The organism is Sphingopyxis sp. GW821-FHT02C12 (genome assembly GCF_059421785.1).
Genome location: NZ_JBWKVQ010000002.1, coordinates 1,187,591 through 1,243,629, shown reverse-complemented (window position 1 = coordinate 1,243,629; position 56,039 = coordinate 1,187,591). Strand labels below are relative to the sequence as shown.

Sequence of the window (56,039 nt, the reverse complement as noted above, 5' to 3'; positions counted from 1 at the left end):
ACACTGTCGCTTCCCGACGACCGGGCCTAAGGTCGGAAAAGCGAAAGACGATGGGGGATTCATGAAGCGGATTGTTTTGAGCGTAGCAGCCGGCGCGGCGGCGTTGGCGGGGCCATCGGCGCAGGCGGCGACGAAACCCTGCCTCACCGAGGCCGAAATGAACGGCCTTGTCGCCTATTTCCTGCCGCAGGTGATCGACGGCGTTGTCGAGACATGCCGCCCGCACCTTCCCGCGGGCAGCTATCTGCTGACCGGATTGGACACCCGCGTCGCCGAACTGCGCGGCAACGCCGATGCGGTCTGGCCGCTGGCCCGGGCGGGCTTCATCAAGATCGGAAGCGGCAAGAATCCGGAGGATGGGGCAGCGATGTTCGACATGTCCGACGATGAATTGCGGGCAACGATCGACACCGGCTTCGTTGAAACGCTCGGCATCGAACTCAAGCCGGGCGAATGCGCCGACGTCAACGACATCAGCGAAACGCTGGCGCCGCTGAGTGCCGACCAGATGGTGGCGTTCGTCGCAGCGACGTTTGCAGCGGTGTCGCGCGGTGGCAAAGGCGTGGCAAGCTGTCCGCGCGCCCTGTACAACGCCAATTAGGCGAATATCGCTCTGAACCGCCCGGCAAGCCGGGCGCCACAAAGGTTTTCCCATGACTGATACATCGGCCGTCCCCAGCAGTCGCGAGGCCGCACGCGGCGAACTGGCGACGCGCGTGCTGACCGACAACCGCGCCGCCGGGCGCAGGGTCGCGGTCGCCGAGAGCTGCACCGGCGGCATGGTGTGCGCGGCGCTGACCGACATCGCGGGCAGCTCGGACGTGTTTTCGGCGGGCTTCATCACTTATTCGGGCGCGGCGAAACAGGCGCAGCTCGACGTGAGCAGCGAGATATTGGAGACGTTCGGCGAGGTGTCGCTGGCGACCGCCTGGGCGATGGTGGCGGGCGCGCTGGCGAACAGCGATGCCGATGTCGCGGTCGCGATCACCGGGATCGCGGGTCCCGGCGGCGGGTCGGAAAAGAAGCCGGTGGGCCTGGTCGTCTTCGCGCGCGGGCTGCGCGGGCAGGACCCCGACGATTATTTCACCCAGCGGGTGCAGTTCGAAGGCGGCGACCGTGCGGGGATCCGCCACGCGGCGACCTTGTTCGCGCTCGACCTGCTGTTGCCCGAGAAGGATACGCTAGGGCCGTCGGAGGATATTGCGCTGCCGGCTTGAACCGGGGGAGAGCGGCTTTTGTCTGCTTTGGGGTGGGAAGCGGACATAAGGTTTGGTAGGCTTCGGGCATGTCTTCATCTCGATTTACAGATAGTGATCGGCCAACCGATGAAGAGGTAGAGGCAGCCGCACGGCAGCTACATTTGTCCGGAGAAGAGCACGGCTGGTGGCCGGAAAGCGTCTCCAGCTACGATTCTCTCGATCCGATTGGCAGGGAAGAGTTTGACGCCATCGTCGAACGCATCTTGATGTCCGCCGCTGCAGCTAAGCGCAAAGCCGCAAACGGCTATTCATAAATCGGAATGATCGCAATTTGTCGCTAGCCGCCATCGCATCCGGATCGGCGGTGATCGACCGAAACGAGGTGCTTTGCGGTCATTCCTCAGTCATCAATTTTCACGCGGACGCAGGCGCGAAAGACGCCGGTCTCACCTTCCTCGCGATGCCAAATCTCGACCACGTCGTAGTAGTTGAAATATCCGCCCATATCCTTCGAAATGGTTTCGCCAAGGTGAGGTAGGAACGCGAAATCGCCTTCGAAGAGAGGCGTCAACTCGTCCGTCTCGTAAACTTCCACGTTGGGCATCGCAGTCTCCTCACGCGATTTTGGAAAAACGCAAAATGTCCGCAACTGGTCGCTAGCAGCCAATCCCACACCCAGCGGCAAGCATCCAGAAATGGGAGAGGCTGGACGTAAATTTCTCCCTGTCGCGCAGCGATGGGGAGGTGGCAGCGCGAAGCGCTGACGGAGGGGCCGACGTCGTGAGGCGGGCAAGGCCGCCGCCCCTCCACCACCCTTCGGGCGGTCCCCCTCCCCATGCCTGCGGCACAGGGAGGATTTGGTGGCCGCAATCGCGCGGCTAGCCCGCTCGTCATCCCGGACTTGATCCGGGATCCACCGCAGCCTCGAAGTCATGGACCCCGGATCGAGTCCGGGTTGACGATGGAGTGTGGGGCCTCCGTCGGAAAGCCTTGCTATGCCGCTACCCCGTACAACTCCCCCGCCCGCGTCTCGAACGCCGCGATCATCTTGCGCAGCGCCTTGTCGAACATCTGGCCGGCCAGCGCCTCGAACATGCGGTTGCGGAAGGCGAAGTCGACCATGAAGTCGACGCGGCAGCCGCCCTCTTCGAGCGCGGTGAAATGCCATTCGTTGGTGAGGTGGCGCATCGGGCCGTCGATATAGCTGACCGAAACCTTGGTCGGCCGCTCCTTGTGGACGCGGCACGAGAAGCTTTCGCGCAGCCCCTTGAAGCCGACGATCATGTCGGCGACCGCCTCCTGCTCGCTATCGCTGCGGATACGCAGCGCGACGACCCAGGGCAGGAAGTCGGGATAATGTTCGATATCCGCGACGAGCGCGAACATCTGTTCGGCGCTGTACGGCAGGACGCGGCTTTCCTGATGCCTCGGCAAGTCGGTGGTCAGTCCGCCGCGGCGCGGGCGAGCTTGGCCTCGCGCGCCGCGCGCATGACCTCGAAATCGTCGCCGGCGTGGTAGGACGAGCGGGTCAGCGGCGACGCCGCGACCTGCAGGAAACCCTTGGCGCGGGCGATCTGCGCATAGGCGTCGAAGGCCTGCGGGGTAACGAAGTCGATGACCTTGGCGTGGCGCGGGGTCGGTTGCAGATATTGGCCCATCGTCATGAAATCGATGTCGGCGCTGCGCATGTCGTCCATCACCTGGTGGACCTCCATCCGCTCCTCGCCGAGCCCCATCATGATCCCCGACTTGGTGAAGATCGACGGGTCGCGGCGCTTGACGCTTTCGAGCAGGCGCAGCGAGGCATAATAGCGCGCGCCGGGGCGGATCGTCGGATAGAGCCGCGGGACGGTTTCGAGATTGTGGTTATAGACGTCGGGGCGCGCATCGACGATCGCCGCGATCGCGCTTTCGGGCTTGTTGCGGAAATCGGGGGTCAGGATTTCGATCGTCGTCGTCGGGGTTTCGCGGCGCAGCGCTTCGATCACCTTGACGAACTGGCTCGCGCCGCCGTCGGGCAAATCGTCCCGGTCGACCGAGGTGATGACGATGTGGCTGAGCCCCATCTTCGCCGCGGCGATCGCGGTATGTTCGGGTTCGAACGGGTCGACCGCGCGCGGCATGCCGGTCTTGACGTTGCAAAAGGCGCAGGCGCGGGTGCAGGTGTCGCCGAGGATCATCACCGTCGCATGCTTCTTGGTCCAGCATTCGCCGATGTTCGGGCACGCCGCTTCCTCGCACACGGTGTGCAGGTTGAGTTCGCGCATCAGCTTGCGCGTTTCGGCATAGCCGGGGCTGGTCGGCGCCTTGACACGAATCCAGTCGGGCTTGCGTTGGCGCTGCGGGGCGGGCTGGGGCACGGGAGCGGTCATGCCGCCCACATAGTCGCGCGCGCCGCTCTTCTCAACCTCACTTGTTGTGCTAAGGCGCGCGCATGACTCGCTTTGCAGATATGATCGATGGCTACCGGCGTTTCCGTAACGGCGGCTGGCAGGAACAGCGCGAACGCTGGGAACAACTGGCCGAGGGCCAATCGCCCAAGGTGATGATCATCGCTTGCTCCGACAGCCGATCCGAACCGTCGCAGATTTTCGATACCAACCCGGGCGAAATCTTCGTCGTGCGCAACGTCGCGGCGCTGGTGCCGCCGTTCGAGACGACGCCCGGGCGTCACGGCGTCTCCGCCGCGCTCGAATTCGCGGTACAGTTCCTGAAGGTCGAGGAAATCGTCGTGATGGGCCACGGCCTGTGCGGTGGCTGCCATGCATCGCTGCACCGGACGATGGACGGCGCCGAGCCGGGGCGCGGCGGTTTCATCGCCGACTGGATCGCGATGCTCGACGATGCGAGTGCGGCGGTTCGCGCCGACTATCCCGATTTCGACAATCGCGAGGCGGGTCGCGCGATGGAAATGGCGGCTGTGCGCGTGAGCATAGCCAATCTGCGCACTTTCCCCTGTATCGAGGAGAAGGAAAAGCGCGGAAGCCTGAAACTGCGCGGCGCCTTTTTCGCGATCAGCGACGGGGTGCTGCACGTGATGGACGACGCGACGGGAGATTTTGCACCCGCCTGACAGGGGAGACGGACATGAGCAAGAATGCGATGTGGCTGACGATCATTTTCGTGGCAGCCATTGTCGGAGCGCTGATGGGGCCGTCGATCGGCAGCCTGGTCGGCGAAGGCACGATGCTCATCCTCGCTCCACTGTTCCTGATCGGGGTGGTGGTCTTCTGCATCTGGGCGCTGTCGAGCAACAAGAGCGGCGCCAAGGCCGATCCGGCGGCGCTTGCCGACGCCCGGCAGATGCGCGCGCCCGACGGCAAGGCGCGCATCTATGTCACCCGCCGCGGCTTCGTCGCCGCGCTGCAGGGGATGAATGTGACGATGGGCGCCGCGCAGGGGCAGATCAAGTCGGGCCAGATGCTGATGGCCGATGTCGAACCGGGCCAATATGTGATCCACGTCGCGACCGCCAAGGCGAAGCTGGCGCGGCCCGCCGATATCGAAGTCGATGTCGGCGCGGGCGGCGTGGTCGTGATCGACGCGATGATCGAAATGGGAGCGCTGAAGGGCGGCGTGAAGCTGACCCGGCTCGACGCGACGCAGGCGCGCGAGAATGTGAACGCGACCAAGCTGATCCTGTGGGAAGTACCGCCGGCGTAATTTTCCGATCGCGCGGCAACTCGTCGCCATTATCGGGCGTTTCCCGGTCAAGGCGGCCCGCATCTGCGGGCAGCCGATTTTGCGCTTTCCCGGCAGGCTGGCAGAGCGATGACAGTCGCAAACAGGGAGACACTATGGCCCTTCGCCAACATTTATTGGCCGCACCGGCGCTCGCGTCGCGGCGGCGCCCCTTTCCCGGCGAGGACGATGATTATGCAAAGGCCCGCAAATCGCTGCTGGCCGAGGAAATCGACCTTCGCCGCAAGATAACGCGCGTCGCCGAACAACGGCGCGCGCTGCCGCCCGGGCCGCTGATCGGGCCGGATTACCGATTCAAGGACGCCAATGGCGCCGACCTCGGGCTCGCCGAGCTGTTCGGCGAGCATGACACGCTGGTGACCTATTTCTGGATGTACGGTCCCGACCGCGAACGCCCCTGCCCGATGTGCACCAACTGGCTGGGGTCGGTGAACGGCAACGCGGCCGACATCAAGCAGCGCGTCGCGCTGAAGATCGTGGGGCGCAGCCCGGTCGAGCGGCAGAAGGCGTTCGCACAGGAACGCGGCTGGCAGGCGCTCGACTTCGTCCAGACGGTCGGCGACGACTATGCGCGCGACTATCATTTGCTGAACAAGGACGGGACGGAAAACCCGGCGCTGGTGGTCTATAAGAAGAATGGCGCGGGCGTGCGGCTGTTCTGGAAGAGCGAGATGACCCGCGACATGGCCGATCCGGGGCAGGACCCGCGCGACGCGCCCGATATCGCGTCGCTGTGGAATGTGCTGGATTTGACCCCGCACGGACGCGGGACCGACTGGTATCCGGCGCTGGAATATTGAAACACACGCTCGTCATTGCGAGGAGCGAAGCGACGCGGCAATCCAGGGTGGTGAAAAGCCGCTCTGGATTGCTTCGCTTCGCTCGCAATGGCGATATTTAGGGAATCGCGTAGGTCACATTCGCCTGCCCGACGGGCTTGTCGATATCGTCGGTCCAGATCCGCACGTCCATCACCGCGAGCCGCTTGCCCAGCCGCAGCATATGCGCGTCGGCGAACAGCGGGCCCGGGCGGCAGGGGCGCAGGAACTGGTAGTTGAGCCCGCTCGTCACCGCCATCGCGACCGGGCCGATATGCGCGAGGACGAGCGCATAGGCGGCCATGTCGGCGAACCCCATCTGGGTCGGGCCCGAGATCAGCCCGCCGGGGCGCAGCGCCTTGTCATTCGGGTCCATGCGCGCCTGGATATGGCCGGGCGCGGCGGACACCACATGGCCGCGCGATCCCGGCGCCGAATGCGGGAAGGCCTGTGCCATGAAGGCGTTGAGCGCGTCGGCGTCCAAACGGATCGCGCTCGATGAAATAGGCTGCTCCCCCTCCCCGCTCATACCGGTCAGCGCGTCAGCTTCTTGTACGACGTCGCGTGCGGGCGCGTCGCATCGTCGCCGAGGCGGCGGATCTTGTCTTCTTCATAGGATTCGAAATTGCCTTCGAACCATTCGACATGGCTGTCACCCTCGAACGCGAGGATGTGGGTCGCGAGGCGATCGAGGAAGAAGCGGTCGTGGCTGATGACCACGGCGCAACCGGCGAAATTCTCGAGCGCTTCTTCGAGCGCGGCGAGGGTTTCGGTGTCGAGATCGTTGGTCGGTTCGTCGAGCAGCAACACGTTGCCGCCCTGTTTCAGCATCTTGGCCATATGGACGCGGTTGCGTTCGCCGCCCGAGAGCTGGCCGACCTTCTTCTGCTGGTCGACGCCCTTGAAGTTGAAGGCGCCGACATAAGCACGCGTCTGCATCTCGTGCTTGCCGATGTTCATCATTTCGGCGCCGCCCGAGATTTCCTGCCAGACATTATTGTCGGGCTTCAAATCGTCGCGGCTCTGGTCGACGAAGCCGAGATGGACGGTGTCGCCGATCGTCACCTTGCCATTGTCGGGGGTTTCCTGCCCGGTGATCAGCTTGAACAGCGTCGACTTGCCCGCGCCGTTCGGGCCGATGACCCCGACGATGCCGCCGGGCGGCAGCGAGAAGGACAGGTCTTCGAAGAGCAATTTGTCGCCATAGGCCTTCGAGATGTTCTCGACCTCGATCACCTTGCCGCCGAGGCGCTGAGGCACCTGGATGACGATCTGCGCCTTGCCAGGAATGCGCTTTTCCTGCGCCTCGACGAGCTGGTCGAAGCTTTTGATACGCGCCTTCGATTTGGCCTGGCGGGCTTTGGGCGACTGGCGGATCCACTCGAGCTCGTCCTTGATCGCCTTCTGGCGGCCCTGATCCTCGCGTGCTTCCTGCTCGAGGCGCTTGCCCTTCTTTTCGAGGTAGGTGGAGTAGTTGCCCTCGTAGACGAAATAGCGGCCACGATCGAGTTCGAGGATCCAGTTGACGACATTGTCGAGGAAGTAGCGATCGTGGGTGACGAGGATGACGTTGCCCGGATAGTCGACGAGATGCTTTTCGAGCCAGGCGACGCTTTCGGCGTCGAGATGGTTGGTCGGTTCGTCGAGCAGGAGGATCGAGGGCTTTTCGAGCAGCAGGCGGGTGAGCGCGATGCGGCGCTTTTCACCGCCCGAGAGGTTTTCGACGCTTGCGTCGCCCGGCGGGCAGCGGAGCGCTTCCATCGCGATTTCGAGCTGGTTGTCGAGCGTCCAGCCGTCGACCGCGTCGATCTTTTCCTGCAGCGTCCCCATTTCCTCCATCAACGCGTCGAAATCGGCGTCGGCGGGCGGATCGCCGAGCAGCGTGCTGATCTCGTTGAAGCGGTCCATCATGTCGGCGACGCCGCGGACGCCGTCCATGACATTTTCCTTGACCGTCTTGGTCGGGTCGAGCTGCGGCTCCTGCGCCAGATAGCCGACGGTGATGCCGTCGCCGGCCCAGGCTTCGCCGGTGAATTCGGTGTCGATCCCCGCCATGATCTTCATCAGCGTCGATTTACCGGTGCCGTTCGGGCCGACGATGCCGATCTTGGCATCGGGATAGAATTGCAGGCTCAGATCCTTGAGCGTCGGCTTTTGCGCGCCGGGATAGGTCTTGTTCAGACCCTTCATCACGAAACTATATTGAGCGGCCATGGGATATGCTCCGGTATGTGGCGCGGCCGCGCGGGCGACCGGGAGAGATGTTGCGCGCCGGTTAGCGAATGGGCGCCCGCTTGGCAATCGACGCTTGCCGCCGATGGCGGCGCAGAGCTAGGACGACGCCATGACAAACAGCCTTCGCATCCTCGCCCTTGCGTCCGCCGCGCTCGTCGCTGGGGGTGCCGCCGCCATCCCGCCACCCCCGCCCCCCACTGCGGCCCAACTCGCCGAGCGCGGCGACAACCTTGCCTGGTCGATCACCGAGGACCTGACGACGGAGATCGGGCCGCGGCTGGCGGGCACCGAGGCCGAATCGGCGGCGCGGCGCTGGGCGGTCGCGCGGTTACAGGCGATGGGCTTTGCAAATGTCCGCGAGGAACAGTTTCTGATGCCGACCTGGGTGCGCGGCGACGAGGAGGCGTCGCTGATCGGACCGTTCCAACCGCAGAAGCTGGCGATCACCGCACTCGGCAACAGCGCCTCGACGGGGCCGAAGGGGGTCGAGGGCGATATCGCCTATTTCCCGAGCTACGACGCCCTCGCAGCCGCGCCCGACACGCAGGTGCGGGGCAAGATCGTCTTCATCGACCATCAGATGGAGCGCGCGCAGGATGGCAGCGGTTACGGCCAATACGGCCGCGGCCGCTTCATCGGCGCCAATGCCGCGTCGAAGAAGGGCGCAATCGCGGTGGTTATCCGTTCGATCGGGACCGACAATCACCGCACCCCGCACACCGGCGGTACCAATTTCGAGGCCGGCGTGAAGCCGATCCCCGCTGGGGCGCTGTCGAACCCCGACGCCGACCAGCTGGTGCGCCAGTGGAAGCGCGCGCAAGCGATGCGCACCAATGAGAATGAGATGGGCTACACCCCAGAGGCGGTGCGGATGAAATTGCTGCTGACCCCGAAGCAGGTCGGCGAGCAGCATTCGGGCAACGTCATCGCCGAAGTGCCGGGCAGCGATCCCGCCGCCTCGCCCGTCATTATCGCCTGCCACCTGGACAGCTGGGACCTCGGCACCGGGGCGATCGACGATGCGGCGGGCTGTGGCATCATCACCGCCGCCGCGAAGCATGTGATGAGTGCAGGCCAGCCGCGCCGCACGATCCGCATATTGTGGGCAGGCGCGGAGGAGGTCGGGGTGTTCGGCGGCAAGGCCTATTTCGACAAGCACGGCACCGAGAAGCACGCTGTCGCGCTCGAATCCGATTTCGGCGCCGACCGTGTCTGGCGCGTCGATTTCAAGCTGCCGGCGAGCGCCAAGGGAGTCGAGGACCGGATCTCCGCCGAGCTGGCGGGTTTGGGCATCGTACGCGGCAAGGATCCGGCGGGCGGCGGCGCCGATATCGGCGCGCTGGTCAAGGCTGGCGTGCCGACGATCGACCTGCAGCAGGACGGGACCCGCTATTTCGACCTGCACCACACCCCCGACGACACGCTCGACAAGATCGACCCGGCGCAACTGCGGCAGAATGTCGTGGCGTGGACGACGACTCTGGCGATTCTCGCGGACAGCAGCGACGCCGAACTGCCATGATACTCAACTAAAACAGTAGGATTTCGGCCGCGCCGGTTTCAACTCAATTATTTTTGTTGACGATTGGTACGGAACGGCTAAATCCCGCCGCTCGCGGGACGGGAAAGTTCCCCATCGCGTAAAGGCATTTTAGGGAGCCACACATCATGAAGAAGTTTGCTGCTATCGCCGTTGCTGCCAGCATGTTCGCCCTCGCCGCTTGCGGTGAAAAGGCTGCTGAAGAGCCCGCCACCACCGAAGCTCCGGCCGCAGACGCGACCGCTGAAGCTGGTGCCGACGCCGCTGCTGCCGGTGCCGACGCTGCTGCTGCTGGCGCCGAAGCTGCTGCCGCTGCTCCGGCTGCTGACGCTGCTGCTGCTCCGGCTGCTGACGCCGCCGCTGCCCCGGCTGCGGACGCCAAGGCTGCTGCTCCGGCTGAAGAAGCCAAGAAGTAAGTCACAGCCCCTCGGGGCATGACTGAACCGAAAGAGGCGGTCTTCCTTAGGGAAGGCCGCCTTTTTTCGTTGGGGGCGAAGGATGCGCGAGACGCCGCGCGCTAATCGTGCACCCAAAAGCCGCTCGCCGCGAAGTCGACGCCGAGCCACCAGTCGGGGCGCGACGTCCCGTAGCGGAAGTTGACGCGTCCGGCCTGACTCTGCAGCGGCGAGGTGACCTCGCCCGCGGCATTGCGCTTCGCCTTTTGTGTGGCGGTTTCAGGCACCACCATCACGATATGCCCCGACTTTCCCTCGACCGTGTTGCGGCCGCAGATGATACCGAGCCCGCCCGCATTGGCGACATCCTGCAGCTTGGTGAGGGTGCCCGTCTGGCGCCAGCCATAGTCGGAGCCATAGTCGGTGAGCCAGCGGTAGAGCGCGTTGGCGCGCATCTCGTCGACCGTCGCGAGATAGGCGGGCTCGACCTTTTCGCCGGTGCGCAGCCGTTCGATCGCCTTCGACGTCCACCACACCCGCGGCAAATAGGCGCCGGCGAGGGTGCAGAAATCATGGGCATAAAGGTTGCAATAGGTCGGCCCGGCGGGCTTGTAGCGCAGATGCACCGGATTCTCGCTGTCGAGATAGGCGATGATCGCGGCGATATTGGCGCAGCGCGCGGCCGCCGACCCGGTGCCCCGCGTCGGCATGTTCGCCTCGCTTAGCGGATAGGCGCCGCCCTGATTGGGCGGGTCGGTGCGTTTGGTGACCGCCCCCACCTTCCGCTTGAGATGAACCTCGGGAAGCACCGAACCCGATGCGGTCGCCGGACGCGAGGGAAGCGCCACCGGCGCCGCGACGGGCGGCGCGGGTGGCGGGGGCGCGACCACCGCAGGAGTCGCGACGGCCTTCAACAACGACGCCGAGGCGAAACCACGCTTCAATGCGCCCTGGATGCTCGCCTCGACTTCGAGGAAGCCGTTCACCGGCACGTCGCTGATCGCGCGGACCAGCGAATGACGCGGCAGAGCGGCGAAACGATTGTCGGGCTGCCCGGCGCCCGGCTTCGCGGCGGTCCGACGCAGCGCCAGCGGGTCGGACAGGGTTTCGACGCGGTAGGTCTTGCCCGTCGCGGTGACGGGGGACGGCGGCGGCACCGGCGTCGGCGGCGTGATGACCGGCGGCGAAAAGACGACCGCACGCGCCGCCTTGATATATTCGGCGATGAACTGGCCGTAATATTTCTTGCTGCCGTCGGCGAGCTTGACGAAGTGCCCCTGTTGCAGCCCTTTCGCCGAATTATAGCCGCCGGTGTTATAGGCGATCGCGACCGCGCATAGCTCGGCGTCGGTCAGCACCGGCCTGCCGTCGAGTCCGATCTTCGTCTTTTTCGCCTTCAATTCGGAGAGGCATTTGCCGAGCGACTTTTCGAACACCTCATAATCGCGGTTGAGGAAATAGTCGGGATCGACGTTGCGGAAAAATTGAATGTCGTACTGGAAGATACCGTAACCATGGCAGAATTTATTCTGGTTGGTGAGAACCGGCTGGTACGCAGAGATTTTGGCCGCCATCGCGGCCAGAGCGGATCTGGCGATCGCGAACATCTGCGCGCCCTTGGGATGCGCCTCCAGTTCGGCGCGATTTTTCGGCCAGGCGCTTTCGCGCTTGGGGAAATCGAGCGTGTCGCCGGTGCAGAGTTTCAATATCTGCTCGACCGGCAGGCCACGCCGCGACAGTGGACCCCAGATTTCCTTGCCCGTTTCCTGATAGGCGATCGCCGCGATCAGATCGAGCGTGAACGGCGTGCCGCGGACCGCCTCCAGGACGCGCGTACCGAAATTGCCCTTGAACCAGGCCATATCCTGCGAAATGCTCATGCTGCTGAATCCCCATATTTGAGGCAACAGCGTCTGGCATGGCCGACCGGCGTCCAGACAGGCCATCGCCTGCCGTCCCATCTTCAACCTCTAGGCCGACCCGGAATGTTTGTTGGACTCGGCGCGACAAAGCGCGCCCGGACGACAAGATGATGCCGCATTTGCGGGCCGAGTCAATCGCGGCGCTTGTCCCCGTGCGCCGAGGCCCGTAACAACAGTCGGTCGTCAGACCGGGGCGTCAATTCCCCGTTGTGCGTTCCGGCGAACGGCATCGATCGAACAGCTGCGACATCGCGCCGTAAAGTCTGCCGTTCCAGATAGGGTCCTTGAACGGAATAGCCTTCAACAATTCGAGGTCATAGTCCGGCCTGCTGCTCAACAGCTTCGCCGCGGCACGCTCGGCCTCTTCATGATCGCCGTTCATCCAAAGCGCCGCGGCCCCATAGACATGGCCGAACGAATATCCCGGACGCCGGGCCAGTGCGAAGTTGGCGCTGTTGACCGCTTCGTCGTAGTTTTCGAGCATGATATTGGCGAGCGCCAGTTGCCCGAAGCGATGAAAATTCTTGTTGTCCTGGGGGGTCAGGCGCAAGGCCGTATGGATCGTGCGGATTCCGTCCTCGGGTTCGCCGGACAAGATATAGCAAGTGCCCAACTGGGCGTAGGCGGGCGAAAAGCTGGGATTCAGCGCAATCGCCTCGTGCATCAGGGCCGCGGCACTGTCATGCTGGCCCTGCCACATGTCGATGACCCCCAGCAGCAGCCACGCCCGCGCGTCATAAGGATCGATGTCGCGCGCGAGCGCGACCCGAGCGCGGAGATCGTCGAAAGATCCCGGCACCGATGCGGTCGCCCAGATACGAGAGGCCTCCGCTTCGGCCTGCTCGATTATGAGGTCCACCGTTCCCGGTCGCGCCGTCGCCGCGAGGTCCAGCAGATCGGCGGTCAGTTCCGCATCGGCACGCGTGAGGCGGCGCTTGTGCCAGCGGGCGCGCCACAAAAGTTCATCGGGATTGAGATCCTCGATCGGGCGATCCTGCAACCGTTCCGCCTGATCGGCCTCGATACGCGACGAAACCGCGGCGATGGCATCGATCGCGACGCGCTTGATATCGCCGCCCTGCCCGTTCTGGTTGAGATCGTGACGGCTCGACCAGATCACGCGGCCCGAAGCCGCCTCGCACAAACTGATCAAAATCGCCTCGCCCGGCCCCGGTTGGCAGCTCAAAAGATACGCCACCCCCTGCGTTCTGGCCGCGCGAACCAGGCTGCCCCGCCCGGACAGGCGCTGGTTCGCCGCCGGCGCTCCGACAAGGGGCAACCAGCGCAGGCCCGCGATGCTCTCGGCCAAATGACCGACCAGCTCCTCGACGACCGCGGCCTGGCCTTCGGGGAGGTCATGATCATGGACCAGGATGCTGATCGCGGGGCGTCCATCGGCCTGCAGGCCATCGTCGTCGGACAACGCGGAGGGCCGATCGCCGACAAAGAGGTCGCCGGCGGCCTCGCGCGCCGAGTCGATGGCCTGCCGTTCCTCACGGAGCCAGTCCTCGAATCCTTCTTCCCAGGCGATGTCGATCCCTTCGAGAAATTCGTCGCGCGATTCAGCGACCCGGGCGGGGTCGCGGACGTCGACGAGGATCTGCGTCAGATCGAGCGCGACGGTTTCGTAACCGATAATCAACAAGGGATGATCGCCGGAATTGACCAGCGATCGCAGGTTCGAAAGCTCGCGGCGAAGGCTGGCTTGCGAGTTGGCGCGCTCGCGGCTGCCCCAGATGCGCTCCTGCAACCAGCGGCGCGAGCGCTCGCCCGAACGGGACGTCGCCAGCATCGCGAGCAGGATGCGCGATCGTTTCGCGGCAATCGGCACGCGCGCCCCATCTGGTCGCGCCAATCGAAACGATCCGATCAGGTCCAACCGGAAAAATTTACTTCCCACCACACCCAAGCCCCATGATTAATTCTATATTATTTTTGTATGTTTTTGCAAAAAGTAAGTTTTATTTTCGAATGACCCTAAATTAATTTGGGGTGGTGCCGCGCGAATTCGCCGCATCGCGCCCTGCCCCACCTTCGGCAACGAATTCCATCGGCGATGGCCCCGACGACGCAGAATGGCGGCGGTCATGACGATCTCTGCCGACCCGAATCGCCATCCGCCGTCGCGCAACACCCTGTCGCCCCGGCCCGATCGGCCTGCTTCCAATCCCTTCTTAACTATTTCGCATTAGACCCCCGGTGTCGAACAGGAGTTGAGAACGCCAATGTTGCGAAAGAATCGAATTGCCGGGGCCACGATGCTTGCCGTCGTCGCGCTTTCGTCGACCCCGACTGTGGGGAGCGTCAGCAAGACTATTTACCTGCGCGCGCATGTTCCGGTGTATTGCAACGTCGAGTTGCTGCCGACGCTGGGCGGCGTGTCGAACGATGGTGTCGTCAACCTGGGCATGTCGCAGGAGCTGTGCAACTCGCCGCGCGGCTATCGCGTCATCCTCCAGCATCCGGTCGACATGCCCGAGGCGGCGGTCATCAGCGATTCCGATCGGATCCCGCTTTCGGCGACCGGTGAAACGGTACTGTCCGATTCCGACCATGCGGGCTTTCATTTCCGCCAACTGGCGCTCGACCTCGGCGACGATCCGGCAACGATCAACCGCCTCGGCCTGCGGATGGAAGTCAAATATTGACGCGTTGAGCGGGTGACCGTCATCAGGTCACCGGCGCGAGCGTCAGGATCAGCGTATCGCTATAGGCTCCGGCGCGTTTCGACGACACATCGTCGACGACGACCTCGAGCGGAATCTGCTGGCCGGCGAGTCCGGCGCGCGGATTGGTGAAGCCCGCCCCGGTATCGAGCGCCAGCGCGCGACCGCCAAAACGCACCACATAGGGAATCCGGTCGGCCTTGTCGGTGCCGGCGGCGCCTTCGCGTAGCATCACGCTGCCGTTGACGCTGCGCGCGGTGACGGCAAAGCGCCCGGTGCTGCGGACCGAGACCGACAGCGACCGCGTCAGCGTCGAAAAATCGAGAAAATCGATTTCGCCCTGGGTCGATGCGCCCGCGACATTCGCGCTCAATACATTGGGTACCTGGACCGTGACGGTCACGATGCCCGGGATTTCCTCGGGTATCGAGCTATCGCGGTCGGCGCACCAATAGCGGATCGTGTACTGTTCGCGATAGACACCCGCCGGCAGATCTTCGCGCAGGTTGGTCAGGAACAGCCGCAGCGTCGCCTGCTGGCTGTTGTCGTCGGCGCCGAGCGTGACCGATCCCGACCGCAACAGCGCATAGGCTTCGTTGCGGGTCGCGCCGATATTGCGGCCCGAATCGTCGCTCCGCCATTCCAGCTGCGGCCCGCCCGTCACACCGACGCGCGACCGGACCGACGAATCTTCGTCGACGATCTGGTACGCCACGGTGATCGGCGCGTTGCCGACCCCGACCCGGCGAAACATCATCGTGACCGGCTGCATGACCTGCGCCGCGCCCGTCGCGTCGAGCGGATCGACGCGGACGTCGGCTATGATTACCGGATCGACCGTCACGCATTGCGCGGCGGCGGTGGTGCCGAATGCGGCCAGAGGAAGAGCGACCGCAAGGGCCATCGCGAAGTTTTTCACGCCGTTCACCTTTCATCCGCTGGATTGACATCGCCGATGCGCACGATGCCGGAATCGGTTTCCGGTATATCCAGTTCATATATGATCGGCGGGCTATCGTTCATTTCGATCCGCCAGCGACCGGGCCGCAGCCCGCTGATTCCAAAACGGCCCTGCCGGTTGGTGAACAGTTCGACCCGGCGCTGCTCTCCGCCGATTTCGATCGCCTGTCCGACCTTGAGCGCCAGCGGTTCGCCGCCGAGGGTCAGTCGGCCGATCGCCATCACATTGTAATCCGATCCCACGGCGACGACATATCCCGACCTGTAGGGCGCATACATGCGGATCGATCCGGTCCCGAGGTCGAGGCCGGCCGTCGCATTGGGGACATCATAGGTCAGCGTGCGCGGCGAATAGGAACCGACCTGCCCATAGAGCGCGGGGCCGAACGTCCCCGAGCGCGCCTGATAGCTGCCCTGCGACGGCTCGACCTCGATCGACAGGCCCTTGCCGCCCTTATACGGGCGCATAATGGCGAAGCTGTCGCTGATCGGACGCCCGACCGCGAAGGATCCGCCGGCGAACGCAATCGACGACGCGACGCGCAGCGACGTGCGCTGATCGACGATGCTGTTGCTCTGCTGCGAATAGGCCGCGGTGTGGGCGAGGCCGACATCGGCGCGGTTCGCGACATAATTGCCGCTCGCGTTGACGCTGTAGGTGTCCGACGCGACATCGACGTTGGCGACGCCGCTCCACGCCCCGACGCCATAGCCGCCGGAACTCTGCATCCCCAGCCGGACGCGGTCGTCGCGGCTGTCATATTCGGCGCGCGCCGAGGTGCGGGCGCCGAAACGCCGGACCAGCGAAACCCGGACGCTCTTGTCGTCGCCGCGCGCGCCGCGGCTCCATTCGCCGTCGATGACGACGTTGGTCGACAGGTCGATCCGGTGCCCCGCGCTCAGGCGAATGGAGCGTTCGTCGGCAAAGGCGCCGCGCCCTTTGGAATAGCGGGCCTGCGCCCCCAGGAACGACGCGCGGCCGAGCGAGCGGTTGAAGCTGACCGTGGCGTTGAAGCTGTACGGATTGTCGGCGGCCAATTGCCCCACGGCGCCGAACCGCCGGCTTCGCGTTTCAAAGGTGGCGATGAGCGAGGAGCCGCCGTTGGCGGCCTGGGTCACGCGCTCGATCGAGAAATTGGCCGCCCAGCCGCTGCCGGTCGACGGAATATAGCTGTAGGCGACGTCGCCGCCGATCGTGCCCCAGTCGGTGCCCAGCACCGCTTCGCCGCCGACGAGATACGCCTTGTTGGCATATTGGAAATTGCCGCCGAGGGTCAGATTGTCGCTGAGACCGCGGCGGTAGAAGCCGGAGACCGCGAGATCGTTGCTGTAATCGAGTCCGTCGGTCCGGGCGGTGAGCACGCCGATGTTGAGGTTATATTCGGACAATCCCTGCGCGAGCTGGCTGCGTTCGATGAAGGTCGTGAAGGCGATCACGTCGCGGCGCCCGGTGTCGTCGACGATCACCAGTTCGACGTCGTTGCCACCCTGCGCGAAGGGGAAGTCGCTGACATTATAGGTGCCCGGCTGCAAGCGGAGCGTCCGCACCGTGCGACCGTTGACGATCGCCTCGACCGTCGCATCGCGTTCGAGCGAAAAGGTGCGGCCGCCGCGCGGCGCGACGTTGCGTTGCGGGTCGAGCAAGGCATAGCTGCGCGCGATGCCGATACCGGCGATGTCGACGGCGCCCTGAAAGCCCCGGCTTTCCGAAAGCAGGTCGCCCGCGGTCCACCGCGCAAGACGGTCGGAATCGTCGTAGACGACCCGCGATCCGGTCCGGCGGAAACTGCTTCGCTGGCCGTTATATTCGCCTTCGGACTCGACGACGAACTTGCCGATGCGCGTGGCGCTGTCGAACAACAGGAAGGGATCGCCGAGGCCGGTCTGGCCGCCCTTGTGGACATAATCCAGCGATCCGCGAATATTGACATAGGCGGAGAATTTCTCCGGCGCCGCAAACTCGCCGATCTTGGCGGGATCGAGGTCGCTGAGGCCGATCGTGCGCAACGCCCGGTCGGCGGTCGCGATGCTGAGCGTCAGTTCGAGGGTTCGTTTGTCGAACAGGAGCGGGACGCCGCGTTGCTCGAACAGCGAAAGCGGCGCGAAGCCCTGATCCGACGGTGTTGCCCGCAATTCGCTGAGCCGGGCCGTGTCGAGCCGCGGCGTGAGCAGTTCGACAAGCCGGTCGACCGAAATCAGGATCGTGTCATCGGAGGTGATCTGGACTTCGATGTCACCGACATAATTGGAGCCGTCCTTGACCGGAACGACGATCGTCATGGTCCGCCCGGTGCTGTTCAGGCGGACTTCGTCGGTCGCCTGCATCGCAGCGGCCGAGACCGAGCCGAAGGGCAATGATACGCCCTGGGTCGCGGGTGGCGGCGGCAACGACGCCTCCTCGCCCGCGCGCACGACAGGCATCCGCGGGACACAGATCCTCAGCGACAGCGGCTCGCACGATCGTGTCGCCGGCGGAAAAATGGCCTTGCCGTGGTCCCAAGGAACAATCGGGGCCGAGCGCGGATCCGGATTCAGCGGCGCGCGCGAAGCGTCCCGCACCTCCGCCGCGTCGACCGGAAGCGTGAAAGCCAGTGCCGCGGCAACAGCCCAGGGGCATGCCCCCCATCGATAAGATCGCCGAACGCCCCCTCGCACGATGGAATCAACGCGACCGGCCGGACGTCAGCACTTCCGCAGTGCCTTCCGGGTTTTCAAGATCGATCGGCGCCACGAACTTGCGGCTGGTTTCGGGGCCGACGAGGCCGAAACCGATCATCTGCTGCACGTCGCTGCTGTTGAGCGACCGGCGGAAAAGCTCTTTGCCACCGGCATCGCGCTGGATCAGGGTGAGCGACCCGCTGCTGATATAGCCGTAATTCTTGCCGGTATTATGCACGGTAAAGGCGATCCGTGCCGGAGCATCCGCGACCGGGCGCACGATTTCCGCGCTTTCGATCGTCAGCTTGGGGTCCCCCGCGACGATCGAAGAGACATTGATCATCGCCTGGAAATTATAGAGCACCTGGATCGTCGACTGGCCGCCGGGGACTTCGACCGGCAATTGCGAAACCTCCGCATAATAATGGCGACTGCGATCGACCTCGGGGTCGCCGACATATTGGATGCGGAACGACTGGGTCGCGCCGGGGGGGATGATGGCCTGCGCGGGAAAGGCGACGAGGTCGTCGGTCAGGCGATCGGATGCCTTGACGGTGTCGGGCAGCAAGTCGGCCTCGACCAACCGGATTTCGACCGGAAGCGGGTTGGTACCCGTGTTTTCCACCCGGATTTGCCCGCCCATCTGACGCCCGGACATCTGCAAGTCGAGGATGACCGGCTGAACCGTCATCGCCGCCTGTGCGGCGGCGGAAAACAAACCGAGAATGGCCGCAAACGCGGCGGCAACGAACAACGACTTCAACTTAAGCATCTTGCCCCCAAAAGTGCCGCCTTGCCGGCAACACGAAATTTGGCAGGCGTCGAAACCACGACGCCTGCCCCCCAATTCACTTCGGTATCAATCGTGCCACTGACATGGCTGAATGCCGTCACCCCGCCACGGAAATGGTGATGGTCAGCTGATCGGTGTAGGTGCCAGCAAGCATCGGGGCGTTGGTGGGGTCGCGCAGCAAGCCCATGCGGACGTCGAAGTCGCGCACGCCGGGCGGAACGCGCGAACCATGATCGTAGGTCCGGCTATCGCCGGGCGCCGACGGCACGAAGTTCAGAACGCCCCAGCTCTGGTCGCGCCAATTGGCGTTGTAGGTCATCCGGCGCATCCGCACGAAGCCAGCGGGCGGGCTTCCCGACGAGGCATCATGGGCCAGTCCGCCGTTCGAGCTGGTCACCGTGATCGTGTGCGTGGTGTTGCACGCCGCCTGACCGCGGACGCGGATCGCGACCTCGGCGGTCGACTGAACCGCATTGCCGGCGCTGTCAGCCACCAGCGCGGAGGGGATCGTCCAGGTGTTGCCGCTGAACTGCGACGCGCTGACATTGTTCGTCGAAGACGCGAACTGCCAGGTGCTGGGCAGGCTGCAGAAGGCTTCGGCGGTGCCGATGACATCGACCGAAGCGCTGTCCTGCGCCGCCGCCGGTGTTGCAAGCGTCGCCAGTGCAGCGACGCCGAGGATCAAAATGGATTTCATGACGGAGGTTCCCCCATGGCATGCGGAAAGGTGAGGACGAGCCGACATCTCAGTTCGTCGCCAAAGTGACGGTGACGCGGCCGCGATAGCTGCCGGCTTCGAGCATCAGATTGGGCTGTTCGGCCCGCGCTGCGGTCAGCGTCTCAAGTTTCGAGATATCGAGCCGCAGCCCCGCGGCAGGCGCTGCGCGCGCTTCGGGCCATTCCAGGAATGCCTGGTCGCTTCCACTGCGCGGGCGAAAGCCGACGGGTGCCGCCCATCCGACGAGCTTCGCATCAAAAGTGATGTGACGGGTCATGTAGGCGGGCTGGGCATAAGGCTTCGCGGTCTCAAGCGTCATCGGCTGCCCCTCGATCGTCAGCCGGTGCGAGGTGTTGCACCAGGCGTCGGCGATCACTGCGGTACCGACCGTCGTTGGCACCTTAAGCGACGCAGCGAGGAGGCCGTCAGGACCCGACAGATCGCCGAGGTTGATCTCGGTGACGTTGGGCGATCCCAGGCTGCAGGCGCCGATCACGGTCGACCCGAGCTCGATCTCGGCGGAAACTTCATTCGCATGGGCAACGCCGGATACAGCAAGCGCTGCGATCCCGACGGTCACCAATTTGAGGCGATGGAACATATCGTCACTCCCAAACAAGATCAGCATCACTGGGCGAGCGAAACGGTGAGGCGAACCTGACCGTTATAGCTGCCCGCGACGGGACGAAGATTGTTGGCCACGGTCGGATTGGAAAGCGTCAGCTTCATCTGACCAATGTTCGCCTCGGGTGCGGAGATTTCCTGGCCCGACGCGGCCGTGCTGGTGACGTTGCCCGTGACATCGTCCCAGACCAGCGTCGCGGTGTAGTCGACGCGATTGGTGAACGACGCCGAGTCAGAAACGAACGTCACGGTGTCGTGCCGCAGCGGGTCGGCCGTGATCGTGACTTTCGACGGTGCGTTGCAATAGAAGCTCGCCGCAAGTTCGCGCTCGTCGGTGCCACTGAAATCGCTGACGATCTGCCCCGTCGCGCCGGTCAAGCTGCCGAGGTTGATCGGAGTCGAACTGATCGACAGTTCGGAGCAAAAGGGCGCGACTTGCGATTTGACGGTAAAGGTGTCGCTGTCCTGCGCCATGGCAGGAACCGCATACACCGTGGCGCCCAGCACCAATGCGCGAAGCAGGGTGGTTTTCACGATCTTCTCCTATACTCATCCGCGAGGCGGACGTGCTGTTCGGCGGCTAGCGATGCCGCCATGATCTCACCGACCGGTGAAAAATTCATGGTCATGCCCGCACCGCCAATTCGACGATGATGATGTCGCGATACCGACCAAGGGCCGGGTCGTCGGTCGCACCGGGACCGTTCCAGCGCAGGCTCATCGTGCCCGACCGGTTGATGGCGGTGGCGTCACCCGACGACCACCCCTCTCCTCCGCCAAAGGCACAGCCCGAACCTTGCTGATCGGACAATTGGTCGGCGCGACACCAGCCCAGAGCATTTGCCCCGGAGTCGGTGTCCACGTTGACCGAAATTTCATAAGGGATGCGCCGGGCTACGCCTTCGAGACCATGCTCGGCGACGAACCCGCCTTCCCCGGACCGTACGCGCAGTTGAAACGGCGCGTTGCAATCGAGACCGAAATGCGCCTTGGCATCGCCCTGGCGATTGAAGTCCAGTCGGTCCGCAGCGAGCATCGGCGGCGATGCCATGCGGCACCGGGCGCTGACTTCGCCCCGCAGATCGATCCGCAATTCGGTCGGCGCACCCAGCGGCGCATCGGATGACGTGTAGCCGGTGCCCAACGCCGCCACACCGAGTTCGCCCGCCGAAGCGGTCGCCGCCCCGCCAATCCCGCCGAGCAGGAGCAGCAGGGCAGAGGCCCGGTGCAAGGTGATGGTCAATCCGCGCATAAAATCCGATGTCCGCTGGATGCGATCCGAAAGCGTTCCCCGCCCGGCCTGTCATCGACACCAAGAGGCGCGATAACAGACGGGCGGGGAATGCCGATTAGATGGCGGTGGCGGTGAAACGGACGTAGCCGTTATAGTCGCCAGCAACCGCACGACGGTTCGACGGGTCGGCAACGACCTGGATCGAGTCGGCGCCGCCGAAGGCACGCAGGCCGGTTTCGAATGCACCACCGGTCGCGCCGGTCAGGCTCTTGACGCCGCTAGCTTCGCCAACCGTGCTCAGGGTCGCATCCTGGCCCGCACCGACATAGACACCAGCGTCGGTGACGACGACGACGTCGAAACGATTGGTGAACGAGCTGGTATCGGCGCTCGACGACGTGCTGGTCAGTGCACCGACCGACAGCGTCACGTTGGCGGCGCCGTTGCACCACACGTTGCCGAAGCTGCGGTTGGTGAAGGTCTGACCCGCGAACTGGCCGTTGGCGTTTGCCAGATTGACGCTGATGTCGGCCTGGTCCCAAGCCGCGTCCGAAGCGGCGCCCGACTTGTGGTTGCCAACGCCGCACGCCTTGTCGACGGTCGCGCTCAGCAGGATTTCACCGGTCGCGCTCGTCTGCGCAAAGGCCGGGGTCGAAGCAAGCAGGCCAATGGCCGAAACAGCAGCAAAAAGGGTCTTCATGATCATCTCCACATGTTGAACCGACCCGGCGGGCCGGCGTAGCTTTCCCGGAAGACCGTCCCCCTCCCCACAGGATGGAAACCGGCCCCTTGTTGCGCCGCGATCGCTCGCCACGCATCCACCTGCTCGCGCCGGGATTGGACACGAACCTGCGGCGGGGCCGACGGCCCCGAGATTGGGCTTTGCCCGCAAGGACGCAGCCGCAACTCCGCCGAACAGGCCGAAGCCCGCCGACAAAAGCTCTATGGTTAGTTTGCGTGGCCGTTACCCGGCCGGTGGCCCCCCGATCGCCGTGGCGATCAATGCCCCATTAGTCGTCCAAAGCGGTGCGACAGTTTCCGCCTGGCTCCCCCTCGCAGAACCAATCCTTAATCTTGTGTCAACTAACTGCGGGGCGGTCGTCCCGACATCGTGAAAAAAACGTCCGACTATCGTGAATACTGGAGAGCCGCTTCTGTCTCAGTTCAGGACATTAACCAGTGGATCAACGCGTTACCGCGCTTTGCCAAAACGGACCCAACAAAGTTCGGGTCATTGCGAGTCGCGCGAGGCGGATTTTGACCCCGGCCATTCGACCGACGCCCCTCCGAGTCGCCCCCGAGTCGCAAGCGCCGTGGGACAGCAGGAATCGCTTCACCGGGGAATTTGCGCGCTATGCCTTATGGGTAGGGAACGTCCGGATATGCTGGTGGGTTGGCTCGCTACGGGAAGTTGTGTCGCGCGCGGGTCGTGCGCGAAGCCATGCCGCCGCGTCTCCTGACCATGGCGGGCCGACGCCAAGCGCCGGGAAACACGTCAAAAGTGGAAATGGTCGGGGAGACAGGATTCGAACCTGCGACATCTTGCTCCCAAAGCAAGCGCGCTACCGGGCTGCGCCACTCCCCGACGCCGTCGCGCCTTTAACAGGCTGGCGCGGGATGTCTATCCCGGCCGGCCCGTCCGCCCCCTAACCCGCCGACGTCGCGATCAGCCGGGCGTAGAAATCGATCATGCGCTGGAAGCTGTCGATCGCCATATGTTCGTTGGTGCCGTGGATCATCGCCGTTTCCTTCAGCGAAAAATGCATCGGCATGAACCGGTACACATCCTGCGACACCCCTTCCATGCTGCGGCTGTCGGTGCCGGCGACGACGAGCGTCGGCGTGAGCACGGCTTGCGGTGCGTCGGCGCGCGCGGCGGCAGCGATCCATTTCCAGCCCGGCGAACTGGTCGACGACACGCGCGAGGGTTCGCGCGGCGGCTTGACCCAGGCGAGATCGACCTTGGCATCGCCGACCGCCGCCCGCGCGCGCGCCATGACGTCCGCCGAGCTGTTCCACGGCGCGATGCGATAGTTGATCAGCGCATTCGCCGATTGCGGCAGGACATTTTCCTTGGGGCTCCCTTCGAGCATCGTCGGGGCGATGGTGGTGTGAAAGGCCGCGGCGGTCGAGGGCGTCGCGCCGAGCTGGCGCTTCAGCAGCGGCGCGAACAGCCAGGGGTTGGCGACCGCCATCCTGGTCGTGCCGCCCTTCTTTGCCGCCAGCGCCCCGATCATCGCCGCGCCCGGACCGCGCAATTCGATCGGAAAGGGATCGCCGGTAATCCCGAGCACCGCCTTCGCGAGCGTTTCGACGCCGGTTTCGGCGGGCGGCATCGAACTGTGGCCGCCGGGAGCGTTGGCGGTGACGCGCAGCGTCGCATAGCCTTTTTCGGCGATGCCGATCATTATCGCGGGACCATCGATGACCGGGGTGTCAGTGAGTATGAGGCTGCCTTCGTCGAGGGTGAAGATCGCCTTCACCCCCTCTGCCTTGAGCTTCGCCGCCGCCGCGATCGCGCCGGTGCCGCCGGCTTCTTCGTCGTGGCCCGAAACGAGATAGATGCCGCGTTTCGGCCTGAAGCCAGCCTTTGCCAGCGCCTCGGTCGCTTCGAACAGCCCGATCAGCGAGCCCTTGTCGTCGACGGTGCCCCGGCCCCACACGGCCTGCTCGGCGATCGTCCCGGCGAAGGGCGGGTATTTCCAGTCCTTTTCGGTCCCCGCGGTCACCGGCACGACGTCCTGATGCGCCATGACGATGATCGGCGCGAGCGCGGGGTCGCTGCCCGGCCAGTGATAGACGAGCGTCCGGTTGGGCAGGATCGTCCGTGTCATCGCGCCGTGGGTCGCGGGATAGGTCGCCGCGAGCCACGCATGGAGTTTATCCCATTCGGCGATCTGGTTCTCGGCCGGGTCCTGGTGCGAGATGGTCAGGAACCGGGCCGCAGCGCTCAGATGCGCGACCGCGGCGTCCAGATCATAAGCGGGAACCGCGGCGAGCCGGACGTCGCTGCCGTCGGCGATGTTCGCCGGCTCGAAGGTCGCGGTGCGGACCGCGACAGTTCCGGCGATGACTGCCACGATGGCCAGTCCGCCCAGCAGGATCACTCGCCTTTTCACCGTCACCGCTCCCCCGTATTTTGGGGCATTGGAGCGGGATAGGTTTCAATTTGCAAGGAAAATGGTGGGCCCGGCAGGACTCGAACCCGCAACCTAGCCGTTATGAGCGGCCGGCTCTACCATTGAGCTACAGGCCCCCGAGGGGATGGCGTGGCGATAGCGGAGCGCGGCGAGGCTTGGCAAGCGCGATCAGGGCGCTGATGCCTAACGTTGCGCCATATCGAGAATCGCCGCCGCGGTGGTCGGTTCGACCCCGCGTTTTGCGAGATGGCCAAGCACCACCTCCCACCAGCGATAGAAGGCCGCAAGGTCAGCATCGGTGCGGACATAGGGCGTGTTGCCCGGTTGCAGCGACGGCGAATGGAAGGAGAAGTTAAGCACCGGCAGCCGCGCCGCGACCGCGAGATCGATCGCCGCGCACGCCTTCGCGGCGGGAATGCCCTCGGGCGTCAACGCGATCCGTTCGGCGAGGCCGAGCCGCGCGAACGCCGCGCGGGTGTTCGACGAGGTGCGGTGATAGAGCCAGCGCCCGACCGGCCCGAGCAGGCCGCCAAACAGCGTCGTCACCGGCATTTCGAGCAGGCGCGGCCCGCCGGTCTCGACCCACCAGGGATGGAGCGGCATGGCGCGATAATCGGGGCCGTGGCCGGGGCGATAATCGAAGCCCGAGCGCACCGACGTGTCGCAGCGGAAGCCAAGGTCCGCGAGCATCGCCGCGCTGTCGGGACCGACACCATAGCGACCGGCGCGGTACACCGTCGGCGCGGCGCCGAAACGCGCCGCGATCGCGTCGCGCAGTGCGGTCATCTTGGCGCGTTGCAGGTCGGGCGGGAGGTTTCCGGTGTAGCTGTTGTAGGCGCTGACCACTTCGTCGTGCGGCGGCGTGACCCACGGATGGAGCTGGGCACCGACCTCGCACCGCCCCGCCGCGCGCGCGGCGCCGAGGATCGCGACGGCGCGGTCGTCGGCGACGATCGGCCAGTCGACGAGATAGATGGGCGCGACCCCGGCGCTTTCGAAAAAGGCCTGGCAATCGGTGAGCGCGGGGACCGAATCGAGCCGGTAGCCGGTGCGCGCGAAGGGCGCCGACCAGTCGAAATCCTCTTCGGTATCGATGGTCACCCAGAAGCGCGGGCTTTCGTCCGGTCGCAAGCGGACCAGATCCGACGCCGCGGGTGGCTTCAACAGATTATCCGCTCGTTCCACCGAGCTCTTCCCCTGCACGAGGTGCCCTGCCCCGATCAGTCTTCATGCTGCTGGACCATCGGATCCAGGGCAGACGCCGGGGTGGCGGAGGGAAGGTGCAAGGTCAAGGCGTTATGCCCGATATCGAGACGACCGCCCGCCGCGCGGGCGAGGCTGTCGACGAGCCGCAGCGAGAAGCCGAGGCTGAGAATCGCCGCGCCCGGCGCGTCGCCCTCGGGGCTGTAGCTGGGATCGAGCAGGTCGCGGGCGGGCGTGAAACGGATCGCGACCGGGCGCACGAGCCGGAGCTGCAGCTCGTCCGTTTTCGCCGGATCGGTGACCAATTGCCCGACGAGTGTCGCGTTCGATTCGAACACATCGACCAGCGCGGTGATCAGCCGCCCGATCATCCGCCGCGCGCTGATATCCTCGACCGCGGCGTGGAACGGCCCGCCGACGCGCGAGATGCTGACCCCGACGCCATGTTCGGCGAACAATGGCGCGAGTTCGCGTTCGACCTGCGCGGTGATCGCCTCGATGTCGCTGTGTCCGCTGGCGGGGGCCACCGTCGTCGGGGCGGGCTGGGTCGCCGTCTGAAGATCGTCGATGATCGCCTGCACTGCCGCAGCGTCGGCGACGATCGTGTCGGCCATAGCGCGATAGGCGCCGCTGACTGGGCCGAACATCTGGCCCGAGATGATCTGCGCGAAGCCCGAGATCGCGTTCAACGGGCTGCGCAGTTCGTGGATCAGCTGGCGGATCGAATCGCCGGCATTGTCCACGGCGGGCAGGCCGTAGGGAATTTCGTTGCGATGCGGGCGCCGCGCGCTGCCGCGATAGCCGCGGAACTGGCCGCTGACGTGGTCGAACCAGGGCAAAGCCGAGAAACGCCATTCGCCGGCGTCGGCCTCGGCGCCTTCGAGGATCATGCGCGCGTTGATCATTTCGGCGCGCTGGCGGAACGCCCCCGCCGCGACGCCGTCGGTGCCGGGTTCGCCGCCGAACGCCGCCTCGGCGATAGACAGCCCGATCGCGGCGCCGCGCGGGACACCCTCGACCCAGTGGATGACGCCGTCGGAACCGGTTTCGAAGAGGAAGGATTCGCGCGCGACGGGTGCGGGGCGCGACGCGGCGGACGGCTGGCCGCGGCCCGCTTGATATTTGTCGATGCGGCGGACGAGTTCGCTGATCTGGCTCGGTTCGGTGTCGGGCGCCGGCGCCGAAGCCGGTTGGGGTTCGGGCGCGGACTCGGCCGTTGCTGCCTCCGGTTCCGCGATCCGGTCGGGCTGCGGCAGCGCGACCGAGGCAGCGCCGAGGCTGGCGAGCGCGCGGTTGACGCCTTGCGGCAGGTCGCTGCGCGCGGCGAGGAACGAGCGCGCCATCGGGCCGGTCGCGGGCAGCAGCGCGAGCCAGTCGGCCTCGGCCAGTTGCGCGTCGCGCAGCATCGCGAGCGACACCGCAGGCACGTCGTTGGCGTAGAGCGCGACGATCGGCGCGAACCGGCTGTGGCGCGCGATCGACCTGGCGCAGTCGCGGCGGACATTTTCGGGAATTTGCGGGCGCAAGACCGCGAGCGCGTGAAGCGAGCGGCGAATATCGTCATCGGCCAGTTGATTGCCGCGCTGCGCGAGAATATCGGAGAGTTGACGCCAGGCCGCGACACAGGTTCGCCGGTCGGCCGGCGCCTGACGCAATATGGTCGCGATCATCGTGTCGGCTGTCACGCGGTGCGGGCCCCCACCCCGTTGGTTGGTTAGCAGATATTTACCGGCTAGCGTGAATCATCCGGTCATGAAAGCGCCTTAACCAACCGCGTCGCATTGTGGGACAATTGCAATCGCCTGAAATATTATTATGGTCAGCGCCTCCAGAGGGAAGCGGAAGTTACAATATGGCGAGCCAGAAATTCGATCAGATCGACCTGCAAATCCTGCACGAACTGCAGAAGGACGGGCGGATGACCAATGTCGAACTCGCCCAACTGGTCGGATTGACCGCCCCGCCGTGCCTGCGCCGCGTGCGCGCGCTCGAGGAATCGGGGGTGATCCGCAGCTATCATGCCGACCTCGACGCCGCCAAGCTCGGCTATGGCATCACGGTGTTCGCGATGGTCAGCCTGCGCAGCCAGGCCGAATCCGATTTGAAGGCATTCGAGGACTATGTCGGCGCGCTCGCCGAGGTGCGCGAATGCTATATGCTCAACGGCGAGATCGACTTCCTGCTCAAGGTCGTCGCGCGCGACCTGCAGAGCTTCCAGTCGTTCCTGACCGCCCATCTGACCTCGGCGCCCAATGTGACGAGCGTCAAGACCTCGCTCACGATCCGCACCGCGAAGCAACTCGCCGGGATCCCCGTCGAACCCTGACGGTTTCGAACCGGGCATGAAAAAGGGCGCCACCCGCCGGGATGGCGCCCTTTTCGTTTCGGTACGGAGCGCTTAGTTGGTCGGCGCCGGAGCCGGAGCCGGAGCTGCCGCCGCAGGAGCCGCCGCCGGCGTGTCGATCTTCACCGTCCACAGCTGGGCGAGACGCTTGCGCGGGCCGACCACCGACGCAAAGCTCGCCTTGGCACCGGCGGCGTCACCGGCCAGCGCCTGCGCAACGCCCATGCGATAGGTCCACAATTCCTTGTCGCCGCCCGCCGCGAGTGCCGCCTTGTACAGCGGGATCGAATCGGCATAGCGACCGTAGCCGACCATCGCATCGCCGGTCGCGCCCGCGGTCTTGGCGACCGAAAGCGTCGAGGGTTTCGCGGCGTAAGCGGTCAGCGTCGATTCCTCGTCGCCGATGCGTTCGCTCTGGGTCTTGAGGACTTCGTCGAGCTTGGCGTCGGTCGCCTGGATAACCTTGCGGTCCTTGCCATATTTGATGACCGCGACGGCTTCGCCCGGCAGCGCAGCTTCGGTCGCGAGCGCCGCATATTCCAGATATTCGGGGCGCTGGAGCATCGCCCCAGTCGCGCGCATCAGGCGCAGCGTGTCGAGTCCGATTTCCTTGTTGTCGCCTGACTGCTGCAACAGGATGAACAGCGTCTGGCGCCACACTTCGGGCTGGCTGTAGTCGCGCAGACGCAACGTCATCAGGTCGACGACCTCATCGTGGCGCTTCGCCGCCTGCAGCTTCTGGATCGGGCGGACATAGAGCTCGTCCGACGGCCGCTGGCCAGCGGCGCGTGTGGCCTCGATCGAGGCTTTCGCCAACTCAACCGCCCTGTCGAGCTGATTGGTCTGCAAAAGGCTGTCGACCACGAACAGGTCTATCGCGGGTTCCTTGGAGCCGGCGGCCTTGGCGGCCTCGAGCCGCTGGATCGCCTTCGCATAATCCTTGTCCTGATAGGCGAACTGACCCGAGAAGAAATTATAGGTCGCAACGCTTTCGGCAGGCGTGATGCCCGACGCCAGCATCTCGTCGAGCCCCTTGCCCTGCGTTGCCTTGTCCTTGGTCAGGATGCCAAGCTGCAGCGTGTAGAAGGCGATCCAATATTTGTCCTCGGGGGTCGATGCGGTGCCCTGCCCCTCGGCCAGCGCGGCCTGAAGCGCCGCCGAATCCTTGGCGTTGGTCGCGTCCATCATCTTTTTGACCGAGGGGCCGAACGCCTTGCTCGCTGCGATGGTCGCGCCCTTCTTGGCCTCTTCTTCCTTGCCCTTCTTCTTTTCCTTCTTGGGCTTGTCCTGCGCAGCCGCGGGGGTGGCCGACATCGCCATCAGCGCGCAGCCCAGCACAGCGGCCATGGCCGTCGCGGGCATAGAGCGAAAACGGGTGAACATCTGAAATCTCTCCTTCGATTCGGCCGCCGCGCGCATAGGCACGCGCAGGTTCGACCGCGCTCTAAACGCGGCTAAACCTCCGACGTTGCCATGGCAAGACAGGCCCGGTTGATTTTGCAATGACCGGGGGCGGCTGAACGGCGATTGAACCCCGTTCGTCGATAAGGTTCAGGCGATCGCGTCGATCGCCTGGTTGATTTCGCGCAGGATCGCCGGATCGCCGGGGGCGCCGGCCATCGCGGCTTCGGCGAGCTGGATCAGCGGGATGATGCCGAAGGTGGCGGCGAGCCCCTTCAGGCGAAGCGCCGCGACGTTCCAGTTGGCGTCGCAGCGGGCGCGGCGCATCAGGTCGCTGAGGTCGCGCGCGCTGCCGGTGAACGCGTTGCGCAGGTCGAGCGTCATCGCGGGATCGTCGCCGACCGCCGCGTTCAGATACCGATCAAGAGGGCCGCTATCGAACGACATTCCACAGCCTTGACAGTCCATGGTTAAGTTTCCGTTTCATGGCGGGCATTTGCTGCTAAGATGCGACTATGACGGGGGATAAAAAAATCGTCGGTTTGTGGCGGGAATCCGCGGCAAATCCGGATACGGACAGCCAGGCGGCGGAGCCGGTGGCAGCGGGCGCGGTCGTGCCCGAGGCAGAGGCGCCCGCGCCCGCCGAACGCGACTGGCTCGACATGTCGGCGCTCGCCGGCGAAGCGGACGTCGAGGACGCGACGGCAAGTCCGTCGGCCTGGCGCGACCGCACCGCCCCTGCCCTGCTGATCCTGCTCGGGCTCGTCTGGACCGTTTTCGCCGCTGCGGCGGCAACCGACAGCTTCGCGCGCGCGCCGACGATGGCTGAATGGCCAGCGCTGGTCGCCACCATCGCGATGCCGCTGACCTTGCTCGCGGTGCTGTGGATGGCACTGTTGCGGTCGAGCCGATCCGAACAGGCACGTTTCGCCCGCGTCGCGACCGCGCTGCGCGACGAGAATGCGGCGCTCAACCAGTCGATGCACTCGCTCGGACTCCATCTGGCCGATGCACAGCGCCAGCTTGCCGAACAGGCGACGACCGTCCAGCAGCTCGGACTCGATACCGTCGCGCGGCTGACCGAAAGCAGCGACAAGCTGGCCACCAATGCCTCGGTGATCGCCAACGCTCACGACCAGCTCGCACGGTCGAGCGATGTCGCGATGCAGCGGATGGATGGCCTGCTCGCGGGCCTGCCGCGCATCGACGATGTCGCGCAGCGGCTCGCAGGCAATTTCCGTGAGGCGGGCCTCGTCGCGCACCAGCAGGGCGCGAGCCTCGAGGCCAAGCTCGCCGCGCTCGCCGAGGAAGCGGTCAAGGCCGCGCAGACCGGCGAAACGTCGGCGGCGACGCTGAACGACGCGATCGGATCGCTCGAAGCGCGGACCCGGCAGGCCGAAACCGACCTGCTCGCCGTATCGGCGCAGGTGACCGGCGCGCATGAAACGACGCTGGCACAGATCACGCAGGTCGCGGCCGCGCTGCACCACGAACTGACCTCGACCGTCGATGCGATGGGCGCGCGGCTGGGCGAGACCTGGCAGCAGTTCCGCGACGGCGTCGCGACCTCCGCCGGTCAGCTCGACGACCGGCTCGCGGTCGCACGCGATGCGAGCGACGCTATCGGCGCACGCCTGGCGGCGCATGGCGAGGCGAGCGAGCAATTGGCCGCGCAGGTCACCGGGCACGTCGCCGAAATCGGCGATCGGCTGGAGTTCCTCGACGTCAGCGTTTCGGCGAGCGCCGGCGTGATCGGACGCGCCATCGACGACACCAAGTCGCAACTCGCGGCGTTCATGCAACAGGCCGAGGCCGGCAACGGCACCGCGCACCAGTTGATCACCCACGCCGAATCGCTGCTGCTCGCGCTCGACGCGGTGACGCGCGAACTCGACGAATCGCTGCCGCACGCGCTCGAACGCATCGCGTCGCACGGCAAGGTGACACGCACGACGCTCGGCGACCTGCGCCCGATGCTCGAAGCCTCCGAACTTGTCGCGCAATCGACGTTGTCGCATGTCAACGCGGTGCAGGCGACGCTCGCGTCGAACGAAACGCAGATGACGGGTCATGCGGAAAGCCAGCAGGCGCTGGTCGAACGGATCAACGCGTCGCTCGCCGAGGCCGATACCGCGCTCGCCAGGCTGCGCGACGGGGCCGACCAGTTCGCCGAACAGGGCGGCGCGAGGATGATCGCGACGCTGGGCGCGGTGCGCGAGACCGCCGAGTCGGCTGCGAGCCAGGCGCAGCAGACGCTCGAAGCGCTCGTCGCCGGCGCGCGCGAGGCGATGCAGTCGACCGCCACCGAAGTGATCGACGCAGCGTTCCGCACCGAAATCATGAGCCAGCTCGACGCGATCGGCGAAGCGTCCGAACGCGCGGTCGCGGCGGCGAACAACGCCACCGACCGGCTGATGCGCCAGCTGATCACGATCATGGACACCAGCGCCAATGTCGAGGCGCGCGCCGCCGAGGCCGAACAGGCGATCGCGGCGTCGGACCGCGATTCGCTGGCGAAGCAGGTCGGCCTGCTCACCGAATCGCTGAAATCGACCGCGATCGACGTCACCAAGATCCTGTCGAGCGAAGTCAGCGACACCGCATGGGACGCCTATCTCAAGGGCGACCGCGGGGTGTTCGCGCGCCGGGCGGTCAAGCTGGTCGAGAATAGCGAGGCGAAGGAAATCCTGCGCGTCTATCAGAACGACGACGCCTTCCACGCCTCGGTGAACCAGTTCATCCACGATTTCGAGGCGATGCTGCGGCTGCTGATGGGCGCGCGCGACGGGTCGGCGATCAGCGTGACCCTGCTGTCGTCGGATATCGGGAAGCTGTACGTCGCGCTGGCGCAGGCGATCGACCGGTTGCGGGGATAGTTTAAGCCCCGTCATTCCGGCGAAGGCCGGGATCTCACCCTATGCTCAATGAACCACCGGCGAGACCCCGGCCTTCGCCGGGGTGACGGTTTAAGTCAGGCCCGCCCGCTCAGCACATTGGGGTCGGCCCAGCCGTTCACATAGGCCACATAATAGATGGCGAAGCAGATCGCCGCCGCGATCGTCATCTGGGCGAGGACGCGTTTCGGGCGGAAGGTCGCGGGGGCGCCGCGATCCTGCCCCGCGATCAGCGGCGCGGCCTCGTCCTCGGCCCGGCGACCATGGAAGGGCAGCACGAAAAAGGCACTGAACACCCAGAAGAGAGTGAAGATCGCGAGCGCGGAGGTCCATTTCATGGTGCCGCTCCTTACAGGTCGACCAGCATGACGTCGACCACCGGTTTCTTGCCGGTCCAGTCGGTCGCGATGCGGCGGACGCCGAGGCGGATCGCCTCGCGCTGCTTGTCGCGATCCTTGGAGGGCGCGCGCGCCGCCATTGCGGCGGCTTCGCGCATCTCGTCCACGAACGCCTCGCGATCGTCCTCGACCGGGACGCCGCGATAGCTGACCGCGCTTTCGGTGAACTTGCCCTTGGTGAAGATCGCCGCGACGGTGATATGGCCGTTGACCGACAGCTTGCGCCGTTCGTTGATCGTCTCGCCGTCGGCGGGCAGGATGACATCGCCGTCGAGGATCAGGCGCCCCGAGTGAACGCGCTCGACGATCTTCGCGGGACCGGGCGCCAGGCGGACAAGGTCGCCATTTTCCTGGATCAGCGCCTTCGGTACGCCCTTTTCCAGCGCGAAGCGCGCCTGTTCGTGCATGTGGCGGATCTCGCCATGCACGGGCACCACGAGCTTCGGGCGCAGCCAGCCATAGAGCGCGGCGAGTTCGGGCTGCCCCGGGTGGCCGCTGACATGGATATGCGCCTGCTTCTCGGTCACGGTCAGCACGTCCTTGGCGGCGAGCTGGTTCATGATCCGCCCGATCGCGACTTCGTTGCCCGGGATCTGTTTCGACGAGAAAACGACGGTATCGCCGGCCTCGAGCTTGATCTGATGGCTGTCGGACGCCATGCGCGCGAGCGCGGCGCGCGGTTCGCCCTGCCCGCCGGTGGCGATGACCATCACCTTGTTGCGGGGCAGCCGCATCGCCTCGTCGAAATCGACCGTCGGCGGGAAATCCTTGAGATAGCCGACCGAGCGCGCGACGCCGAGGATGCGGTCGAGCGAGCGGCCCGCGACGCACAGGGTGCGCCCCGTCGCCCGGGCGACCTCGCCCAGCGTCTTGAGCCGCGCCGCGTTGGAGGCGAAGGTGGTGACGATCACCCTGCCCTTTGCCGCGCCGACCGCGGTCGACAGCCCGTCAAACAGCCCGCCTTCGCTGCCCGACGCCTCGGGATTGAAGGCGTTGGTCGAATCGCCGACGAGCACGTCGATGCCCTCGTCGCCGAGCTTGGTGAGCGCGGCGGCCGACGAGGGCTTGCCCAGCACCGGGTCGTCGTCGAGTTTCCAGTCGCCGGTGTGAAAGACGCGGCCATAGGGCGTGTCGATCACCGCCGCGCTCATCTCGAGGATCGAGTGGGCGAGCGGCACGAAGCGGATCCCGAAGGGGCCGAGCTGGAATTGGGCGTCGATGTCGACGACATGGACCTTGACCTGCTTTTCCAGCCCTTCCTCGATCAGCTTGCCCGCGATCAGCCCCGCGGTGAAGCGGTTGGCATAGAGCGGCACGCCGAGGTCGGCGGCGAGATAGGGCAAGGCGCCGATATGATCCTCGTGCCCGTGGGTCAGGACGATGCCGAGCAGGTCCTTTTTGCGGTCCTCGATGAATTCGAGGTCGGGCATGATGATGTCGATGCCCGGATAATCATGGGTGCCGAAGGTCACGCCGAGGTCGAGCATGATCCATTTGCCGTCGCAGCCATAGAGATTGGCATTCATGCCGATCTCGCCCGAGCCGCCGAGCGCGAGGAAAAGCAGTTCCTTGCCGGGTTTGGTCATGCCGCGTTCCGTTGATTGTACAAATGCATTAATCCATTGAGAGTGAGGTCGGGGTCGATGCGGTCGAACAGGTGCGCCTGCTCGTCGAACAGGGTCGCGAGGCCGCCGGTGGCGATCACGGTGAGCGGTTTTCCGATTTCGGCCTTCAGGCGGGCGATCAGACCCTCCATCATCGAGACATAGCCCCAATAGACGCCGATCAGCATCTGGCTTTCGGTGGTGCGGCCGATGACGCTCGGGCTGGCGGGCGCCTCGATCGCGATGCGCGGGAGTTTGGCGGCGGCAGCGACCAGCGCTTCAAGCGACAGATTGACGCCCGGCGCGATGATGCCGCCGAGATAGGCGCCGTCGGGACCGATATGGTCGAGCGTCGTCGCGGTGCCGAAGCTGATGACCAGCTTGTCCTTGCCCGGCTCGAGCGCCTGCGCCGAAATCGCGTTGACCGCGCGGTCGGCACCAACCGAGCGCGGCTCGTCGACCTTGAGCGCGATGCCCCAGGTCACCGGTTCGCGGCCCGCGACGAGCGCGTCGACGCCGAAATATTTATGCGCAAGCAGCTGCAGATTGTGCAGAGCGCGCGGGACGACGGTCGAGATGATCACGGCATCGACCTGGCTGCGGTCGTGCCCCTCGATACGCAGCAACTGGTCGAGCCAGACCATATATTCGTCGGCGGTGCGGCGATCGTCGGTCGCGATGCGCCAGCGCGCAAGCAGCTCGGTTCCCCGGAACAGCGCGAATTTGGCGTTGGTGTTGCCGACATCGATCGCGAGCAGCACGGCTATTTCCCCTCTTCGAGCGGTCGGCGCAGTTCGATGTCGCCGGCATGGACCAACATGGTCTCGCCGCCGTCGCGGCGCAAGCGCAGCGCACCGTCTGGAGCCAGGCCGTCGAAAACACCGTCGATCCCCTGTTCGGACACGCGCAGCGGGGTGCCGACGCGATGCGCCTGCGGCAGCCAGGCGGCAATGGTGCGGTCGATGCCTTCCTGTCGCCAGGTCCACAGCGCGTCGGTCATCGCGATCGCGAGCGCGTCGGCGAAGCGGTCGCGATCGAGGCTGGCACCCTTGTCGCTGAGCGTCGCGGTCGGGCGATCGGGCAGTTCGGGCGCAGCCACGAGGTTCACCCCGATGCCGATCACGATGCTGTTGCCGGTGCGCTCCATCAATATGCCCGCGCATTTGGCGCCGTCGACCAGCAGGTCATTCGGCCATTTGAGCTGTGCGCCAAGACCGGGTGCGAGCGCCGCGACGGCTTTGGCCAGCGCCACCCCGGCGACGAGCGCCAACGTCGCGGGCGACGGATCGCCGGCGGTCAGATGGACCACGGTCGAGCCCATGAAATTGCCCTGCCCGTCGTTCCACCCGCGCCCCAGGCGACCGCGACCCGCGGTCTGGCGGTCGGCGACGAGCCAATGCCCCTCGCCCACATGCTCGCCGCTGGCCAGCCGCGCCAGCAGGTCGGCGTTGGTCGAACCTGTCTCGGCGATCCGCTCTATCGGCGGAATCAGAACAGCACCGACGCGGCGCTGGCCGATGCGATGGCCAGCAGCGGAATGAAGAGATAGCCGATCAGCGACAGCCACAGCGCGCTGACCGTCATCAGCACCCGTTCGACCGGCGCCGCGGGGGCCGCGAATTCGGTGTCGGAGGGATCGTCGAACACCATCGTCTTGATGACCATGATGTAATAATATGCGCCAATAACCGACGCGACGATGCCGGCGACCGCGAGCGGCACGAGGTTGGCGTTCACCGCGGCCTGGAACACCAGCAATTTGGGCCAGAAGCCGAACAGCGGCGGAATGCCCGCGAGGCTGAGCAGGAACACCGACATCGCGGCGGCGAGCCAGCCGCGCTTGCTGGCGAGGCCCGCCATCGCGGGGATGCTCTCGACGGCATTGCCGTCCGTATCGCGCAGCTGCAGCACGACGAGGAAGGCACCGAGCGTGGTCACCACGTAAACCACCAAATAGGTCAGCACGCCCTCGACCCCAGCCTGCGTTCCCGCGGCGAGACCGATCAGCATGAAGCCGACATTGTTGATCGACGAATAGGCAAGCAGGCGCTTGATATTCTTCTGCCCGATCGCGCCGACCGCGCCGAGGATGATCGAGGCGAGCGCGAGGAAGATGACGATCTGTTGCCAGGCACCGACCGCGGGGCCCATCGCGTCGATGACGACGCGCGTCATCAGTGCCATCGCCGCCACTTTCGGCGCGCTGGCAAAGAAGGCGGTGACCGGGGTCGGCGCGCCTTCATAGACGTCGGGGGTCCACATATGGAACGGCACGGCGCTGATCTTGAACGCGAGGCCCGCGAGCACGAAGACGATGCCGAAGATCAGCCCGGCGTTGAGCTGACCGCCCATCGCGGTGGCGATGCCGGCGAAATCGGTGGTGCCGCTGAATCCGTAGAGCAAGGAGATGCCATAGAGCAGCATGCCCGACGCGAGCGCGCCGAGGACGAAATATTTGAGTCCGGCCTCGCTCGACCGCTCGTCGTTGCGCATGAAGCTGGCGAGCACATAGGCGGCGAGGCTGTTGAGTTCGAGCCCGACATAGAGCGTCATCAGGTCGCGCGACGAGGCCATGATCCCCATGCCGAGCGCGGCGAACAGGATCAGCACCGGGTATTCGGCGCGCATACCGCCCGCGAAGAAACGCGGCGCGATGAGGATCGACACGGCGCTGGCGCCATAGATGATCAGCTTGGCGAACCCGCCGAACGCATCGACCGACAGCGTGCCCGAGAAGACCGAGGCGTTGACCCCGAACAGCGCGACCACCGCGACCGTCGCGGCGGCGAGCGTCAGCAGCGCGGCGAGCTGGTACAGCCCCACCTGGCGATCGCCGAGGAAGGTGCCGAGCATCAGCGTGATCAGCCCGCCGATCGTCAGGATCAGTTCGGGCCAGACGAGCATGAGATCGGCGGTCATTGGACGCCTCCCGCATGATGCGCTTCGCCGGCGGATGCCTCACCATGGCCAGCGCCATGGTCGGCGGCGGCCTTGGGCTTGCCGGCGCTGACATGCGCGTCACCGGCGGGCTTGGCCGGGGCGAGGCGCGCGACCACGGTGGTCACGTCGCCGCGCATCGGCGCGAGGAAGCTTTCGGGATAGACGCCCATCCACAGCGCCACGGCCGCCAGCGGCACCATGATCGCCCATTCGCGGGGATTGAGATCGGGCATCGCCTTCACATCGTCCTTGGTGAGTTCGCCGAACACGATACGGCGGTAGAGATAGAGCATGTACGCGGCGCCGAGGATGATGCCGGTGGTGCAGATGAAGGCAACCCAGCTCGACGATTCATAAATGCCCGCGATGCTGAGGAATTCGCCGACGAAGCCGCTGGTGCCCGGCAGGCCGATCGACGCCATGGTGAACAGCATGAAGAACAGCGCATAGGCCGGCATGTTCACCGCGAGCCCGCCGTAACGGTCGATCTCGCGCGTGTGGAGCCGGTCGTAGATCACCCCGACGCAGAAGAAGAGCGCGGCCGAGACGACGCCATGGCTGAGCATGACGATCATCGCGCCCTCGATGCCCTGCTGGTTGAAGGCGAACAGGCCCGCGGTGACGATCGCCATGTGGGCGACCGACGAATAAGCGATCAGCTTCTTCATGTCGCTTTGCACCAGCGCGACAAGGCTGGTGTAGACGACCGCGACCATCGACAGCGCGAAGACGATCCACATCAGCTGCGCCGAGGCGTCGGGGAACATCGGCATCATGAAGCGGATGAAACCGTAACCGCCCATCTTGAGCAGCACGCCCGCGAGGATCATCGAACCCGCGGTCGGCGCCTGGACGTGCGCGTCGGGCAGCCAGGTGTGGACGGGCCACATCGGCATCTTGACCGCGAGGCTGGCGAAGAAGGCGAGCCACAGCCAGGTCTGCATTTCGACCGGGAAGTCGTAATTGAGCAGGACCGGGATAGAGGTCGTGCCCGCCTCGGCGATCATCGCGATCATCGCGATCAGCATCAGCACCGATCCGAGCAGCGTGTAGAGGAAGAATTTGAACGCCGCATATTTGCGGTTCGCGCCGCCCCAGATGCCGATGATGAAATACATCGGGATCAAGCCGGCTTCGAAGAAGATGTAGAAGAGCAGCAGATCCTGCGCCGCAAAGACGCCGATCATGACGACTTCCATCGCCAGGAACATCGCCATGTAAAGGCCGACACGCTTGGTGATCGCCTCCCAGCTCGCGAGGATGCACAGCGGCATGAGGAAGGTGCTGAGCACGATCAACAGCAGCGCGAGGCCGTCGATGCCGAGCGCCCAGTCGAAGGGTCCGAACAGGCCTTCGTGCAGTTCCTGGAACTGCCACTGCGCGCCACCGACGTCGAACTGCGCCCAGAGCAGGATGCCCAGCGCCAGATTGACCAGCGTCGCGCCGAGCGCGACCCAGCGCGCCGACTTGTCGCCGACGAAAACACAGGCGATGGCAGCGGCCGCAGGGACCGCCAGCATCAGCGAAAGAATGGGAAAGCCGCTCACAGGAACTTCACCATGGCCCAGCTGGCCAGACCGACGAGGCCGAGCAGCATCACGAACGCATATCCATAAACATAACCCGATTGCAGCCGCACTGCGAGCCGCGTGCCGCCCTGGACGAGCGCCGCCGCGCCATCGGGACCGAAACGGTCGATGGTCTGTTCATCGCCGCGCTTCCAGAAGAAGCGGCCGATCGCGAACGCGGGCTTGACGAAGACGATGTCGTACAGCTCGTCGAAATACCATTTGCGGTAGAGGAAATTGTGCAGCAGCCCGAACTGCGCGACGAAGCGCGCGGGCAGACTGGTGTTGCGGATATAGCTGTTCCACGCGAGGAACAGCCCGATCGCCATCACCGTAAACGGCGTCCATTTCACCCACAGAGGCACTTCGTGCGCGGCGTGCATCAGATGCGCGTCGAACGCCAGCATGCTGCCCTGCCAGAAGGCGGTGCCTTCTTCGGGATAGATGAACTGGTGGTGGAAGGCGATGCCGGCGAACACGGCGCCGATCGACAGCAGGATGAGCGGGATCAGCATCGTGATCGGGCTTTCGTGCGGGTGATAACCCGCGGTGCCGTCGCCCGAAACGCCATGGTGCGCGTCGTGATGATGATCGTCATGCGCATGATCGTCATGGCCGTGGCCATGCGCGTCATGAACCGCATGCTGGATATGCTCGCTCTGCTCCCAGCGCGCCTTGCCATAGAAGGTCAGGAAGACGAGGCGCCACGAGTAGAAGCTGGTGAGGAACGCCACGAAGATGCCGACCCAGAAAGCCACCACGCCGCCGCCACCGCTGGCGAATGCCGCCTCGAGGATGCCGTCCTTCGAATAGAAGCCGGCGAAACCCGCGACGCCCGCGATGCCGACGCCGGTGATCGCCAGCGTGCCGAGCATCATCGCCCAATAGGTGATCGGGATCTGTTTCCGCAGATTGCCGTAATAGCGCATGTCCTGTTCATGGTGCATCGCGTGGATCACCGAACCGGCGCCAAGGAACAGCAAAGCCTTGAAGAAGGCGTGGGTGAACAGGTGGAACATCGCGGCGCCATAAGCGCCGGCGCCGGCGGCGAAGAACATGTAGCCGAGCTGCGAACAGGTCGAATAGGCGATGACGCGCTTGATGTCCCACTGGGTCGTCGCGACGGTCGCGGCGAAGAAGCAGGTCGCGGCGCCGACGAACATGACGACGCCCTGCGCGACCGGCGCGGTCTCGAACATCGGTGACAGGCGGCAGACCATGAAGACGCCCGCGGTGACCATCGTCGCGGCGTGGATCAGCGCCGACACCGGGGTCGGCCCTTCCATCGCGTCGGGCAGCCAGGTGTGGAGGCCAAGCTGCGCCGACTTGCCCATCGCGCCGATGAACAGCAGCAGGCAGAGGATCGTCATCGTGTCGAGGCGCATGCCGAGGAAGGTGATGCTGCTGCCCGCCATGCCCGGCGCGGCATTGAGGATGTCGGGGATCGAAACGGTGCCGAACACCAGGAAGGTGCCGAAAATGCCGAGCATGAAGCCGAGGTCGCCGACGCGGTTGACGACGAACGCCTTGATCGCCGCGGCATTGGCGCTGGGCTTCTTGTACCAGAAACCGATGAGCAGATAGGAAGCGAGACCGACACCTTCCCAGCCGAAGAACATCTGGACAAGGTTGTTCGCGGTCACCAGCATCAGCATCGCGAAGGTGAAGAGCGAGAGATAGGCGAAGAAGCGCGGCTGGTCCGGATCCTCCTCCATATAGCCCCAGCTATAGAGGTGGACGAGCGCCGAGACCGTCGTGATGACGACGAGCATCACCGCGGTCAGCGTGTCGACGCGCAATTCCCAGTTGAACTGGAGCGCGCCCGAACTGACCCAGTGCAGCACGGTGACAACCTCGGCCGTGCCATTGCCCCACACGAAGGACAGGAAGATCGGCCAGCTCAAGGCGCAGCTGGCGAACAGCGCACCCGTGGTGATCAGCTTGGCCGCGAACGGGCCGATGGCGCGCTGGCCGAGGCCTGCGACAAGCGCCGCGAGCAGCGGCAGGAATACGATCGCCTGAATCACCGGCTTACCCCTTCATCCGGTTGGCGTCATCGACCGCAATGGTGCCGCGGCCGCGGAAATAGATCACGAGAATGGCGAGCCCGATCGCGGCCTCGCCGGCGGCGACGGTCAGCACGAACATCGCGAACACCTGTCCGACGAGATCGCCGAGCGCGGCGCTGAACGCGACGAGGTTGATGTTCACCGCGAGCAGGATCAGCTCGATCGCCATCAGGATGACGATGATATTTTTGCGGTTGATGAAGATGCCGAGCACGCCGAGCGTGAACAGCACGGCACTGACCGCGAGATAATGGCCAACCGAGATCACAGCTCAACCCCCTGCCCGACGCCCGGGTCGACAAGGCGCGTGGCATCCTCGGGACGGCGCTGGTTCTGCAACGAAATATTTTGGGTGCGCGCGCCGCCGCGCTGGCGGTGGGTCAGCACGATCGCGCCGATCATCGCCACCAGCAGCACGATGCCCGCCGCCTCGAACAGGAAGATATACTTCGTGTAGAGCAGTTCGCCGATCTGCTGGATATTGCTCTTGTCGGCGACCGCGGGCGCGGCGCGCGCCGCGAGATCGATCCCACCCGCGCTCCACGCGCCGACCGCGAAGATCAGTTCGGCGGCGAGGATGATCGCGACGAGCGCGCCGAGCGGCAGATAGCGCACGAAACCCGCGCGCAATTCGGCGAAATCGATGTCGAGCATCATCACGACGAACAGGAACAGCACCGCGACCGCGCCGACATAGACGATGACGAGCAGCATCGCGATGAACTCGGCGCCCGCGAGCAGCATGAGACCCGCCGCGTTGAAGAAGGCGAGGATCAGCCACATCACGCTGTGGACCGGATTGCGCGCGAAAATCACCATCGCGGCGGACGCGATGACGAGCGTGGCGAACAGGTAGAAGGCGAAGAGCTGGATCATGTGCGCGCGCCCTTACCGGTAGGGCGCGTCGGCGGCAAGATTCGCCGCGATCGCGCGTTCCCATTTGTCGCCATTGGCGAGCAGTTTGGCCTTGTCATAGAGCAGTTCCTCGCGCGTTTCGGTCGCGAATTCGAAGTTCGGCCCCTCGACCACCGCATCGACCGGGCACGCTTCCTGACAGAAGCCGCAATAGATGCACTTGGTCATGTCGATGTCGTAACGCGTCGTGCGGCGGCTGCCGTCGTCGCGCGGCTCGGCCTCGATCGTGATCGCCTGCGCCGGGCACACCGCTTCGCACAGCTTGCACGCGATGCAGCGTTCCTCGCCATTCGGATAACGGCGCAGCGCATGCTCGCCGCGGAAGCGAGGCGACAGCGGGTTCTTCTCGAACGGATAGTTGATCGTCGCCTTGGGCTTGAAGAAATATTTGAGCGTGAGGGCGTGCGCCTTCACGAATTCCCACAAGGTGAAGCTTTTGACGAGATGGGCGATGGTGCTCATTGGTCGTTCGATTCTTTTTCGATGGGCTTCTGATCGACGGAGCTATGTTCGCACAGGCCGATCGCGGAGAATTTGTCGGAAAAGCCGCCGTAAACCGCAACGGAAACGTCGCCGTTCCCGATCTTGCGCGCTTCGATTTGCAGTCCGTGATGAAAGCTGCCGTTTTCGAGCCAGCCAATGCTCTGCTTGCCTTCGCCCCGATCGATGCCGGCTGCATATTGATATTGCTCGCGGTACAGGTCGCTGGCGAGGCCCATCGGATCCTCGACGACCTCGATCCTGCGCGGGGTCCAACCCTGCAATCCGTCCCGGGACAATATCCCCTGCCCACCGGTCACCCGAAAGGCAAAGGGATAAGCTTTGCCCTCCATGTCGTGCAGACGACAATCGAAGGACTCCAGCGGACGCGCCAGCAGCAGGTTCGCTACGGGCGGGACGCCATTAGCGACAACAGCCGCTGCGAGAACAGCCAGCGTACTCACGCCCCATACCTCGTCAGCATCAGCCAGCCCGAGATCAGGAAGATCCAGATCAGCGAGATCGGCAGGAAGACCTTCCACCCCAGCCGCATCAGCTGGTCGTAGCGGTAGCGCGGGACGGTCGCCTTGACCCAGCTGAACACGAAGAAGAAGAACAGGATCTTGCCGAACAGCCACACCCAGCCCGGAATGTCGAACCAGGGGATCAGGTCGATGTTGAGCGGCGGCAGCCAGCCGCCCCAGAACAGTACTGCGTTGAGCGTGCACATCAGTAGCACGTTCGCATATTCGCCGAGCCAGAAGAGCGCGAAGGCCATCGACGAATATTCGGTCTGATAGCCCGCGACGAGCTCCGATTCCGCCTCGGTGAGGTCGAACGGCGCGCGTGCGGTTTCGGCGAGCGACGAGATCAGGAACATCACCGCGAGCGGGAAGAGCAGCAGGTTGAAGCCGAAGGCATTGACGAAGCCGAGCCCGAAACCTTCCTGCGCCTTGATGATCTCGTTCAGGTTGAAGCTGTCGGCATAGAGCACGACCCCGATCAGGATGAACCCGATCGAGACTTCATAGCTGATCATCTGCGCCGAGGCGCGCATCGCGGAAAAGAACGGATATTTCGAGTTCGACGCCCAGCCCGACAGGATCACGCCATAGACGCCAAGCGACGAGATCGCGAGGATGTAGAGCAGCCCGACGTTGATGTCGGCGAGCACCGCGCCCGCATTGAACGGGATCACCGCCCACGCCATCAGCGCCACGGTGAAGGTGATGATCGGCGCGATCAGGAACAGCCCGCGGTTGGCACCGGTCGGGATGATCGTTTCCTGCAGGAACACTTTCAGGCCGTCGGCGAACGACTGGAGCAGGCCGAAGGGGCCGACGACGTTCGGGCCGCGGCGCAGCGCGATCGCCGCCCAGATCTTGCGGTCGGCATAAATGATCATCGCGACGCTGAGCATCAGCGGCAGCGCGATCAGCAGGATGCCGGCGATCGTCGCGACACCCCACGCCCAGGTCGGGTCCATGCCCCACGAGATGAAGGTATCGGTCATTTCTTCGCGCCGTCCTGGTTTTTCCAACCATTGTGCGGGCCGGGCTTCTCACTCTTGGGCGCGTTGAAACCGCGCCAGACGGCGTAGCCCATGCCGACGAGCAGCGTGCTGGCGATGATATGCACCGGGGTCATTCCGCGGCCTCCGCAAAGGTGACGCCATGGACCAGCTCTTCCGAGCAGCGCTGCATCGTCGGCGACGCGCGGCAGATGGCGTTGGTGAGATAGAAATCCTTGACCGGCGACGGGATCGCGCGGGCCTCGGGCTTGGTCGGCAGCTTGGGCACCGTCCAGCCGTAATCGGCGAGACCTTCGACACCCAGCGCGGGCACCGCCGCGATCATCGCGGCGCGGCATTCGGCAAAGCTGTCGAAGCCGATATTGACGCCGAGCGCGTCAGCCAAAGCCCTGAAAATGCTCCAGTCCTCGCGCGCGTCGCCGGGGGCGAACACCGCCTTGTCGCTGCGCTGGACCCGGCCCTCGGTGTTGACCGTGGTGAAGTCCTTTTCGGTCCATGCCGCGGCAGGCAGGATGACGTCAGCGGCGTGCGCGCCCTTGTCGCCATGATGGCCGACATAGACTTTCAGCGTATCGGCGAAGGCGGTGAAATCGACCTCGTCGGCGCCGAGGAAGAAAGCCAGTTTGGGCTTCGCCGCGACGATGTCCTTGATGCCGCCGGGCAGGCCGTAGCCGAGCATCAGCGCGCCCATGCGCGCGGCCGAGAAATGCACGACGTTGAAGCCGTTCCAGCCGTCCTTGACCGCATCCACCGCCTTGGCGAGCGCGAGGCCGGCGCCATGGACGCCGGGGACCGACAAAGCGCCGCCGCCGAAGATCAGCATCGGCCGCTCGGCGCCCTTCAGCGCCTCGGTGACAGGCTTGGGCAGCTTGGCGACCAGCGACGCATCGTCGCCCAGCCATTCGGCCTTGTAGGTGAGATCGGTTTCGGGGCCGATCGCGAAGACCTTGGCGCCCTTTTTCCACACCGCCTTGCGGACGCGCGTGTTGATCAGCGGCGCTTCCCAGCGCAGGTTCGTGCCGACGAGCAGGATCACGTCGGCGTTCTCCGCCTCGGCGATCGTGGTATTGAAATTGACCGCCGACAGGCTGGTGACGTCGTAATCGAGCCCGGTCTGGCGCCCTTCGAGCAGGGTGCCGCCGAGCGCATTGACCAGCGATTTCGCCGCGAACATCGTCTCGCAATCGGCGAGGTCGCCCGCGATCGCGGCGACCGACGATCCGGCGTTGACCGCCTTGATCGCCGCGAAGGCCTCGGCCCAGCTGGCGGGCTGGAGCGCGCCATTCACCCGAACATAAGGCTGATCGAGGCGGCGACGGACGAGGCCGTCGACATGGTGGCGCGTCTTGTCGTTCGCCCATTCCTCGTTCACATCGTCGTTCACCCGCGGCAAAACCCGCAGCACCTGGCGCCCGCGGGCGTCGATGCGGACATTGGTGCCGACCGCGTCCATCATGTCGATGCCGAGCGTCTTGGTCAGCTCCCACGGACGCGCCTCGAACGCATAGGGCTTGCTGGTGAGCGCACCGACCGGGCAGAGGTCGACGACATTGCCCGACAGCTCGCTCTGCACCGCATTTTCGAGGTAGCTGGTGATCTGCATATTCTCGCCGCGATAGATCGCGCCGATATCCTCGACCCCCGCGACTTCCTCGGCAAAACGGACGCAGCGCGTGCACTGGATGCAGCGGGTCATCACCGTCTTGACGATCGGACCCATATATTTTTCGGTGACCGCGCGCTTGTTCTCGTCGTAACGCGTCGCGCCGCGGCCATAGGCGACCGACTGGTCCTGCAGATCGCATTCGCCGCCCTGGTCGCAGATCGGGCAGTCGAGCGGGTGGTTGATGAGCAGGAACTCCATCACCCCCTCGCGCGCCTTCTTGACCATCGGGCTGTCGGTCTTGATCACCTGACCCTCGGCAGCGGGCAGCGCGCAGCTGGCCTGCGGCTTCGGCGGACCGGGCGCGACCTCGACGAGGCACATGCGGCAATTGCCGGCGATCGAAAGGCGTTCGTGATAGCAAAAGCGCGGGATTTCCTTCCCCGCCAGCTCGCACGCCTGCAGGACGGTCGCGCCCTGCGGGACGTCGATTTCGGTGCCATCTACGGTTACTTTAGGCATGAATCAGCTTTCCTGGGCCTTGAGCAGGCGGAAACTAGCGGTGGCGACGATCGAGCGGAGGCCCGCGACGCTCGTTTCGAGCTTCACATCCTGCGCACAGAGTTTGACGACGGGCAGCAATTTGGTCGCGGCCTGCGCTTCGCCGTCGGACCCGACGTCGGTCGCGAACAGCGCGGCGACTTCGTCGGGGGTCGAGCGCGCAACGCACATCGCGACCTTGTCCGAGGGCGCATAGGTCGCGGCTTCCTTGCCGGTCGCGGCTTTGGCGAGCCGTGCCTTGAGCGGCGTAGCGTCGCGCGCCATCATCGCTTCGGTGAGCGCGGCGGCGAAGGGCAGGTTCTGTCCGCGCAGCCGCTCGCCGCGCGTGCCGACCTGCCGCGCACACAGCTCGTTCGCCCGGACGAGGTTGCGCAGGCCGTTGCCATAGGAGGTCTGGCGAAAATCCTGCGTCAGCAGGTCGGAGACCTTATCGGGACTTTTTTCGGCGACGCACACGGCATAGCGCGCGAGCGTCTGGCGCGCATCGGGATCGGCCTTGCTGATCGCGCCATTCTGCTCGCGCTCGGGGTCAGGCCACGGCGCCGGCGTATTGTCGACTTGCGGCGCCCGTTCGGGCGCCTGCGCTGCAGCAAGAAGGGCGAATGCAAGCGCGATCATTGCGTAGCTCCCACTTCGACAACCGGTTGAGAACGATGGAAGATCGGCTCGGCGACCGCGTAGCGCAGCACTTCGGGCGTGATCTCGATTTCCTGCCCTGCGACGACGCAATGCGACAGATGAGGGATAAGCTTGCGCATCGCCGGCCCCTGCCCGCCCTTGCCCGGTTCGGACAGGACCAGTTCGATCGCGCCCGCGCTCTCGCGGTTGACCAGGCAATCGCCCATCTCGAACAGCGCGAGCAGCGGCGCATCGAGCGACGCGTCGTCGGGCAGCGCGTCGAGCGCGGCGGCGAACCAGGGCTTCTCGCTCGCCCGCACCGATGCCGCCCCGTTGCTGTCCGCGATCTGCCGGCGCGCCATCGCCACGCCGAGCGAGGGCCGCAGCGCACGCCCGGTGAATTCAAGCTTCTTCCCATCGAGCACGAACCGTTCGTCGTCCATGCAGGTACCGAGCGGCCCCTCGCTGCGCAGCATCACGCGATGCTCAGCCTCTGTCCCGGGCAATGTATCGAGTATCTCGCGCGAGATCTGGTTGCGCCGCTCCGCCATGCAAGCGGTGACAAGCGCGATGGTTTCGCTCGTATCATATTTGGTCGCGGTCTTGCCGATACGCGTGCCGGTACGCTGCGCCGACGCGTCGGTCGGCACAGTCGCTGCGGCCATCACCGCAAGGGCAAGGATCGGCGCGGCGAATTTCACTCGGCCGCCTCCAACGCACCGCCATTGTCGCGAATACGGCGTTCGAGTTCGGGGCGGAAATGCTTGATCAGCCCCTGGATCGGCCACGCCGCCGCATCGCCGAGCGCGCAGATGGTGTGGCCTTCGACCTGCTTGGTGACGTCGAACAGCGTGTCGATTTCGCTGATGTCGGCGTCGCCGGTGCGTAGCCGTTCCATCACGCGCCACATCCAGCCGGTGCCCTCACGGCACGGGGTGCATTGGCCGCAGCTTTCATGCTTGTAGAAATAGCTGATGCGGCTGATAGCCTGGACGACGTCGGTCGACTTGTCCATCACGATCGCGGCGGCGGTGCCGAGGCCCGATCCGACGGCCTTCAGCCCGTCGAAATCCATCGGGCAGTCCATGATCTCGGCCGCCGGAACCAGCGGAACCGACGAACCGCCGGGGATCACCGCGAGCAGATTGTCCCAACCACCGCGAATGCCGCCGCAATGCTTGTCGATCAGCTCGCGGAAGGGAATGCTCATCTCTTCCTCGACGACGCACGGGCGCTCGACATGGCCCGAGATCTGGAAGAGCTTGGTGCCCTTGTTGTTCTCGCGCCCGAAGGAGGAGAACCATGACGCGCCGCGCCGCAGGATCGTCGGGACGACCGCGATGCTCTCGACATTGTTGACCGTCGTCGGACAGCCATAGAGGCCGGCGCCCGCCGGGAACGGCGGTTTCAGGCGCGGCTGGCCCTTCTTGCCCTCGAGGCTTTCGATCATCGCGGTTTCTTCGCCGCAGATATAGGCGCCGGCGCCGCGGTGGACGAAGACGTCGAAGTCGTAACCCGACTTGGCGGCGTTCTTGCCGAGCAGGCCGGCGTCATACGCCTCCTGCACCGCCGCGAACAACGTCTCGGCCTCGCGGATGAACTCGCCGCGGATGTAGATATAGGCAGCGCGCGCGCGCATCGCGAAACCGGCGATCAGCGCGCCTTCGATCAGCTTGTGCGGATCGTGGCGGATGATTTCGCGGTCCTTGCACGAACCCGGCTCGGATTCGTCGGCGTTGATGACGAGGAAGCTCGGGCGATCCGCGCGCGGTTCCTTCGGCATGAACGACCATTTCAGCCCGGTCGGGAAGCCCGCGCCGCCGCGGCCGCGCAGGCCCGACGCCTTGATCTCCTCGATGATCGCGTCCTGGCCGCGCTTCATCAGGTCGACGGTCTTGTCCCAATCGCCGCGCGCCTGCGCGGATTTCAGGTTCCACGGCTGAAAACCGTAGATGTTGGTGAAGATGCGATCCTTGTCGGCGAGCATTAGCGGCGCTTTCCGAAAAGCCGTTCGGCGAGGAAATAGATGACGAGGATGACCGCGACGACGATCGCGATCTGCGCCAGATTGATCGCCACCTTGGCCGCCAGCGAAAGCAGCACGCACGCCACAATCACGAAGACCAGCAGGACGATCAGCTGGATGAGCTTTTGCACTTGCATTACCAGGCCTTCCGATAGTCGTGGTTGGCCTTGACCATCTCGACGAGCGTGGTCGGGCCGCCCTGCGGCTCACTGGTGTGGCGATCGGCGAGCTGGGTTCCCGCCTTAGGTGTTTCGCCCGCCGCCAGCGCATCGAGGATCGCGGCGGTGCGGTCGAAATCGAGGTCTTCGTAATTGTCGTCGTTGATCTGGACCATCGGCGCGTTGGTGCAGGTGCCCATGCACTCGACCTCGGTCAGCGTGAACAGGCCGTCGGGCGTCGTCTTGCCCTTGACCATGCCGCGATTCTTGCACGCCGCCATCACATCGTCCGACCCGCGCAGCAGGCACGGCGTCGTCCCGCATACCTGGACATGATAGCGGCCAACCGGCGCCATATTGTACATGGTGTAGAAGGTCGCGACCTCATAGGCGCGGATGAAGGGCATTTCGAGCTGGTTCGCGACATATTCGATCACCGGCACGGGCAGCCAGCCCTGCGTCTGCGTCTCGGCGCCGACCTGGCGCTGCGCGAGGTCGAGCAGCGGCATCACCGCCGAGCGCTGGCGCCCCGCGGGATAGCGCGCGATGATGCCCTTCGCCTTTTCGGCATTTTCGGCGGTCCAGACGAACGCGCCCCAGCGCGCGCGAACTTCGGCCTCATCGGGGATTTGGGGGGCGTCGGCCATTAGCGGACAAACTCCACACGCGACACCTTGTCGCCTTCGAAACTATAGATGGACATGACCTCGAACGGGTCGGCCTCCGGCGAGCGAGCGACCTTTTCGTGCAGGACGACGAAATCGCCCAGCGTGTAGCCCGAGAGGATTTCGGCGCGGTTCTGCGGAAATTCGGCGAACATCGCCTTCAGCCCGTCGCGCACGCCTTCCCTGCCGTCGCGAACGACCGCACCGCGATAGCCGGCCTCGGCCGCGTCGTCGGTCATCAGCGCGACATAGGCGTCGGCATCCTGCGCATTGTAATGCGCGATCATCGTCTCGGCGATGTCCAGCTTGCTCACCGGTCGCACTCCCCGAACACGACGTCGATCGCGCCGATGATCGCGGTGGTGTCGGCGAGCATATGGCCCTTCGACATCATATCCATCGCCTGCAGGTGCGAGAACGCCGTCGGGCGGATCTTGCAGCGGTACGGCTTGTTGCTGCCGTCGCTGACGAGGTAGACGCCGAACTCGCCCTTGGGGCTTTCGGTCGCCACATAAACTTCGCCCGCGGGGACGTGGAAACCCTCGGTGTAGAGCTTGAAGTGATGGATCAGCGATTCCATCGACTGCTTCATCTCGCCGCGCTTCGGCGGCACGACCTTGCGGTCGAGGCTGGCGATCGGGCCGGTGGGCATGTCGCGCAGGCACTGCTTGATGATCTTCGCCGACTGATAGACTTCTTCGACGCGGACCATGAAGCGGTCGTAGCAGTCGCCGCGGGTGCCGACCGGAATGTCGAAATCCATCTGGGCATAGGCGTCATAGGGCTGCGACTTGCGCAGGTCCCATGCGATGCCGCTGCCGCGGATCATCGGGCCCGAGAAGCCCCAGGCCAGCGCGTCTTCCTTGCTCACCGTCGCGATGTCGACGTTGCGCTGCTTGAAGATGCGGTTGTCGATGACGAGGCTCATCGCGTCGCCGAACAATTCGGGCAGGCGCTTTTCGACCCATTCGCCGATGTCGACGAGCAGCTTTTCGGGGACATCCTGATGCACGCCGCCGGGGCGGAACCACGCCGAGTGCATGCGGGCGCCCGACGCCCGTTCGAAGAAGTTGAGGCAATCCTCGCGCAGCTCGAACACCCACAGGTTCGGGGTCATCGCGCCGACGTCCATGACGTGGCTGCCGATGTTGAGCATGTGATTGCAGATGCGCGTCAGCTCGGCGAACAAAACGCGCAGATATTGCGCGCGCGCCGGGACTTCGAGGTCGAGCAATTTCTCGATCGCGAGCACATAGCTATGCTCCATCGCGAGCGGCGAGCAATAGTCGAGCCGGTCGAAGTAAGGCAGCGCCTGCAGATAGGTCTTATACTCGATCAGCTTTTCGGTGCCGCGGTGGAGCAAGCCGACATGCGGATCGACGCGCTCGATGATCTCGCCATCGAGTTCGAGCACAAGACGCAACACGCCGTGCGCCGCGGGATGCTGCGGCCCGAAGTTGATCGTGTAGTTGGTGACGACCTGGTCGCCCGCGGTGTTCGCGGTATCTACCGGATAGCCTTCGAACATGTCGCCGCCGTGGTGCTTCACATAGGGAGAGTCGGTCATGCGTCACCTCCGTCCGTCTTGGCAGCCTTGGGCTTGCGCGGCGCGCGCGGCTTGGCCGGGGCCTTTTCCGCCTTGGTCGTCGCGGGCGTCTTGGCGGGCTTGGTCGCCGCCTTCGCGCTCGCGCCGTCGCGGCTGGTTTTCGCGGCCTTCAGATTGGCCTTCGCGCCGGCGCCGGTCTGCGCCGGGGTTTCGGTGGTTTTGGGAGTCGGCGGCGGCGGGGCCTTCGCCTTGTCGTCGGCCGCCTTGACCTCTTTCGCGGTCATCGGCGTCGGCGCGCCCTTGCCCGGCGCCTCGCCCGTACCGCCGGCCTTTTCGTCGCCGGGCAGCACATAGTCGGCGCCTTCCCACGGCGACATGAAGTCGAAATTGCGGAAATCCTGCGCGAGCCGCACGGGTTCATAAACGACGCGCTTGTCCTCTTCGCTGTAGCGCAGCTCGGTATAACCGGTCAGCGGGAAGTCCTTGCGCTGCGGATGGCCCTGGAACCCATAGTCGGTCAGGATGCGGCGCAGGTCGGGGTTGCCCGCGAACAGCACGCCATACATGTCGAACACTTCGCGCTCGAGCCAGCCGGCGTTCGGCCAGACGGGAACGATCGTCGGCACCGGCGTCGCCTCGTCGGTCGAGACGCGGACGCGCAGGCGGTGGTTCTTCGTGACGCTGAGCAGGTGATAGACGACCTCGAAGCGCTCAGGCCGGTCGGGATAGTCGACCCCGGCGATCTCCATCATCTGCTGATAGTCGAGATTGTCGCGCAGCGCGATCATCACCGCGGCGATCGCGTCGCGATCCACCGTGATGCTGTCCTCGTCGGCGGCAAAATCATGCGCGAGCAAATCCTTGCCGAGCAGCGCCTTGAGCGCAGCAGCAAGGCCCGACTGCGGGGCGATCAAAGGAGCAGGATGACCCATCAGCGTTCGATCGTTCCGGTGCGGCGGATCTTCCGCTGCAATTGCATCACGCCATAGAGCAAGGCTTCGGCGGTCGGCGGGCAACCGGGGACATAGATGTCGACGGGCACGATGCGGTCGCAGCCGCGCACCACCGAATAGCTATAGTGATAATAGCCGCCGCCATTGGCGCAGCTGCCCATCGAGATGACATATTTGGGGTTCGACATCTGGTCGTACACGCGGCGCAGCGCGGGCGCCATCTTGTTGCACAGCGTGCCCGCGACGATCATCACGTCCGACTGGCGCGGCGAGGCGCGCGGCGCGGCGCCGAAGCGTTCCATGTCGTAACGCGGCATGTTGACGTGGATCATCTCGACCGCGCAGCACGCGAGGCCGAAGGTCATCCACCACAGCGAGCCGGTGCGCGCCCAGTTGAACAGATCCTCGGTCGAAGTCACGAGGAAGCCCTTGTCGCCGACCTCGTTGTTGAGGTCGTCGAAAAAGCCCGCATCGGGATTCGTCCCGGGCGCCACCGGCATCTGGCCGGGCATCAGGATGCTCGAATTGCTCATTCCCAATCCAGCGCCCCTTTCTTCCATGCATAAACAAGGCCGAGTGCGAGTTCGGCGAGGAAAATCATCATCGTCGCCCAGCCGGCCCAGCCGATTTCCTCGAGGCTCACCGCCCAGGGAAAGAGGAAGGCCGCTTCGAGATCGAAGATGATGAAAAGAATGGCAACGAGATAAAAGCGCACGTCGAACTGGCTGCGCGCGTCCTCGAACGCGGGGAAGCCGCATTCATATTCGGTCAGCTTCGCCGGATCGGGCTGGTGCGCACCGGTCAGGCGGGAAACGCCCATCGGCAGGAACACGAATGCGGCCGACAGGCCGACAGCCACGAACAGGAAAATCAGGATCGGCAGATATTGCGTCAGGTCGACCATGGGAGCTCGCAGTTCATCTGTTGTCTGTTGGGGTGTTGGTCACCCTTTGTTGCGGGCGCTTTAGGCCAGCAAAGCGCCACTCGCAAGCGCTGCGGACAGGAAAATCATGCCCATGTGACCAAAAGCATATTGTCCCTTGGCGAGGCATGTTACGCCGCCGTCGGGTCGGTCGGCCGCGCGTATCGCGGATGGTATGGAATGAGGGAAGAACATGGGTAAATTTTCGATAGCGGGCGGGTTGGTCGTGGCGGCGGCAATGTTCGCGGCGACGCCCGCGCAGGCCCAACTGGTCAACGCGAAGGATCCGCAGGCGATCAAGGCGATCGTCGAGTCGCAAGGCTGGCCTGCGACGCTGGTCACCAAGCCGGGTGAGAATCCTTATATCGAAAGCAGCCGCGACGGCCTGAAGTTCCTCGTCCTGTTCATGAACTGCGACGAGGGCAAGGACTGCAAGACTCTGCAATATTATATGGGTTTCAACGACGCCAAGAGCACGACGCTTGAGCGGCTCAACAAATGGAACAGCGAGAAACGCTTCGCGCGCGCCTATCGCGACGATAGCGGCGACCCGGTGCTCGAAATGGACGTCGACCTCGACTTCGCGGGCCTTCCGCGCGAAAATCTGAGCGATAGCTTCAGCACCTGGGCGGCGCTGATGGACGCCTATCAGGCGTTCGTCTTCGAAAAATAGCGATGGAGCGTCGGGCGCGATGTCTCAACGGACGTCGCGCCCGGCGACCGCCGCAGGAAGAAATGGGGAATCGTCCGCGCAACGCCCTTGCCTTGCTGTATTATGTAACTAAAACAGCAGATCGAAATCCCAGGAAAGGACGACGATGCTGCGGGCGATATTTGTTGGAACGATATTGGCACTGGCCAGCCCGGCCATCGCCTGCGCCGAAGAGGCCCCACAATCAGCAACGGCGGCCATCGAGGAAACGGCGATCGCGGGTTTTCCGCATGCCAGGCTCTACCGGCTTGCCGGGCCCCAGCAGCGGCCGGTCGTCGTCATCCTCGCCGGCGCCGAGGGCGGTGACGGGGCCGGAAAGCGTTTCGGACCGATCCTCGCCCGGCTTGGCTATGCCGCGGTCAGCCTGCCCTATTATTCGCCGAACTGGGGCAGCTTTGGGCCGCCGCCCGAATATGCCGACCTGCCGGGCAGCTTCATCGACATTCGGGTCGACCAGATCGCCGGACTGAAGGCGCAACTCGCGACGATGCCGGGCGTCGACACCAGCCGGTTCGGCCTGTTCGCCGGATCGAAAGGGTCCGAATTCGCGCTGATCGCCGCGAGCCGCTATCCATGGATCGCTGGCGTCGTCGCCTATGCGCCGTCCGATCTGGTGTGGGAGGGCTGGGGGCTCGAGATGGTCGAGGCCGAGGGCACGCGATCTTCCTTCGCCTTCGATGGCAAGCCCCTGCCCTTCATGCCCTATCGCGGCTTTGTCGAAGGGCTGATGGCCGGCGACAAGGCCGATTTGCGCGCGATCCACGAGAATGGCCGCGCCGACCATGGCGATCGCGAAACCGCCGCGCGCATTCCGGTCGACGCCTATCGCGGCAAGCTGATGCTGATCGCGGGCGACAAGGACCAGCTGTGGAATTCGGGCCGGATGGCGCGCAACATCGTCGCGACGCGCGACGCGGCAGGGTTGAAGACCATCGCGCTGCTCTATCCCGATGCCGGGCATGACCTGGCGGGCGGGTCGACCGAAGCCCGCGACGATCCGCGCGGCGGCGGCAGTCCCGACGCCAACGCCAAGGCGCGCGGCGATGCCTGGCCGCAGGTCGTGGGGTTTCTCAGGGACGCGCTGCGTCCCTGAATCGTAACGCGCGAAATCAGGCGTTGCGCAGCGCGCCCGCGACCAGCTTTTGCAGCTTCGAATGCACTGCGGCGCTGCCGGCGATGAATTCGCTGCGTTCGATCGCGCGGTCGCCGCCGCGGAAATCGCTGACGAAGCCGCCGGCTTCGCGCACCAGCAATATGCCGGCGGCGACGTCCCAGATCTTGAGGTCGCTTTCCCAGAAACCATCATAACGGCCCGCCGCGACCCACGCGAGGTCGAGGCTGGCGGCGCCGAAGCGGCGGATGCCCGCGACTTCGGGCGCGACCGCGCCGAACACGCGGCTCCACTGCGCCATATTGCCATGGCCCATGAAGGGGATGCCGGTGGCGATCAGGCATTCGTTGAGATGGCGGCGCGACGACACGCGTAGGCGGCGGTCATGCAGCCAGGCGCCGCGCCCGCGCTCGGCCCAATAGCTTTCGTCGGTCACCGGGTGGTAGATGAGGCACGAGGTGATATCGCCCCAGCCGCCGCCGAGCTTCGGCTCCTGCACCGCGATCGAGATCGCGAAATGCGGGATCGCGTGGAGGAAGTTCGAGGTGCCGTCGAGCGGATCGATGATGAAGCGCGGCTTGCCGGGATCGCCCTCGATCACGCCGCCCTCTTCGAGCACGAAGCCCCAACCCGGACGATCGCGGCCAAGCTCGTCATAGAGCGTACGCTCGGCGGCCTGGTCGGCCTTCGAAACGAAGTCTGCGGGCCCCTTTTGCGAGACCTGCAGATGCTCGATCTCGCCGAAGTCGCGGCGCAGCTTGGTGCCCGCCTTGCGCGCGGCGCGTTCCATGACGGTGATGATGCCCGATACGGCCATTTCGAATCTCCCCCCTCCCGCTTGCGGGAGGGGTCGGGGGAGGGAATGTATTCGGGACAAAAGCCTGCTCCCCGAACAGGCCCTCCCCTAACCCCTCCCGCAAGCGGGAGGGGAACTTAATCAGTCCGCGCGGCGGACATATTCGCGGTCGTACACATGCACGACGATGCGGGTGCCGCTGGTGATGTGCGGCGGCACCATCACGCGCACGCCATTGTCGAGGATCGCGGGCTTGTACGACGACGAGGCGGTCTGCCCCTTCACCACCGCGTCGGCCTCGACGATCGTCGCTTCGATATGTTCGGGCAGCTCGACCGAGATCGGGCGCTCTTCCCAAAGCTCGAGCACGACATCCATGCCGTCCTGCAGGAATTCATGCGCGTCGCCAACGACGTC

Annotated in this window: 60 protein-coding genes and 2 tRNA genes (2 of these 62 running past the window's edge); 14 read left to right on the top strand and 48 right to left on the bottom strand. The window is 65.0% G+C overall.

Going from position 1 to position 56,039, the window contains the following annotated elements; translation table 11 throughout:
- From AC07U1_RS21275 to AC07U1_RS21260, 4 genes are all read left to right on the top strand, one after another.
- A protein-coding gene (locus AC07U1_RS21275) for a bifunctional 2-C-methyl-D-erythritol 4-phosphate cytidylyltransferase/2-C-methyl-D-erythritol 2,4-cyclodiphosphate synthase (RefSeq protein ID WP_495177607.1) crosses the window boundary here: on the top strand, positions 1-30 show its 3' end. 1,158 nt of this gene lie to the left of the window's left edge; only the last 30 of its 1,188 coding nucleotides appear in the window; the start codon falls outside the window, past its left edge; the stop codon is at positions 28-30.
- 31 nt (positions 31-61) lie between these two features.
- A complete protein-coding gene (locus tag AC07U1_RS21270) occupies positions 62-601 on the top strand; it encodes a hypothetical protein (protein ID WP_495197797.1) in 540 nt (179 codons plus the stop codon).
- Positions 602-653: 52 nt separating this feature from the next.
- Positions 654-1,217 (top strand): CinA family protein, encoded by a 564-nt coding sequence (locus tag AC07U1_RS21265; RefSeq protein ID WP_187140179.1) that lies wholly within the window; start codon positions 654-656, stop codon positions 1,215-1,217.
- Between the two features lie 68 nt (positions 1,218-1,285).
- Positions 1,286-1,513, top strand: coding sequence for a hypothetical protein (locus AC07U1_RS21260; RefSeq protein WP_495197796.1), 228 nt, complete (start codon positions 1,286-1,288; stop codon positions 1,511-1,513).
- Between the two features lie 86 nt (positions 1,514-1,599).
- On the opposite strand, the gene AC07U1_RS21255 is transcribed toward AC07U1_RS21260, so the two are convergent.
- The 3 genes from AC07U1_RS21255 to lipA all read right to left on the bottom strand — a co-directional run bounded on the left by AC07U1_RS21255 (position 1,600) and on the right by lipA (position 3,571).
- Positions 1,600-1,803 (bottom strand): hypothetical protein, encoded by a 204-nt coding sequence (locus AC07U1_RS21255; RefSeq protein ID WP_495177609.1) that lies wholly within the window; start codon positions 1,801-1,803, stop codon positions 1,600-1,602.
- 389 nt (positions 1,804-2,192) lie between these two features.
- Positions 2,193-2,633 (bottom strand): type II toxin-antitoxin system RatA family toxin, encoded by a 441-nt coding sequence (locus AC07U1_RS21250; protein WP_495177610.1) that lies wholly within the window; start codon positions 2,631-2,633, stop codon positions 2,193-2,195.
- An 8-nt stretch (positions 2,634-2,641) separates the two neighbouring features.
- On the bottom strand, positions 2,642-3,571 hold the full coding sequence (lipA, locus tag AC07U1_RS21245) for a lipoyl synthase (protein ID WP_492739598.1): 930 nt from the start codon (positions 3,569-3,571) through the stop codon (positions 2,642-2,644).
- 62 nt (positions 3,572-3,633) lie between these two features.
- On the opposite strand from lipA, the gene AC07U1_RS21240 reads away from it, so the two are divergent.
- The 3 genes from AC07U1_RS21240 to AC07U1_RS21230 all read left to right on the top strand — a co-directional run bounded on the left by AC07U1_RS21240 (position 3,634) and on the right by AC07U1_RS21230 (position 5,701).
- On the top strand, positions 3,634-4,272 hold the full coding sequence (locus AC07U1_RS21240; protein WP_495177611.1) for a carbonic anhydrase: 639 nt from the start codon (positions 3,634-3,636) through the stop codon (positions 4,270-4,272).
- A 14-nt stretch (positions 4,273-4,286) separates the two neighbouring features.
- Positions 4,287-4,862: a hypothetical protein gene (locus AC07U1_RS21235; protein ID WP_495177612.1), complete on the top strand. Its 576-nt coding sequence runs from the start codon at positions 4,287-4,289 to the stop codon at positions 4,860-4,862.
- A 134-nt stretch (positions 4,863-4,996) separates the two neighbouring features.
- Positions 4,997-5,701, top strand: a complete 705-nt coding sequence (locus tag AC07U1_RS21230; protein ID WP_495177613.1) for a DUF899 family protein — start codon at positions 4,997-4,999, stop codon at positions 5,699-5,701.
- Positions 5,702-5,798: 97 nt separating this feature from the next.
- Here the strand turns inward: AC07U1_RS21230 and AC07U1_RS21225 are convergent, their stop codons facing one another.
- Positions 5,799-6,203 (bottom strand): PaaI family thioesterase, encoded by a 405-nt coding sequence (locus AC07U1_RS21225; protein WP_495177614.1) that lies wholly within the window; start codon positions 6,201-6,203, stop codon positions 5,799-5,801.
- A gap of 50 nt (positions 6,204-6,253) precedes the next feature.
- Complete coding sequence (gene ettA / locus AC07U1_RS21220) at positions 6,254-7,933, bottom strand: energy-dependent translational throttle protein EttA (RefSeq protein ID WP_056351379.1); 1,680 nt, start codon at positions 7,931-7,933, stop codon at positions 6,254-6,256.
- Positions 7,934-8,063: 130 nt separating this feature from the next.
- On the opposite strand from ettA, the gene AC07U1_RS21215 reads away from it, so the two are divergent.
- Positions 8,064-9,476 carry a M28 family peptidase gene (locus tag AC07U1_RS21215; protein WP_495177615.1) on the top strand — a complete coding sequence of 471 codons (1,413 nt, stop codon included), beginning with the start codon at positions 8,064-8,066 and terminating at the stop codon, positions 9,474-9,476.
- A gap of 204 nt (positions 9,477-9,680) precedes the next feature.
- Positions 9,681-9,932 carry a hypothetical protein gene (locus AC07U1_RS21210; RefSeq protein WP_492742842.1) on the top strand — a complete coding sequence of 84 codons (252 nt, stop codon included), beginning with the start codon at positions 9,681-9,683 and terminating at the stop codon, positions 9,930-9,932.
- A gap of 79 nt (positions 9,933-10,011) precedes the next feature.
- Here the strand turns inward: AC07U1_RS21210 and AC07U1_RS21205 are convergent, their stop codons facing one another.
- Positions 10,012-11,769, bottom strand: a complete 1,758-nt coding sequence (locus tag AC07U1_RS21205) for a hypothetical protein (protein WP_495177616.1) — start codon at positions 11,767-11,769, stop codon at positions 10,012-10,014.
- 238 nt (positions 11,770-12,007) lie between these two features.
- Positions 12,008-13,690, bottom strand: a complete 1,683-nt coding sequence (locus tag AC07U1_RS21200; RefSeq protein WP_495177617.1) for an AfsR/SARP family transcriptional regulator — start codon at positions 13,688-13,690, stop codon at positions 12,008-12,010.
- Between the two features lie 379 nt (positions 13,691-14,069).
- Here AC07U1_RS21200 and AC07U1_RS21195 point away from each other — a divergent pair, with 379 nt between their 5' ends.
- A complete protein-coding gene (locus tag AC07U1_RS21195) occupies positions 14,070-14,459 on the top strand; it encodes a hypothetical protein (RefSeq protein WP_495197795.1) in 390 nt (129 codons plus the stop codon).
- A gap of 22 nt (positions 14,460-14,481) precedes the next feature.
- Here the strand turns inward: AC07U1_RS21195 and AC07U1_RS21190 are convergent, their stop codons facing one another.
- The 13 genes from AC07U1_RS21190 to AC07U1_RS21130 form a co-directional block, all read right to left on the bottom strand.
- Positions 14,482-15,396: a hypothetical protein gene (locus AC07U1_RS21190; protein WP_492739589.1), complete on the bottom strand. Its 915-nt coding sequence runs from the start codon at positions 15,394-15,396 to the stop codon at positions 14,482-14,484.
- Positions 15,397-15,401: 5 nt separating this feature from the next.
- Positions 15,402-17,858 carry a fimbria/pilus outer membrane usher protein gene (locus tag AC07U1_RS21185; RefSeq protein WP_495177618.1) on the bottom strand — a complete coding sequence of 819 codons (2,457 nt, stop codon included), beginning with the start codon at positions 17,856-17,858 and terminating at the stop codon, positions 15,402-15,404.
- Between the two features lie 241 nt (positions 17,859-18,099).
- Positions 18,100-18,867 (bottom strand): fimbrial biogenesis chaperone, encoded by a 768-nt coding sequence (locus AC07U1_RS21180; RefSeq protein WP_156377820.1) that lies wholly within the window; start codon positions 18,865-18,867, stop codon positions 18,100-18,102.
- Between the two features lie 118 nt (positions 18,868-18,985).
- The gene (locus AC07U1_RS21175) at positions 18,986-19,585 is read right to left on the bottom strand and encodes a hypothetical protein (protein ID WP_056351356.1); all 600 of its coding nucleotides are present in this window, start codon (positions 19,583-19,585) and stop codon (positions 18,986-18,988) included.
- 49 nt (positions 19,586-19,634) lie between these two features.
- A complete protein-coding gene (locus AC07U1_RS21170) occupies positions 19,635-20,207 on the bottom strand; it encodes a hypothetical protein (protein WP_156377819.1) in 573 nt (190 codons plus the stop codon).
- Positions 20,208-20,233: 26 nt separating this feature from the next.
- Positions 20,234-20,764, bottom strand: a complete 531-nt coding sequence (locus AC07U1_RS21165) for a hypothetical protein (protein ID WP_156377818.1) — start codon at positions 20,762-20,764, stop codon at positions 20,234-20,236.
- 91 nt (positions 20,765-20,855) lie between these two features.
- A complete protein-coding gene (locus AC07U1_RS21160; RefSeq protein ID WP_495177619.1) occupies positions 20,856-21,482 on the bottom strand; it encodes a hypothetical protein in 627 nt (208 codons plus the stop codon).
- A 97-nt stretch (positions 21,483-21,579) separates the two neighbouring features.
- The gene (locus AC07U1_RS21155) at positions 21,580-22,164 is read right to left on the bottom strand and encodes a hypothetical protein (RefSeq protein ID WP_187140194.1); all 585 of its coding nucleotides are present in this window, start codon (positions 22,162-22,164) and stop codon (positions 21,580-21,582) included.
- Positions 22,165-22,972: 808 nt separating this feature from the next.
- Positions 22,973-23,049, bottom strand: a tRNA-Pro gene (locus tag AC07U1_RS21150).
- A 61-nt stretch (positions 23,050-23,110) separates the two neighbouring features.
- Positions 23,111-24,583 (bottom strand): M20 family peptidase, encoded by a 1,473-nt coding sequence (locus tag AC07U1_RS21145; protein WP_495177620.1) that lies wholly within the window; start codon positions 24,581-24,583, stop codon positions 23,111-23,113.
- A gap of 62 nt (positions 24,584-24,645) precedes the next feature.
- Positions 24,646-24,720 (bottom strand) — tRNA-Ile (locus AC07U1_RS21140).
- A gap of 67 nt (positions 24,721-24,787) precedes the next feature.
- On the bottom strand, positions 24,788-25,705 hold the full coding sequence (locus tag AC07U1_RS21135; protein WP_495197794.1) for a polysaccharide deacetylase family protein: 918 nt from the start codon (positions 25,703-25,705) through the stop codon (positions 24,788-24,790).
- 119 nt (positions 25,706-25,824) lie between these two features.
- Positions 25,825-27,492 (bottom strand): histidine kinase dimerization/phospho-acceptor domain-containing protein, encoded by a 1,668-nt coding sequence (locus AC07U1_RS21130; RefSeq protein WP_495177622.1) that lies wholly within the window; start codon positions 27,490-27,492, stop codon positions 25,825-25,827.
- A gap of 167 nt (positions 27,493-27,659) precedes the next feature.
- Between AC07U1_RS21130 and AC07U1_RS21125 the strand changes: the two genes are divergently transcribed.
- Positions 27,660-28,133, top strand: a complete 474-nt coding sequence (locus tag AC07U1_RS21125) for an Lrp/AsnC family transcriptional regulator (protein WP_056351336.1) — start codon at positions 27,660-27,662, stop codon at positions 28,131-28,133.
- Positions 28,134-28,205: 72 nt separating this feature from the next.
- Here AC07U1_RS21125 and AC07U1_RS21120 read toward each other — a convergent pair whose 3' ends face one another.
- Entirely contained in the window at positions 28,206-29,498 is a 1,293-nt protein-coding gene (locus AC07U1_RS21120) for a tetratricopeptide repeat protein (protein WP_495197793.1), read from the bottom strand.
- Positions 29,499-29,702: 204 nt separating this feature from the next.
- The gene (locus AC07U1_RS21115) at positions 29,703-29,999 is read right to left on the bottom strand and encodes an Hpt domain-containing protein (RefSeq protein ID WP_495177624.1); all 297 of its coding nucleotides are present in this window, start codon (positions 29,997-29,999) and stop codon (positions 29,703-29,705) included.
- A 149-nt stretch (positions 30,000-30,148) separates the two neighbouring features.
- Between AC07U1_RS21115 and AC07U1_RS21110 the strand changes: the two genes are divergently transcribed.
- Positions 30,149-32,428 carry a hypothetical protein gene (locus AC07U1_RS21110; protein ID WP_495177625.1) on the top strand — a complete coding sequence of 760 codons (2,280 nt, stop codon included), beginning with the start codon at positions 30,149-30,151 and terminating at the stop codon, positions 32,426-32,428.
- A 95-nt stretch (positions 32,429-32,523) separates the two neighbouring features.
- Here AC07U1_RS21110 and AC07U1_RS21105 read toward each other — a convergent pair whose 3' ends face one another.
- From AC07U1_RS21105 to AC07U1_RS20990, 24 genes are read right to left on the bottom strand one after another with little or no spacing between them, the layout of a single operon-like run.
- The gene (locus AC07U1_RS21105; RefSeq protein ID WP_056351325.1) at positions 32,524-32,784 is read right to left on the bottom strand and encodes a DUF1467 family protein; all 261 of its coding nucleotides are present in this window, start codon (positions 32,782-32,784) and stop codon (positions 32,524-32,526) included.
- An 11-nt stretch (positions 32,785-32,795) separates the two neighbouring features.
- Positions 32,796-34,430 carry a ribonuclease J gene (locus AC07U1_RS21100; RefSeq protein WP_495177626.1) on the bottom strand — a complete coding sequence of 545 codons (1,635 nt, stop codon included), beginning with the start codon at positions 34,428-34,430 and terminating at the stop codon, positions 32,796-32,798.
- The gene (locus tag AC07U1_RS21095; protein WP_056351317.1) at positions 34,427-35,209 is read right to left on the bottom strand and encodes a type III pantothenate kinase; all 783 of its coding nucleotides are present in this window, start codon (positions 35,207-35,209) and stop codon (positions 34,427-34,429) included. Before AC07U1_RS21095 ends, AC07U1_RS21100 begins: the two co-directional genes overlap by 4 nt.
- 2 nt (positions 35,210-35,211) lie before the next feature.
- Positions 35,212-36,015 carry a biotin--[acetyl-CoA-carboxylase] ligase gene (locus tag AC07U1_RS21090; protein ID WP_495177627.1) on the bottom strand — a complete coding sequence of 268 codons (804 nt, stop codon included), beginning with the start codon at positions 36,013-36,015 and terminating at the stop codon, positions 35,212-35,214.
- A complete protein-coding gene (gene nuoN / locus AC07U1_RS21085) occupies positions 35,937-37,367 on the bottom strand; it encodes an NADH-quinone oxidoreductase subunit NuoN (RefSeq protein ID WP_495177628.1) in 1,431 nt (476 codons plus the stop codon). Before nuoN ends, AC07U1_RS21090 begins: the two co-directional genes overlap by 79 nt.
- Complete coding sequence (locus AC07U1_RS21080) at positions 37,364-38,935, bottom strand: NADH-quinone oxidoreductase subunit M (RefSeq protein WP_495177629.1); 1,572 nt, start codon at positions 38,933-38,935, stop codon at positions 37,364-37,366. The genes nuoN and AC07U1_RS21080 overlap by 4 nt, the downstream gene beginning before the upstream one ends.
- Positions 38,932-40,983 (bottom strand): NADH-quinone oxidoreductase subunit L, encoded by a 2,052-nt coding sequence (nuoL, locus tag AC07U1_RS21075; RefSeq protein ID WP_187140204.1) that lies wholly within the window; start codon positions 40,981-40,983, stop codon positions 38,932-38,934. Before nuoL ends, AC07U1_RS21080 begins: the two co-directional genes overlap by 4 nt.
- A 4-nt stretch (positions 40,984-40,987) precedes the next feature.
- Positions 40,988-41,293, bottom strand: a complete 306-nt coding sequence (gene nuoK / locus AC07U1_RS21070; RefSeq protein WP_053554267.1) for an NADH-quinone oxidoreductase subunit NuoK — start codon at positions 41,291-41,293, stop codon at positions 40,988-40,990.
- The gene (locus AC07U1_RS21065) at positions 41,290-41,901 is read right to left on the bottom strand and encodes an NADH-quinone oxidoreductase subunit J (RefSeq protein ID WP_056351307.1); all 612 of its coding nucleotides are present in this window, start codon (positions 41,899-41,901) and stop codon (positions 41,290-41,292) included. The genes nuoK and AC07U1_RS21065 overlap by 4 nt, the downstream gene beginning before the upstream one ends.
- A 12-nt stretch (positions 41,902-41,913) precedes the next feature.
- On the bottom strand, positions 41,914-42,402 hold the full coding sequence (gene nuoI / locus AC07U1_RS21060; protein ID WP_495177630.1) for a NuoI/complex I 23 kDa subunit family protein: 489 nt from the start codon (positions 42,400-42,402) through the stop codon (positions 41,914-41,916).
- Positions 42,399-42,884 (bottom strand): hypothetical protein, encoded by a 486-nt coding sequence (locus tag AC07U1_RS21055; protein WP_495177631.1) that lies wholly within the window; start codon positions 42,882-42,884, stop codon positions 42,399-42,401. Before AC07U1_RS21055 ends, nuoI begins: the two co-directional genes overlap by 4 nt.
- A complete protein-coding gene (gene nuoH / locus AC07U1_RS21050) occupies positions 42,881-43,933 on the bottom strand; it encodes an NADH-quinone oxidoreductase subunit NuoH (RefSeq protein WP_495177632.1) in 1,053 nt (350 codons plus the stop codon). Before nuoH ends, AC07U1_RS21055 begins: the two co-directional genes overlap by 4 nt.
- Entirely contained in the window at positions 43,930-44,067 is a 138-nt protein-coding gene (locus tag AC07U1_RS21045; RefSeq protein ID WP_156377816.1) for a hypothetical protein, read from the bottom strand. The genes nuoH and AC07U1_RS21045 overlap by 4 nt, the downstream gene beginning before the upstream one ends.
- Positions 44,064-46,076 carry an NADH-quinone oxidoreductase subunit NuoG gene (gene nuoG / locus AC07U1_RS21040; RefSeq protein WP_495177633.1) on the bottom strand — a complete coding sequence of 671 codons (2,013 nt, stop codon included), beginning with the start codon at positions 46,074-46,076 and terminating at the stop codon, positions 44,064-44,066. The genes AC07U1_RS21045 and nuoG overlap by 4 nt, the downstream gene beginning before the upstream one ends.
- A gap of 3 nt (positions 46,077-46,079) precedes the next feature.
- On the bottom strand, positions 46,080-46,733 hold the full coding sequence (locus AC07U1_RS21035) for a hypothetical protein (RefSeq protein WP_495177634.1): 654 nt from the start codon (positions 46,731-46,733) through the stop codon (positions 46,080-46,082).
- Positions 46,730-47,434 (bottom strand): hypothetical protein, encoded by a 705-nt coding sequence (locus tag AC07U1_RS21030; RefSeq protein WP_492739568.1) that lies wholly within the window; start codon positions 47,432-47,434, stop codon positions 46,730-46,732. The genes AC07U1_RS21035 and AC07U1_RS21030 overlap by 4 nt, the downstream gene beginning before the upstream one ends.
- Complete coding sequence (nuoF, locus tag AC07U1_RS21025) at positions 47,431-48,720, bottom strand: NADH-quinone oxidoreductase subunit NuoF (protein ID WP_495177635.1); 1,290 nt, start codon at positions 48,718-48,720, stop codon at positions 47,431-47,433. Before nuoF ends, AC07U1_RS21030 begins: the two co-directional genes overlap by 4 nt.
- The gene (locus AC07U1_RS21020; protein ID WP_495177636.1) at positions 48,720-48,896 is read right to left on the bottom strand and encodes a hypothetical protein; all 177 of its coding nucleotides are present in this window, start codon (positions 48,894-48,896) and stop codon (positions 48,720-48,722) included. Before AC07U1_RS21020 ends, nuoF begins: the two co-directional genes overlap by 1 nt.
- The gene (locus AC07U1_RS21015; RefSeq protein ID WP_495177637.1) at positions 48,896-49,564 is read right to left on the bottom strand and encodes a complex I 24 kDa subunit family protein; all 669 of its coding nucleotides are present in this window, start codon (positions 49,562-49,564) and stop codon (positions 48,896-48,898) included. Before AC07U1_RS21015 ends, AC07U1_RS21020 begins: the two co-directional genes overlap by 1 nt.
- A complete protein-coding gene (locus AC07U1_RS21010; protein WP_056352291.1) occupies positions 49,564-49,869 on the bottom strand; it encodes a nuclear transport factor 2 family protein in 306 nt (101 codons plus the stop codon). Before AC07U1_RS21010 ends, AC07U1_RS21015 begins: the two co-directional genes overlap by 1 nt.
- Before the next feature lie 23 nt (positions 49,870-49,892).
- Positions 49,893-51,110, bottom strand: coding sequence for an NADH-quinone oxidoreductase subunit D (locus AC07U1_RS21005; protein ID WP_200938102.1), 1,218 nt, complete (start codon positions 51,108-51,110; stop codon positions 49,893-49,895).
- 35 nt (positions 51,111-51,145) lie between these two features.
- Positions 51,146-52,060, bottom strand: a complete 915-nt coding sequence (locus tag AC07U1_RS21000) for an NADH-quinone oxidoreductase subunit C (protein ID WP_495177638.1) — start codon at positions 52,058-52,060, stop codon at positions 51,146-51,148.
- Entirely contained in the window at positions 52,060-52,614 is a 555-nt protein-coding gene (locus AC07U1_RS20995) for a NuoB/complex I 20 kDa subunit family protein (RefSeq protein ID WP_156377814.1), read from the bottom strand. The genes AC07U1_RS21000 and AC07U1_RS20995 overlap by 1 nt, the downstream gene beginning before the upstream one ends.
- Positions 52,611-52,985, bottom strand: coding sequence for an NADH-quinone oxidoreductase subunit A (locus tag AC07U1_RS20990; RefSeq protein WP_056351288.1), 375 nt, complete (start codon positions 52,983-52,985; stop codon positions 52,611-52,613). The genes AC07U1_RS20995 and AC07U1_RS20990 overlap by 4 nt, the downstream gene beginning before the upstream one ends.
- A gap of 211 nt (positions 52,986-53,196) precedes the next feature.
- On the opposite strand from AC07U1_RS20990, the gene AC07U1_RS20985 reads away from it, so the two are divergent.
- Together AC07U1_RS20985 and AC07U1_RS20980 are read left to right on the top strand one after the other, a co-directional pair.
- The gene (locus AC07U1_RS20985; protein WP_495177639.1) at positions 53,197-53,676 is read left to right on the top strand and encodes a YbjN domain-containing protein; all 480 of its coding nucleotides are present in this window, start codon (positions 53,197-53,199) and stop codon (positions 53,674-53,676) included.
- 145 nt (positions 53,677-53,821) lie between these two features.
- Positions 53,822-54,808 carry an alpha/beta hydrolase family protein gene (locus tag AC07U1_RS20980; RefSeq protein ID WP_495177640.1) on the top strand — a complete coding sequence of 329 codons (987 nt, stop codon included), beginning with the start codon at positions 53,822-53,824 and terminating at the stop codon, positions 54,806-54,808.
- A 16-nt stretch (positions 54,809-54,824) separates the two neighbouring features.
- Here the strand turns inward: AC07U1_RS20980 and AC07U1_RS20975 are convergent, their stop codons facing one another.
- Positions 54,825-55,643: an inositol monophosphatase family protein gene (locus AC07U1_RS20975; protein WP_056351281.1), complete on the bottom strand. Its 819-nt coding sequence runs from the start codon at positions 55,641-55,643 to the stop codon at positions 54,825-54,827.
- Between the two features lie 120 nt (positions 55,644-55,763).
- On the bottom strand, positions 55,764-56,039 hold the 3' portion of the coding sequence (efp, locus tag AC07U1_RS20970) for an elongation factor P (RefSeq protein WP_187140217.1). Its footprint extends 288 nt past the window's final position; the window shows 276 of its 564 coding nt (coding positions 289-564); its start codon lies beyond the right edge, outside the window; its stop codon occupies positions 55,764-55,766.

Coding starts and splice junctions, on each gene's coding strand:
- AC07U1_RS21240 (WP_495177611.1), top strand. CDS start 3,634: ATGACTCGCTTTGCAGATATGATCGATGGCTACCGGCGTTTCCGTAAC.
- AC07U1_RS20990 (WP_056351288.1), bottom strand. CDS start 52,985: ATGGTCGACCTGACGCAATATCTGCCGATCCTGATTTTCCTGTTCGTG.
- AC07U1_RS21065 (WP_056351307.1), bottom strand. CDS start 41,901: ATGATCCAGCTCTTCGCCTTCTACCTGTTCGCCACGCTCGTCATCGCG.
- AC07U1_RS21155 (WP_187140194.1), bottom strand. CDS start 22,164: ATGAAGACCCTTTTTGCTGCTGTTTCGGCCATTGGCCTGCTTGCTTCG.
- AC07U1_RS20980 (WP_495177640.1), top strand. CDS start 53,822: ATGCTGCGGGCGATATTTGTTGGAACGATATTGGCACTGGCCAGCCCG.
- AC07U1_RS21120 (WP_495197793.1), bottom strand. CDS start 29,498: ATGGCCGCTGTGCTGGGCTGCGCGCTGATGGCGATGTCGGCCACCCCC.
- AC07U1_RS21015 (WP_495177637.1), bottom strand. CDS start 49,564: ATGGCCGACGCCCCCCAAATCCCCGATGAGGCCGAAGTTCGCGCGCGC.
- nuoH (WP_495177632.1), bottom strand. CDS start 43,933: ATGACCGATACCTTCATCTCGTGGGGCATGGACCCGACCTGGGCGTGG.
- AC07U1_RS21235 (WP_495177612.1), top strand. CDS start 4,287: ATGAGCAAGAATGCGATGTGGCTGACGATCATTTTCGTGGCAGCCATT.
- nuoN (WP_495177628.1), bottom strand. CDS start 37,367: ATGACCGCCGATCTCATGCTCGTCTGGCCCGAACTGATCCTGACGATC.
- AC07U1_RS21270 (WP_495197797.1), top strand. CDS start 62: ATGAAGCGGATTGTTTTGAGCGTAGCAGCCGGCGCGGCGGCGTTGGCG.
- AC07U1_RS21205 (WP_495177616.1), bottom strand. CDS start 11,769: ATGAGCATTTCGCAGGATATGGCCTGGTTCAAGGGCAATTTCGGTACG.
- nuoI (WP_495177630.1), bottom strand. CDS start 42,402: ATGAGCACCATCGCCCATCTCGTCAAAAGCTTCACCTTGTGGGAATTC.
- AC07U1_RS21160 (WP_495177619.1), bottom strand. CDS start 21,482: ATGCGCGGATTGACCATCACCTTGCACCGGGCCTCTGCCCTGCTGCTC.
- AC07U1_RS21010 (WP_056352291.1), bottom strand. CDS start 49,869: ATGATCGCGCATTACAATGCGCAGGATGCCGACGCCTATGTCGCGCTG.
- AC07U1_RS20975 (WP_056351281.1), bottom strand. CDS start 55,643: ATGGCCGTATCGGGCATCATCACCGTCATGGAACGCGCCGCGCGCAAG.
- AC07U1_RS21195 (WP_495197795.1), top strand. CDS start 14,070: ATGCTTGCCGTCGTCGCGCTTTCGTCGACCCCGACTGTGGGGAGCGTC.
- AC07U1_RS21255 (WP_495177609.1), bottom strand. CDS start 1,803: ATGCCCAACGTGGAAGTTTACGAGACGGACGAGTTGACGCCTCTCTTC.
- AC07U1_RS20995 (WP_156377814.1), bottom strand. CDS start 52,614: ATGAGCAATTCGAGCATCCTGATGCCCGGCCAGATGCCGGTGGCGCCC.
- AC07U1_RS21000 (WP_495177638.1), bottom strand. CDS start 52,060: ATGGGTCATCCTGCTCCTTTGATCGCCCCGCAGTCGGGCCTTGCTGCT.
- AC07U1_RS21215 (WP_495177615.1), top strand. CDS start 8,064: ATGACAAACAGCCTTCGCATCCTCGCCCTTGCGTCCGCCGCGCTCGTC.
- AC07U1_RS21125 (WP_056351336.1), top strand. CDS start 27,660: ATGGCGAGCCAGAAATTCGATCAGATCGACCTGCAAATCCTGCACGAA.
- AC07U1_RS21185 (WP_495177618.1), bottom strand. CDS start 17,858: ATGCCTGTCGTGCGCGCGGGCGAGGAGGCGTCGTTGCCGCCGCCACCC.
- AC07U1_RS21230 (WP_495177613.1), top strand. CDS start 4,997: ATGGCCCTTCGCCAACATTTATTGGCCGCACCGGCGCTCGCGTCGCGG.
- AC07U1_RS21170 (WP_156377819.1), bottom strand. CDS start 20,207: ATGTTCCATCGCCTCAAATTGGTGACCGTCGGGATCGCAGCGCTTGCT.
- AC07U1_RS21045 (WP_156377816.1), bottom strand. CDS start 44,067: ATGACCCCGGTGCATATCATCGCCAGCACGCTGCTCGTCGGCATGGGC.
- nuoF (WP_495177635.1), bottom strand. CDS start 48,720: ATGCTCGCCGACAAGGATCGCATCTTCACCAACATCTACGGTTTTCAG.
- AC07U1_RS21105 (WP_056351325.1), bottom strand. CDS start 32,784: ATGAAATGGACCTCCGCGCTCGCGATCTTCACTCTCTTCTGGGTGTTC.
- nuoG (WP_495177633.1), bottom strand. CDS start 46,076: ATGCCTAAAGTAACCGTAGATGGCACCGAAATCGACGTCCCGCAGGGC.
- ettA (WP_056351379.1), bottom strand. CDS start 7,933: ATGGCCGCTCAATATAGTTTCGTGATGAAGGGTCTGAACAAGACCTAT.
- AC07U1_RS21260 (WP_495197796.1), top strand. CDS start 1,286: ATGTCTTCATCTCGATTTACAGATAGTGATCGGCCAACCGATGAAGAG.
- AC07U1_RS21180 (WP_156377820.1), bottom strand. CDS start 18,867: ATGCTTAAGTTGAAGTCGTTGTTCGTTGCCGCCGCGTTTGCGGCCATT.
- AC07U1_RS21005 (WP_200938102.1), bottom strand. CDS start 51,110: ATGTTCGAAGGCTATCCGGTAGATACCGCGAACACCGCGGGCGACCAG.
- lipA (WP_492739598.1), bottom strand. CDS start 3,571: ATGACCGCTCCCGTGCCCCAGCCCGCCCCGCAGCGCCAACGCAAGCCC.
- AC07U1_RS21175 (WP_056351356.1), bottom strand. CDS start 19,585: ATGAAATCCATTTTGATCCTCGGCGTCGCTGCACTGGCGACGCTTGCA.
- AC07U1_RS21265 (WP_187140179.1), top strand. CDS start 654: ATGACTGATACATCGGCCGTCCCCAGCAGTCGCGAGGCCGCACGCGGC.
- AC07U1_RS21115 (WP_495177624.1), bottom strand. CDS start 29,999: ATGTCGTTCGATAGCGGCCCTCTTGATCGGTATCTGAACGCGGCGGTC.
- AC07U1_RS21100 (WP_495177626.1), bottom strand. CDS start 34,430: ATGACCAAACCCGGCAAGGAACTGCTTTTCCTCGCGCTCGGCGGCTCG.
- AC07U1_RS20985 (WP_495177639.1), top strand. CDS start 53,197: ATGGGTAAATTTTCGATAGCGGGCGGGTTGGTCGTGGCGGCGGCAATG.
- AC07U1_RS21035 (WP_495177634.1), bottom strand. CDS start 46,733: ATGATCGCGCTTGCATTCGCCCTTCTTGCTGCAGCGCAGGCGCCCGAA.
- AC07U1_RS21020 (WP_495177636.1), bottom strand. CDS start 48,896: ATGCAAGTGCAAAAGCTCATCCAGCTGATCGTCCTGCTGGTCTTCGTG.